Consider the following 55,275-nt stretch of genomic DNA (forward strand, 5'->3'; position numbering starts at 1 on the left):
ACCGTCCTCGGCGCCCTCGACCGGCTGTCCCCGGAGCACCGGGACGTGCTGACGGTGCTGTACTACCGGCAGCTGAGCGTCTCGGAGGCCGCCGACAGCCTCGGCATCCCGGCCGGTACGGTCAAATCGCGTTCGCACTACGCGCTCAAGGCCCTGCGCGAGCTGTTCGCCGACGGCGGCGCGAGGGATGACGGTTCCAGAGACGGCAAACGACCGGGCAGGCCGCCCCAGCAGCCCGCCGGACTGCGTGAGGTGGTGGCATGAACGGGCAGCGGCACGAGGAGGAACTCCTCGGCCCGTACGTCCTCGGTGTACTGGACGAAGAGGACGTCCGCCGGATCGAGGAGCACATCGGCGGATGCGTGGGGTGCCAGGAGGAGGTGGCGGCGTTGAGGGAGATGGAGGCCGCGCTGGGCGAGGTGCCCGGGGAGGCGTTCCTGGACGGGCCCCCGCAGGGCGGCGACCTGCTGCTGCAGCGCACGCTGCGGCAGATGCGCGGCGAACTGGAGGCAAGGCGGCGCCGGCGCACCGGGCTCGTGGCGGTGGCCGCGGCGGCCTCGCTGGCCGCGGTGTTCTGGGCCGGCACGCAGCTCGGCTCCGGCGACGAAGGCGCCCTGGCGGTGCCGCCGGTGCCGTCCCCGACGGTGACGACGGCCCCTCCGTCCCACGTCCCGGGGACCAAGGTGGCCTCCGCGACCGATCCGGGCACCGGGGCGCGCATCACCGTGACGATGACACCCGCGATGAAGTGGGTGCGGCTGAACGCGGCGGTGACGGGAGTTCCGCCGGGCGAACGGTGCCGGCTGGTCGTGGTCGCCAAGGACGGCACGCGTACCACCGCCGGAGGCTGGGTCGTGGGCAGCACCGCGGGCGGCGAGGGCAAGGGCGCGTCGCTGGACGGCTCGGCGGCCGTGGACCCTGCGGACGTCAAGCAGATCCTGGTCGAGAACGAGGCGGGCCGCGCGTTCGTGTCCGTACCGGTCTGACGGACACGGCGGGACGGGCGTGACGGAGCCCGGGAGCATATCCAGCTCCCGGGCTCCTGTGTGCCACCCAATTGCGCACACCGGCACGTTTAAGAGTCGCGGATCATTCTTAGATCGATGTGTTCTGCCTTTGAACTACCGCGCCACGAGGAGAGGCGCAGGGGGGACTTGAACCCCCATCCATCGATGATCGTCCACGCTCGGTCGATCCGGTGTTCGGCGGCGAATACTGAGACTGGAGCGAGAATCTGAGATTGACGGGGCCGCCTCTGCCAGGCTTGGGCCACCCCGGCACGTGTGCCGGGGGAGGGATTCGAACCCCCAACTGACACCCCTGTTCAGCTTCGACATTCAGTTTCAGCTTGCGCTCTCGCGCACCCCCCGCACACGGGCGGGGGGCGTTCACGGGGCTACCTGAACAGGTAGCCGAACACCGCGTCGCCGACCGGCTGGTCGGTGACCTCGGTGCTGTTGGCCTCCTCGCGGGCGTACTTCACGGCCTGCTGGAGCTTCTCCACACGGTCGAGGAGCTCGTTCACGCGGCGGGCCGGGAGGGCGCCGGAGAACTTCACGGTCGTCCAGTAGCCGACCGGCACGTCCTCGTAGTAGACCTCGACCTGCGCGGGATGCTTCTCGGTGGCCTCGGCCTTGACGTGGTTGCGCGGCACCTTCTTGGTACGGACGGTGCGCACCGGATCCGTCTTCCAGGAGTCCGTGGACGGGTCCAGGTTCCAGGACTCGGACGCGTCGAGCACCGGCAGCTTGCGCACGAAGGTGTGCAGGTCGGTGAGCTGCTTCTCCAGGAAGAGCAGGTACGGGACGGGCACCTGCGGCAGCAGGACGTTCCCGTCCACGACCACGTCGGCGGCCGCGCTGCGGTTCGCCCAGTCCTTGGTCGCCGTCACGTCGAACAGCCGCGTCAGCGTTCCCGCCGTGGCGCGCAGCACGTCCTCCGCCTTGATCTGCACCCGGGTGGACTCGGGCGGCAGCTGCTCGCCCTCTTCGTCCTTGGGCTGGTAGGTCCGCGAAATACCGGCCAGCAGAGCGGGCTTCTGCACATCGTGGTGAGCCTGGGTGAGCTCGGACAGGGACTTGGACTTGACGCCCTTTTCGACTGCGATGATCTGATTCAGCTTCGGCACGCGCTCAACGTAGCAGCAGCTTGTCCGATGATTCACCGGAGTTTCCGCCCGGATCGCGGACCGGCGGCATGACACGGGGGCAGGCCCGGACCGATCATCACATTGCGGTTCATGACATCCTGTGGCGTCACAACTCGCCGGACGGGATCGGCGGACGTCCGGGAATATGGGGAAGGTCCATGAGGCTCTGCTTCCTGGTGGAGGAGCACTACCGCCATGACGGCATGCCGAACGAGGTGATCCGGCAACTCACCGCGTGGGGCCACCGGGTCGACGTCGTGCGGCCGGGCGGTTCCCTGCTGCGCGTGAGCGAGGCGGTCGACGCGGGCGCGCACGACGCCTGGGTGCTGAAGACGGTCTCCGGCGGACCCGGGCTGACCCTCCTGGAGGCCGCCGCCGCGGCCGGGACGACCACCGTCAACGACGCCCGCTCGATCCGCGGCGTACGGGACAAGGCGCTGGCCGCCGCCATCGGGCGCGGCAGGGGACTCCCGCTGCCGGTCACCTACGCCGTGGCCCTCCCCGAACTGCTGCGGGAGATACCCGAGGCCGAGTACCCCCTCGTCGTCAAGCCCGCCGACGGCAGCTCCGGGCGGGCCGTGCACCTGGTGTCCTCACCGGAGCGGCTGGAGGCGATGCTCCCCGCGCTCGCGGGCGAGGGCATGCTCATCGCCCAGCCGTACGTGCCCAACCGCGGGACGGACATCAAGGTGTACGGGGTCGGCGGCGAACTGTTCGCGACCGAGCGCTGTTCCCCGCTGCACCCCGATCCCTCGGTACGGGAGCGGCGCGTGCCGCTGTCGGCGGAGGTGGCGGCGATCGCCGCGCGCGTGGGGGAGGTGTACGGGCTCGATCTGTACGGGGTGGACGTGCTGCTGGGCCCCGACGGGCCGGTGGTGGTCGACGTGAACGACTTCCCGAGCTTCCGCCAGGTGCCGGACGCGGCGGCGCGCGTGGCCGCGGCGGTACTGGAGCTGGCCCGGGCCGGCTCGGCCCACTCCCCCGCCGCGGCCCGCCCCCTTCCCGTGTCGATCCCCGTACAGACGACTTCGACGCCGGCACCCTCGGGGCAGCTCTCCGCCCGGGCGGGGGAGAGCGCGTGAGGATCGGCCTGATCACCCCGGAGCCCGGGCACCCGCTGCTCGCGGCCGCCACCGCCCTCCTCGTGCCCGGGCACACCGTCGAGGTGCTCGACCCGGGTGCCCCGGACGCCCCGGACGCGGCTCCCGACCGCCCCGCCGACGTGTACCTGCTGAAGTCGCGCACCGCGCGGGCACTGGAGCTCGCCCGGGAACTGGAGCGCCGGGGCTCGGCCGTGGTCAACTCCGCCGCGGCCACTGCCCTGTGCCAGGACCGGACCCGGATGGCGGAGCTCGCCCTGGGGGCCGGACTGCCCTTCGCCACCACCCGCACCCACGGCTCGCTCTCGGCATGGGCCTCCGGCGCCGTGCTCCCCTCCCCCGTGGTGGTCAAGAGCCGGCGCAGCCGCCGGGGTGACCTCGTCGCCCGCGTGGACGACGGCGCACGGCTGCGGCAGTTGGCGCTGGACTGGCCCCACGAGCCGGTCGTGGTCCAGCAGTTCGCGCCCAACAACGGCTGGGACCACAAGCTCTGGGCCATCGGCGACCAGGTCTTCTGCGCGCTGCGCCGCTCCGAGCTCTCGCCGGGGGGCCGGGGCCCCACCCGGCCGCTGCCACTGGACGAACTGCCCGCCGGATGGGCCGATCTGGTCCGGAAGACCGGCGCGGTGTTCGACCTGGAGGTGTACGGCGTCGACATCATCGACGTGGGCGACGGGCAGCCGCTGATCGTCGACGTGAACGCCTTCCCCGGCATCCGCGGCCAGGCCGGCGCCCCCGAGGCACTGGCGGCGCTCGCCCTGCGGCGCGCGGCCGGACGGACCCGCGCCACCCGATAGGCGGGGGTGTCGCGGGCCGCGCCCCGCGCCGGATGGCCGAGGATCGGGGCATGGGCGTCGTCCTGCCGGTCCTCTGCGCACTGTTCGCGGCGTTCTCCAACGCGCTGGCCACCGTGCTCCAGCGGCGGGCCGCCCTCACCGTGCCGCAGAGCGAGGGCTTCCGGTTCGGCCTGATCCTGGACCTGCTGCGCCGCCCGCTGTGGATCGGCGGGATCCTCGCGGTCATCGCGGCCGGGGTCGGCCAGGCCGTGGCGCTCGGCACCGGCGCGCTGGCGCTCGTACAGCCCCTGTTCGTCCTGGAACTGCCGCTGGCCCTGCTGATCGCCTCGCTGTTCGCCCGTCGGCGGCTGCCGGGATCCCTGTGGCTGGCGGTCGCGATCCTGGTCGTCGGGCTCGGGGTGGCGATGGCGGCCGCCTCGCCCGAGGGGAACCGTACGCACGTCCCCTTCGACCGCTGGGTCCTGGCCCTGGCCGCGTGCGCGGCCGCCGTCACCGCGCTGGCTCTCGCCGGGCTGCGGCGGCCGCCGGGCCGGGCGCGGGCCGGATGCCTGGGCGCGGCCACGGCCGTCTGCTACGCCCTCACGGCGGCCCTGATGAAGTCCGCCGTGCACCTCCTCGACGAGGGCGGCGTCGGCGCCTTCCTGACCGCCTGGGAGACGTACGCCTTCGGCGCGACCGGTATCTGCGCCCTGCTGCTGCTCGAACACGCCATGCAGGGCGGTCCGCTGGTCGCCTCCCAGCCGGCGCTGACCCTCGGCGACGCGAGCGTCAGCGTGGCACTGGGCGTGCTGCTGTACGAGGAGCACCTCCGCTCGCAGTGGTGGCTGCTCCCCCAACTCCTGGGCGTGGCCCTGATCTGCGTGGGGGTACTGGCGGTGGCCCGGGCGGGCGAGGGCGCGCCCTGACGCCCCTGCGGGCGTACTGCGGGGTCCAACGCGCGTCGTCGCGATGGCGGCGCCGCCGGTCCCCCGCGGGGCGTCGTACGCGGGTGCCCAGCGGGGCCGGCCCCCACTGCCGCCCCCGCGCCGCCGGGGTCGGTGTGTGCCGGGGCGCCCCCGCAGGGCGTCGAACGCAACCACCCTCCACGTACCAGTGCCTCTGCAGGTTCGACGCCCGAGGAGGTGCCCCGACGCGCGGCCGGCCCCGGCGGCCCCTGCGTGCGGGCCGCTGCGCGGGGCTGGGCCCCTACCCACCCTTCCACCGTCCCCCGGGGCTCCGCCCCGGACCCCGCGCCTCAAACGCCGGCAAGGCCGGGAGGGGGGCTCATACGCCGGACGGGCGGTCGAGCAGGTCCGGGCGACGCGACTCCGGCAGGTCGACTCGGCCGGGGCGGCGACCGGATCAGAACGGGATCCGCACGCGGACGGACTTCCCGGTGGCGTCGGCGGTGACGGTGAGCCCGCCGCCCAGCTCGGCGGTCAGCAGGTGCACGAGGAGCAGGCCCCGCCCGTCCTCGGACTCCGGGTCGGGCTCCACCCGGGGCGACGGCAGCCGCGGCAGCGTGGCGCCCTGGTCGGCGACCTCCAGGCGGAACCATCCTCCGCCGCAGCTCAGGGCGATCCGCATGCGGCCGGTGCCCGAGTGCCGGACGACGTTGCCGACGAGCTCGCTCACCGCCAGCAGCAGGGCGTCGGCCGCGCCGACGGGTACCCGCCAGTCTTCGAGGACGGCCCGCACACGGGCCCTGGCCTGCGGAACGTGCGCGGCGACGGGGTCCGAGACCCAGTGGACGAAACTGCGGGCCGTCCGGGGCGCGGGGATCGCGCAGCTGCCGGTGGGGTGGTGCATGGGGTGCATGACGTGCATGACGTGCTCCCGGGTGGGAAGGCGCCGCAGCCGCTGGAGGTGGCTCGTGCAACTGATCTCGAAGCCCGATCATCCCGGGGCTTGTGGTCAGCGGAAATGCGTCGCTAGAGTCCTTGATTACACGTGTAACACGCTACGCACGCCCCGCCGGACCGCGCAAGCATTTCGGACAAACGTTATGAAACCCAAAACCCGAAACCGAAAGCTGCCCTCGTCCGCCGGACCCCACCCGCACTGGATCCCGATCCGATCGGATCCGCATTGGAAGGGCCGCAATGACCCCATCCCCTCCGGCCGCGCTCGACATCGCCGACATGACCTGGCCTCCACCGCCGTTCCAGAAGCCCGTACCTCCCGTGACCGGCACGGACGGCGCTCGGCACTTCCACGGGATCACGTACGCGACCACCCCCGGCTACCGGCCGCGGCTGCTCGACGTCCAGGTCCCGGCAGGTGAAGGCCCGTTCCCCGCGGTCGTCTGGATCCACGGCGGCGGCTGGCTGGACGGCGACCGCCGGTACCCGCCGCCGACCGTGCCCGCCGCGCTGCTGCACGGTGCGGTACTCGGCGCGGGGCTCGCACTCGTCTCCATCGACTACCGGCACAGCCTGGAGGCGCCGTTCCCGGCCCAGCTGCACGACGTGAAGGCCGCGATCCGCTACGTCCGACGCTTCGCCGGCGACCTCGGCATCGACCCGGACCGCATCGGCGTCTGGGGCGAGTCGGCGGGCGGCCACCTGGCCGCGCTGGCCGGGCTCGTCGGCCCCGGCAGCCCGGACGGCGCGGCGCTGGAAGGCGCGCACGGCGTCGGTTCCGGCGACACCGGGGTGCTGGCCGTCGTCGACTGGTACGGGGTCTCCGACCTGGTCGCCCTCTCCCGCCACCCCATGCCGGCGATTCCGTCGGAGGCCGGGTTCCCCAACCCGTACGAAGCCCTGCTGGGCGCCACGGTGGACGAGCGCCCCGACCTGGCGCGGGCCGCGAGCCCGGTGACGTACGCGCCGGGCTCGAACCCGCCGCCGTTCCTGCTGGTGCACGGCACGCAGGACGGCCTGGTCCCGTACAGCCAGAGCGAGGCCCTCGCCGTCGCGCTGGGGCGGGCCGGCGGGGAGGTCGTCCTGCGGCCCGTCGACGGCGCGGACCACATCTTCCTCGGCTCCGCCGACATCGCCGCGATCGTCGACGAGAGCGTGACCTTCCTGGCCCGGCACCTCGCCTCGCAGGCCTGACGGCCGGCCCCGGCGCTCCGGGGCGGGGGTGTGCGGCTCGGACCGCGCCCCCGCCCTGCCCTCACCCCGAACGGCACACAGCACACCCGGCTCGCGGCCCCCGCCGCGGCTGCGAGAGGCAGTCATGTCCAGCATTCCGGCCACCGTCCCCGCCACCGCACGCCGCGCCCGCGAGGTGGCGCGCAGCACGGGCGTCCTCGTCCTGGCCCTCGTCCTCCTGGGGGCCGCCGGGCTGGCGGCGCTCGTCGTCCGCGCGGACGTCACGGATCCGCCCTTCCAGGGGCTGGACGACCGGTGGCTGACCTGGATGGGCGGCCCCCACGAAGGCGTCCACGCGCTCCTGGCCTCGGCCCTGAACCTGTTCGGCGGCCCCGTCGGCATCGTCGTCCCGCTCGCCCTCCTGACCTTCCTGCTGGTGCGCGGGCGGTGGACGTCGGCCGGCTTCCTGGTCGCCGTGTACCTCGGCGGCAACCTGCTCGTCGTGCAGGCGCTCAAGTACCTGGTGGACCGGCCCCGCCCGGCGAATCCGCTGGTCCGCGTCGACCACGGCTCCTTTCCGTCGGGCCACGCCGCCACGGCGGCCCTGCTGGTGGTGGCCGTCGGCGTGCTGCTCGTCCCGGCGGCCCGGCGGCGCGCGTGGTGGCTCGGGGGCGCGGTCTTCACCCTCGCCATGATGTGGAGCCGGACCTGGCTGCACGCGCACTGGATCAGCGACACCGCCGCCGGGGCGGCGGCGGGCGCGGGGGCCGGTCTGCTGGTCTGGTGGCTCTTCCAGCCCGCGCTCGCCCGCGAGCACGTACGTGGTCACGGCCGTCGGGGGGCGGCCGTGGACACCGGCTGACCGGGCGGCGGCGGGGCCCGCCGGCCCGGCACCGGCGGGCCCCGCCGCTCAGGAGGTGCCGCTCAGGAGGTGCCGCTCAGGACGTGCCGCGGTGCACGAGGACGGCTTCCACCGGCGGGACCGCGGGGGCCGTGCCCGATTCGATGAGTGCGTGCACCGTGTCCGCGATCAGCGCGGGCGACGGCAGTTCGAGCCGGATCGTGGTGAGCGGGGGCTGCTGAAGGCTGGAGAGGACCAGGTCGTCGGAGCCGACGACCGCGACGTCCTGCGGTACGGAGATGCCCTCGGCCCGCAGCGCGTGCATGAGCAGCGCCGCGTACTCGTCGTTGTAGGCGAAGACCGCGTCCAGGCCGAGGCCCCGCCAGCGGCGGGCGAGGGCCGTGGCGGATTCGGTCGTGTACGCGAGCTCCACCGGGGTGACGGTGGCCATGTGGCGGGCCGCGACCGATTCCGCTCCCGCGAGGCGGGGCCGGGCGAAGGCGCCGAGACCGCGCTCCAGAGGAAGGACCACGCCGATCCTGGTCCGGCCGCGGGCGATGAGGTGTTCGGCCGCCACGGCGCCGATGTCGGCCCCGTCGAGGCCGATGGTGTGCACGCCCTCGACGGGGCGGGCCGCGAAGGCGAGCAGACCGCGGACTCCCGCACGGGCCAGGAGCTCGGCGGCCTGGGGCGTGAAGCGATCCCCGTCCAGGGCCACGACGGCCGCCGGGCGCAGTTCGGCCCAGGCCCGGGCGGCGTCGAGGGGGTCCGCGAAGCGGCCCGCGTGCAGCACCGCCGTGTAGCCGTGGCGGTCGAGCTCGCTGTGCAGCTCGTCGACCCAGTCGCTGACGAGGCGGCCGATCGCGGAGATCGACGAGGGCATCAGGACCAGGTTGCTGCGGCCGGCCCGCAGGGAGCGGGCGGCCGCGTGCGGCACGTAGCCGAGCTGCCTGGCCGCGTCGAGCACGCGGGCGCGGGTGTTCGCGCTGACCCGGTGGCCCTGGGTGTCGTTCAGGACGAAGGAGACGGTGGCCCGGGACACGCCTGCGAGACGGGCCACGTCCGCACTGGTGATGGACGCGGGGACCTGCGTGTCCTTGGCCATGACGTCCCTCGACGATCCTCGTGCTGCTCGTGTACCGCTCGCTCCGGTCCTTTCCTCTCAGGTTACACGAGTTACAGCCGGTGATCCGCTCGGTACGGAGGGCCGCCCGGGCCCGAACAGGCGGCGGGAGGCCCCGGCGAGGTCGCCGAGGGCCGTCACCACCGAGTCGAAGCGCATCGTGGTGCGGGTCCCCGTTTCGTACGGATCCCAGGCCGGCAGGTCCGGGTGGTTCGGGTCGCCGGTGCGGACGAAGGTGATCCAGGCCCGGTGCATGGCGTACGCGAGGCCGTCCCGGACGGCGGGCGCGAGCCCGGCGAGGAACGGGGCGTGCGCCCACTGGTCGAAATTGTCGAAGACGAAGGGGAGTTCGAGGCAGTGCGCGGCGCCGAGCCGTCCCCCGTGGGCGGGGGTCGGCAGGTCGAACTGGTAGGCCCGCACGGGGCGTCCCGCCTCGGCCATGGCCTCGGCCAGCCGGACCGCGGGGATCCTGAAGAGCTCGTCGGTGATGAGGTCCATGAGGACGTCGGCCGGGCGGGATCCCGGGCGGGCCCGCTCGTAGGCCGCGTACGCCCCCTCGGCCGCCGGGCCCCCGAAGGTCTGCGCGATCCGGTCGGTGACCTGCTCACGGGTGGCGGCGGCGTATCCCTCGTCGAGGGCGAAGCCGAAGTTGGCCTCCTCGCGCGTCCACCCGATGACCACGTCGATGCCGGCCGCTTCCGCCCGCAGCAGCGATTCGGCCGGGTGGTGGTGGAGGGTGATGCCGTCGATCACGGGCAGGAAGGGGGTCGGCCAGTGGCCCCATCGCATCGTCCGCGCGAACAGGCCTCCGCCCGCGGCGATCAGGTCCTGCCAGGGGAGGGCCCGCAGCCCGTGGACGTCCTTGGCCCCGCACAGTTCCATGTACGCCGCAGTGCGTTCGAGGTAGGCGTCCGGGCCGGGGAGCTCCAGGCCGAGGGGCGGGCTCTGCAGGACGACCCGCTTGATCAGGCCCCGCGCCCGGGGGTGCCCCACGAGGGCGGCGGTGGAGACGGCGCCGCCGGACTGGCCCGCCACGGTGATCAGGTCCGGGTCGCCACCGAAGGAGGCGATGTTCTCCTTCACCCAGCGCAGGGCGGCGAGCTGGTCGGTGAGCCAGTGGTTGCCGCCCTCCTCGGGCGCGTCGCCGTACGGGCCGAGGTAGAGGTAACCCAGCGGTCCGATGCGGTAGTTGATGCTCACGACGACGAGGTCCCCGTCACGCGCGAAGGTGGCGCCGGAGTAGCCGGGCAGCGAGCCCGAGCCGGAGACGAAACCACCGCCGTGGATCCAGACGAGCACGGGCCGGCGGCCGGCGTCGGCCGCCGGCGTCCAGATGTTGAGGGTCAGGCAGTCCTCGTCGAAGGGGGGCGCCCCGTGCCCGCCGAGCACGGGATCGCCCTCCTCGCGGTACATCTGCGGGGCGCTCGGCCCGTCCGCGGTGGCGTCCCGGACCCCGCTCCAGCCGGGGTGCGGCCGTGCGGCCCGCCAGCGCAGCTCCCCGACGGGCGGTTCGGCGTAGGGCACCGCCCGGAAGACCGTGAGACCGTCCTCGACCACCCCTCGGAGCGCGCCTGCGGGCGGGTTCACCAGCACGTGGTCCGGGGCCGGGGAATGAGACATGAGCAGATCCTTCCTGGCTGCGCCGCCGGATGCGGACCGGCCGGCACCCTGAGGCTATTGCGTAAATTTGGCGACCGTCAACAGTTCGCCATATACTGGTCAGAGCCAGAGGGTGCCCGACGCCATGCGCCGCGCCTCCTCCTCCAGCATCGGCGCGAACGCCCGCCACAGCACGAGACAGACGCCCAGGCCGAGCAGGAGGCCGGCGAACGTGTCGGTGAGCCACTGGGCGTGCAGCCAGGTCCGGCTCGCCATCATGGCGAGGACGTAGGCGCCGCCGACGGGCCACCACCAGCGCCGGGCGCGCGGAGGAACGGCCAGCACGGCGACGACGAACACGAACGCGACCGCGCTGAACACCTGGCCGGACGGGTACGAGCCGTCGTTGACCAGGACCGCCGGGTAGGGCGGGCGCGGGCGGTCGGCGAGCGCCTTGAGGGGCAGGACCACCAGGACGTTGGCGCCGACTGCCACGGCGAAGGCGAACAGCCCCGAGCGCCAGCGGCCGTAGACGCAGAGGCCGCCGACGAGCCCGAGCGGCAGGACCAGTCCGATCGGACCGCCGAGCCGGTCGAGGACGAGGACGAACCCCTCGGCGGGGCCCCGCACCGAGGCCGCCCACTGGTCGTCGAGCCCCTGGAAGAAGGGGCGGCCGCCCAGGCTCAGCAGCACCGCGACCAGGAGCGGGACGAGCAGCAGGCCGAGCCCGGAGCGGAGCGCGTGTCGCGGCGGAGCCGCCGGGAGGTGAGGGCGGGCGGGTGGGGCGGGATGCGGTGCGCCGGAGGGCGCGGCGGAGGGGACGAGAGGCATGGCGGGCCTTTCACGATCGCCGCCCGGGCGGCGGAGCGGGGCGTACGGGGGGTGAGCGGGGGCGGTACGGCGCGGCGGCGAGGTGCGGCCGGGCCGTGTCCGCGCCACGAGCCGGTCCCGCAAGGGGGCGGGGCCACGGCGAAGCGGGCGAGTGATACGGAACAACGGCGTGGAAAGGCGCCGGGGCCGGCGCGGGGCGCGCACACCGGCCCTGGGGCCGGCCCCGAGGACGGGAGGGTCTGCCGCTGCGCGGCGATGCGGTGTCGCAGTGCGGCGCAACGCGGTGAGGCGCCGTGCGGCCCGGGCCATGGGAATGCGAAGCGTCGACGCCGGGAGGCGGTTCCCGGGGGTGGCCCGGGTGGAGGCATGCGGTACCGGGCGGCATCGGATGGGATGGCCCGGGGTGCCGACCCGGGGGCCGCGGGGCGGGGACGCGGGGCGGCGGGGCGACCCGCGAGGTGTCGTCGCGGTGCGGCACGGAGTATTGCCGATGCGTGACGGCCTCCACAAGGGCAAGAGGGTTTTCCGACAGAGCGGCCCAGTTCAGTGGCCGTGCGGCGGTGGTTACACGTCACATCACGCCCGCTCCCCCGTCGGTCACGATCTGCACAACGACGGTTCGCAGGCACTGGTGCGGCCCGCGAATGGGTGCTACACAGTCTCCAGCGCATTTGGTGACACGTGTAACAACACCAGGTGAACTCGGATCACCGCGTCCCGTCCCCGCCACATTTCCCGGCGTCGCCGCTTGCCGACGTCACCGCCTTCCCCGCGTCGCCGCTTTCCCCGCGTCGCCGCATTCCGGCGTCACCGGTTCCCGGCCTCCGCCCGCGGGACAGCCCCCTCCCCCGCACGCCACCTCCCCGTTCCGTCCCCCCGAGGAGTCGTCATGGCCACGCACGAAGTCGCCGACCCGCCCGTCCCCGCCCCCGCGGAGCCGCTCCGCCAGCGCGGGCTCCTGCCCCTGCTCCTGGTGGCCAACTCCTCGATGCTCGCGGTCTACATGGGCGTGGGATCCGTCCTGCTGCCCACCCAGATCGCCGCGATCGACCCGGAGAACAAGGTCGCCGTCCTCGGCCTCATCGGCGGCATCAGCGCGATCTTCGCGACCGCCTTCAACCCGATCGCCGGCGCCCTCTCCGACCGCACGGGCCGCCGCAACCCCTGGATCGTGGGCGGCGCCCTCGCCGCGCTCGCCTGCCTGGCCTTCCTCGGCAGTGCGAGCACCGCGCTGCTCGTCGGCATCGCCTGGTGTCTGGTCCAGGCGACCATGAACGTCTACCAGGCCGCCGTCACCGCGATCGTGCCCGACCGCGTCCCGGCCGCCCGCCGCGGCACCGCGTCCGCACTGGTGGGTCTCGGCCTGCCCGTCGGCGGCACGGTCGGCGTGCTGATCGCCTCGCAGACGGCGTCCCACCTGCGCACCGGCTACCTCGTCCTCGGCGCGGTCGTCGCCGTGTCCGCACTGCTGCTGACCACCCTCTGCCGGGACGTCCCGCGCACCGAGCCCACCCCTGCCCCGACTGCCGAGCCCAAGGGGGCGCGACTGGCGGCCTTCCTCTCGGCGTTGGCGAACCACGACTTCCGGTGGGCCTTCATCGGCCGCGCCCTGATGGTCCTCGGCTACTTCTCCGTCGTCGGCTACCAGCTGTACATCCTCGACGACCACATCGCGCTGCCCGCCGGACTGACCGCGCCGGCCGCGATGGCCGTGCTCACCCCCGTGTCGATGGTCGCGATGGCGCTCTCCACCCTGCTCGGCGGGATGCTCTCCGACCGCTGGGACCGCCGGAAGGTGTTCGTCGGCGTCTCCGCCGCGCTCGCCGGACTCGTCATGGTGGTCCCCGTCGTCAGCCCGACCTGGACCGGGATGCTCGTGTTCAGCGCGCTCAACGGACTCGCCTTCGGCTGCTTCATGGCCGTCGACACCGCGCTGGTCACGCTGGTCCTCCCCAGCGCCGAGGACGCGGCCCGCGACATGGGCGTGCTCAACATCGCGAACGCCGGACCGCAGATCATCGCCCCCTTCGTCGCCTCGGCGATCGTCACCTCCCTGGGCGGCTACACCCCGCTCTTCCTGGTCGGCGGAGCCCTCTCCCTGATCGGCGCGCTCGCCATCCTCCCGATCCGCAGCGTGCGCTGACCCCTCTGCTCCGGCGGGCGCGTGCCGAGGGTCGCGCGTCCGCCGGTCACCCACCGGTTCACCCTCGTCCGCTGCAACTCCCTTCCGAGGAGCGCTCCGTGAAGCTCAAGCGTGTTCTGCCCCTGGCCGCCCTGATGCTGTGCGCGTCTACCGTGGCCGCGACGGCGCCCGCGCTCGCCGGTCCGCAGACGCCGCCGGCCCCGTCCGGCGGCCCGCTGCGGATCCTGCTCACCAACGACGACGGGTACAACGCGCCCGGCATCCGCAAGGCGTTCGAGCGGCTGACCGCCGCCGGGCACGACGTCACGATCGTCGCCCCGCTCACCAACCAGAGCGGTACCGGTACGAAGATGGCGAGCGCCCCCTCCGTCACGGTGAAGCACCCCGAGCCCAAGGTGTGGGCCGTGGACGGCACTCCGGGCGACTCGGTGGCCTTCGGCCTGGCCCAGGTCTTCGCCGGCCGGGCCCCCGACCTGGTCGTCTCCGGCACCAACTTCGGGCCGAACGTGGCCGGTCTGGCCAACCACTCAGGGACGGTCGGCGGCGCCGTGGCCGCCCTGGAGCACGGCGTGCCCGCCATCGCGCTCAGCACCGGCGGCACCTCCGCGCCCGACCCCGTCACGACCGTCAACGCGATGGGCCCGACGCTCGACTTCGCCGTCAAGCTCATCGACCGGCTGCGCTCGCGGGCCCGCTCCGGGCCGCTGCTGCCCCAGGGTGTCGGCCTGAACGTCAACCACCCCGTGGTCGGCGCCGACGGCAGGGGCACCGCGGCCGGCGTGGCCGCCACCTTCCAGGACCCGCAGACCGTGCTGGAGCCGGAGTACACCGACGCCGGCGACGGCACCTGGAAGATGACCGTGAAGGTGGCCCTGCGCCCGGCCGCCAGGGGCGGTGACGTCGAGGCCGTGAGCGCGGGCCGGATCGCGGTCAGCCCGATGAACGCGGACTGGAACACCGGACCGGCCGACGCGGCCGTGACCGCCGCGCTGATCGCCGGCCTGCGCCCGTGAGGCACCCGACGAGGTCCTTGCTCTGCACGGTCCTCGCGCTGGTGGCGTCGCTGCTCGTCCCCGCCGTACCGGCGGGGGCGCTGCCCGGAGACCCCGCGCGCCCGGTGGTCGCGCCCCCGCAGGGCGCCCTGCGGGGGCAGGCTGCGGACGGGGCCGAGGAGTTCCTCGGGGTCCCCTACGCCGCCGCCCCCGTCGGGGCCGCCCGGCTGCGGCCCCCGCAGCCGACGCCCCGGTGGCCCGGGGTGCGCGAAGCCGTGCGCCAGGCCCCGGCGTGCGTGCAGTTCTCGCCCTTCGGGCTGCGCGATCCGCAGGCGGTCAGTGAGGACTGCCTGTACCTGGACGTGTACCGGCCCCGGGGCGCCCGTCCCGGAGCCCGCCTCCCCGTGGTGTTCTGGATGCACGGGGGTGCGTACAGCCAGGGCACGGGAACGCAGTTCGGCGGGCGCACCATGGCCGGTCTCACGCAGAGCGTGGTCGTGAGCATCAACTACCGGCTGGGACAGCTCGGTTATCTGGGTCTGCCCGAGCTGGCCGCGGAGAACGCCTCCCGGTCCGGTTCCTTCGGGCTGATGGACCAGCTCGCAGCCCTGCGGTGGACGCGCGAGAACATCGCCGCCTTCGGTGGGAATCCGGGCAGCGTGACCGTCTCCGGGCAGTCCGCGGGCAGCGGTTCCGTCTGTGCGCTGCTGGCCGCGCCGTCGGCCGCCGGCCTGTTCCACCGGGCCGTGCTGCAGAGCGGGCCGTGCACCTTGCTCCGTACGCCTGACGGCGCGCGCGCCGAGGCCGGGGCGCGGGCCTTCGCCGAGAGGGCCGGGTGCACGGACCGGGCCGCGGTCGTCGCGTGCCTGCGCACCGTCCCGGCAGCGGCCCTGGCCGGGGCCGCGGAGGCGCTGCCCACGTCGGGCCCGGCGTCGGGAGACGGGCTGCTGCCGGTCGATCCGGCGGCGGCGATCGGGAGCGGGGCGTGGAACAGGGTTCCGGTGCTGATCGGGAGCACCCGTGCCGAGGCCCGGTTCTTCGTCGCGCTGACGCAACCCCGGCTGACGGAGCAGGAGTACACGGCTCAGGTGCTCGCGACGCACGGGGCGGCGGGTCCGGAGGTGCTGGCCCGCTATCCGGTGTCGGCGTACGGCTCGCCGTACCTGGCGCTGTCGGCGGTCATGACGGATTCGTCCTTCGCCTGCCACACCGCGTGGACGGCCCGGATGTTCGCCTCACAAGTGCCCACGTACGTCTACGAGTTCGACGATCCGGACTCGCCGACGCTCGCGGGGGCGCAGGTGCCGGGGCTGGACGAGTCGAACGCCCACAGTGCGGAGCTGGCCTATCTGCACGACTTCACGATGGGCGAGCGGCCGCTGACCCCGGTCCAGGTCGCGCTCGGGACGCGGATGAAGCGCTACTGGGCTGCCTTCGCACGCTTCGGCTCCCCGGTCGTGCCGGGTCAGACCGCGTGGCCGGCGGCCGGGCCGGAGCCCACGGTCCTCGTCCTGAATCCGGCGGCCACGCGGACGACCGGCTCGTTCGAGGCGGACCACCAGTGCGCGTTCTGGCGGTCCCACGTCTAGCGGGTGTCGCGAGGGTCCTGTGCGGCGCCGTGGGCGCCGTGCGGGACTTTCCCAACCCCCTGAGGGGTGGGCGCCGCCTGCCGAAGGCGTCGGCGGCGGATCACGATCGCGCCGGGAACCGCGAGCAGCACGAGGGCGGCGGAGACCGTCAGGAGCCATACCGGGACTCCGCCGCCCACCGTGAGCAGTTCGTCGTGGTAGACGGTCCGGCGGTACGGGGTGTCCCGCGCGGTGGCGCGCAGTTCGTGGTCCGCGTCGATGCGGCCCGGGTCGGGGAACTCCTGGTCGATCGCGGTGAGGAACACCTCCTTCCCGCCCGTGAGGTCGGCGAGCGGGCCGCCGCCGGCGGCGGTCACCGTGCCCGCGAAGGTCACCTCCGGCGCGGCGCCGCCGATCCGGGAGCCCGGTTCCATGCGGTGTTCGGCCAGTACGTACAGGCCGAGGGACTGCGGGTTCTTCGCCATCCGGGAGAGCCGCATCGGGTAGACGAGCCGGTCGCTGTCGAAACGGATCCTCAGCGGGTCGAGTGCGCCGCGCAGCTTCTTGCCGGGCTCGCGGGGGGCGAGCCGCACCGCCACGTATTCCCACTTCTGGTCGACGTAGGGCTTGACCTCGGTGGCGAGGCGTTCGGGGAGGGTGAAGCCGTTCGACTCCAGCCAGTTCTTCAGGGCGTCGGGGTCGGTGGCGGTCAGGCGGGCGACGTCGAAGTCACCGAGCTGCTCGCGGCCGACGACGCCGACCGCCGGGGCGCCCGCTCCCGGCGGGGCGGCGCCGGCGCTGTCGCCCTGGGGCGAGGAGAACGGCCAGTCGTGGTCGCGCGGCCAGAAGTAGTGCCGGGTCCTGTGCTGGGGCCGGGTCTCCTCCGCCAGTTGGTCGAACAGTCTGCCGTCGCCGAGCTGCACCGTGGCACGCCCCGGCACCGGCATGATCCAGGCTGCCCGGTCCGCGTCCCCGCGTACGACGAACCGCATGACGATCTGCTCGGTGCGGCCGTCCCAGCGCACGGCGGAGGTCTCCCGGTCGACGCCGATCCGGGACTGGCCGTAGGGGACCATCGCGCCGCAGCCGCACGCGTAGGCCGGGCTGATCAGGGAGCCCAGTTGGGTCGCGAGCAGGGCCAGGAGCAGGGCCGCGATCCTTCGTTTCATCCACACGGGGTCTCAGACGGACACCCGTGCGATCCGGTTCCGACCCCCCTCCCGGACCCGCCCGACCTGGGCTCATACTGTGCTGCATGACGGAGAGCGAGAGACCGCAGCGTGCCCTGCGGCGCCGGTCGGAGGTGCCGCGCAGCCCGCTGGTTCCGGACTCGGTGGAGGCCGAGATCCGGCGTCACGACTGGGAGGCGATGCGGTGCGGCTGCGGCCGCTCCGCGGGTCATCTGCTGGGCGCGGTACGGGATGCCGCCGAGGGTCATCCCTCCGCGTTCCGTGCGCTGGAGGGTCATGTCTTCTTCGGGGAGGAGCTGAAGCCGCCCGCGCCCGCGGCGTGCGGCGTCCTGATGGCGGTGTGGGCCGCGGGTCCGCCCCGACAGGCCACCCGCGAGGCCCTGCTGTGGACCCTGCTGGCGCTGCTGTGCACCGTGGACGACGGCGGCACCCACGAGGCGGGGCTGCACGGTCAGTGCGCCGCCTTCATCCGCACCGGGACCGACGGCTTCCGCCGCGAAGTGGCCACGGCCCCGGGGTCGGGTGCCGCCGCGTACGCGGAGGGAATCCTGGAGATCCTCGGCGTACGGGCCTGAGGCCCTCGGAACGGAACGGGGCCGTCGCCGGGGCCCCGGGGGCTTCGGCGACGGCCGTGGGCCGGGACGGTCAGGGACAGCTGATGCGGGTGTCACCCGAATCGGTGGTGCACGTGTCGAAGCCGGGGCCGCCGTTGGCCGTGTCGTTGCCGGAGACGCCGTCGGCGGTGTCGAGCCGGTCGGAGCCGTAGGAACCGGTCAGCGTGTCGTTCCCGGCGCCGCCGTACAGGGTGTCGTTGCCGTTGCCGCCGTCGACGTTGTCATTGCCGACGTCGCCGTAGAGGACGTCGGAGCCGTCGCCTCCGCGGATGGTGTCGTTGCCGCCGAGGCCGCAGATCACGTCGTTGCCGTTGGTGCCGACGATGGTCTCACCCGCGCTGGTGCCGATGATCGTGCAGCCGCGGCTGTTGTTCACGGCGGTCGTCGCCGTGGCGGTGTTGTTGGCGGGGACCGGGTCCTGCTCCATGGCGGCGACCGTTGCCCTGTTCGTGATGGTGCCGGTCGACCTGGGTTCCACGGTGACGGTGACCGTCGCGCTCGCGCCCGGCAGCAGCGAGCTCAGCGTGCAGTTGGCGCTGGTGAAGGTGAGGGTGCAGCTGCCGCTGGGGGTCGTGGCCGAGACGAGTGTCGCGCCCGCTCCGGAGACGGTGTCGGACAGCGTGATGCCGGTGGCCGACGCGGTGGAGCCGGCGGCGTTGGTGACGCGGACGGTGTAGGTGACCCGGTTGCCGAGGCTGACCTGGGCCGTTCCCGACTGGCTGACCGAGAGGTCCGCCGCGGGCGGTGGGGGCGGCGGTTCGGTGCCGCCGCCGTCGTAGCGGGCCAGCGCGAAGTCCGTGTCGGGGCCGCCCCCGCCGGCGGCGACGATCTTCCCGTCGGACTGCAGGACCACGCCGCGCGCCGAGTCGGCGCCACCGAAGTCGGTGGTCACCATGCCGTCGCCGCCGAAGGTGGTGTCCGGGCTGCCGTTCGGGTTGCGACGCAGGACGGCGAAGTCGCCGCCGGGTCCGTTGCTTCCGACGAGGACGATCTTGCCGCCGGACGCCGGCGCCATGTCGCTGACCGGTGCCGGGAGGGTCACTCTGCCGTCGCCGTCGAAACCGGTGTCCAGGCTGCCGTCGGGCATGTACCGGGCCATCGAGACACCGCCGGCGGCGACGATCCTGCCGTCGGACTGCGCGGCCAGCGCCTCCACGCCCTCGTAGCCGCCGAAGTCGGTCCGCACGATGCCGTCGCCGTCGAACGTGGTGTCCAGGCTGCCGTCCGTGTTGTAGCGGATCAGGGCGAAGTCGAAGCGGGTCGTCCCGACATCGCCACCTGCGACGATCTTGCCGTCGGGCTGGACCGTCAGGGTGCGGCCCGTGCCCCCTTCCTCGGGGAGGCCCGGAGAGGGATCGGTGGTCACCTCGCCGTCGCCGCCGCCGAAGGTGGTGTCCGGGCTGCCGTCGGGGTTGAACCGGGCCAGGGCGAACCTGCCGCCGGACGTACCCATGGCGAGGATCCTGCCGTCGGGCTGCACCACCACTTCGTAGGCCTCGTTCGGGCCGCCGCCGAAGTCGGTGGTCACGATGCCGTCGCCGCCGAAGGTGGTGTCGAGGGTGCCGTTCTCGTTGTAGCGGACCACCGTGAACCAGCAGCAGTCCTCGTAGTCCTTCCAGCTGCTCCCGACCACGACGATCTTGCGGTCCGGCTGGACCGCCACTCCGTAGCCGTCGTCCCACATGCCGGTGCCGGAGATGTCGGTGGTCACCCTGCCGTCGCCGCCGAAGCCGGTGTCCAGGCTGCCGTCGGGGTTGTAACGGGCCACCGCGAAGTCGCCGGCCGTCGTGTCGTCGGAGGCGGAGCCGGCGACGACGAGCCGGCCGTCGGGTGCCAGCGCCATCTCGTTGCCGCTGTCGGTGCCGCTGCCGAAGTCGGTCAGCACCCTGCCGTCGCCGCTGAAGGCCGGGTCCAGGTCCCCGGGGGCGGCCGTCGCGGTGCCGGGCAGGGACAGTACGAGCGCCAGACAGGCGACCGCGACGGCTCCCGCCCGCACGGCCCGTGGCCGCCTGCGCCGGGCCAGGAACCGGCGGAACGCCGTTCGCGGCGGAGATGTGAACACGGGCATGCGGACCTCTCAGCCTCTCATCGTCCCGCCCTCGCATCCCACGCGGAGCGGGCGTGCGACAGTGTCCCGCCGTGCTCACGGGGCTTTCCCGACGACCGGCCCGTACTGCGCCCACTGGGCGCCGGGGTCCACACCCCCGGGTGACCGGCCGCTGATCACCCGATAAATCGCCGGGCCGCCGCCAGGCAGTCGTGCAGGAGGGCCGGGGTGACCTCCTCCAAGGAGGTCGCGAAGCTCCGCCGCGGCGACCTCGGGACCGGGAGCAGGGACGGCACGACCAGGAGCCCGCAGCCGGCGGCCTCCGCCGAGGCCGCGCCGTCCGGCGAGTCCTCCACCGCCACGCACGCCTCCGGTGCGAGGCCCAGCCGCTCGGCGGCCGCCCGGTACGGGTCCGGGTGGGGCTTGGTCCGGGGGGTGTCGTCGGCGGACAGCGTGAACACGAACGGGACGTGGGCCAGCGAGCCCCCGACCACCGAGTCCACGACCACCCGCGGTGAGGCGCTCACGAGCGCGAAGGGCACCCCGTCGGCCTCCAGGGCGGACAGCAGCCGCTGGGCGCCGGGGCGCATCGGCGCGCCGGCCTCCACCTTGCGGAAGAAGCTCTCGGTGAGGGCGAGCGCCACCTCGTCCGGGTCTCCCCCTCGTGAGACCCGGACGAGGTGTGCGGCGGTGTCCTCGACCGCGCGGCCGACGACTTCCGGCGCGTCCGCGTCGGTGAGCCGGTGGCCGAGGGTGCCGGCGATCTCCTCGGTGGTACGCCACCACAGCACCTCGGTGTCGACGAGGGTGCCGTCCATGTCGAACAGGACCGCGGCGACGGCGCTCACACGGACCTCGCCACGACGAGCACGGGGCGCTCGGCGAGCGCGACGGCTGCCCGCGCGCCGGGGACCAGGGCCTCCGCGTCGCGCGAGGCGAGGTCGGCCTTGACGGCCACGCCGCCCGGCAGTTCCAGGTGGAGGCGGGTGACGGCGCCGAAGAAGGAGGCGGAGACGACGGTGGCGGTGCCGTCGGCGTCGGCGCTCGCGGTCACGTTCTCGGGCCGTACGAGGACCTCCACATCCGAGGTGGCCGGGACCGGCCCGTCGACGGGGAGGCGCGAACCGGCGACCTCGACGAGGCCGGAGTCGGTGAGGCGTCCGGGCAGCCGGTTCATGGTGCCGACGAACTCGGCCACGAACGGGGTCGCCGGGCGTTCGTACAGTTCGGCCGGGGCGGCGCACTGTTCGAGCTTGCCGGCGTTCAGGACGGCGACCCGGTCGGCCATGGACAGGGCCTCCTCCTGGTCGTGCGTGACGAAGACCGTCGTGATGCCGAGGGAGAGCTGGAGGCGGCGGATCTCCTCGCGCAGGTTCGTCCGTACCTTGGCGTCCAGGGCGGAGAGCGGTTCGTCCAGCAGGAGCACGCGGGGGCGCAGGGCCAGGGCGCGGGCGAGCGCGACGCGCTGCTGCTGGCCGCCGGACATCTGGTGCGGGTAGCGGTCGCCGTGGCCGGGCAGGCCCACCAGGTCGAGGAGTTCGGCGGCACGCTCGCGGCGCTGTGCCGCGCCGACCTTGCGGACGCGCAGGCCGAAGGCGACGTTGTCGCGGGCGTTGAGGTTCGGGAAGAGGCTGTACGACTGGAAGACCATGCCGCAGTCGCGGCGGTCGGCCGGGACGCGGGTGATGTCCTGCCCGTCGACGAGGACTTCGCCGGAGTCGGGCTGTTCGAAGCCGGCGACGACGCGCAGTGCGGTGGTCTTCCCGCAGCCGGACGGTCCGAGCAGGGCGATGAGTTCGCCGGGCTCGACGGTCAGGTCGAGTCCGTCGAGGGCGACGGTGGATCCGAAGGCCCGGCGCAGGCCGCGGAATTCGACGCGCGCTCCACCGGTGGGCTCGGCGGGGTCCATGGGCTTCCTGGCCTCGGGGAGGGTTGTGGACATGGCGGGTCAGGACTCCTTGCGGGAGGTGGTGGCCGCTGCGGTGGTGGGGTTGGTCCCGGCCCGGGAGAGGGCGAGCAGCAGCAGCCAGGTGATCAGGAGGCTGAGGACGGAGACGGCCACCGACATCCGGGCCTGGGCTCCGGAGATGGAGACGATCCACACCGCGAAGGGCCGGAAGCCCAGCAGGGAGGCGATGGTGAACTCGCCGAGCACCAGGGCCAGGGTGAGGAAGGCGGCGCCGGCCAGGGAGGCCCGCAGGTTCGGCAGGAGCACGCGCAGCACCACGTACGGCCAGCTCGCCCCGCAGCTGCGGGCGGCCTCGACGAGGGTGGGCACGTCGACGGCGCGCAGGCCGGCGTCGAGGGAGCGGTGGACGAACGGGAGGGCCAGCACGGTGTAGGCGAGGACGAGGACGACGGGGAAGTCCTCGTTCTGGACGGCGATGAACGTCTGGTAGAGCGGGGTCCGCGACAGGTGTTCGGGGCCCCAGCGCAGCACGGTCGTGATCCCGGTGACCAGGGCGATCGGCGGGACGACCAGCGGGAGCATGCACATCACCTCGACGACGGGACGCAGCCGCGGGGAGCCGATGCGTACGGCGACCAGTGCGGGCACCGCGAGCAGCAGCGACAGCGCGATGGTCGCGGCGGCGAGGCCGAGGGAGAGCAGCAGGCTCCGGGTGAAGCCTTCGGCGGCGAGGAGTTCGGTGTAGGCCTCGAAGGTGATGCCCTGGCCGGGCACGTGCACGGTGAAGACGAAGGAGGCGACGAGCGGGAGGAGGAAGTAGGTCCCGGCGAGCAGGAGCACGGCTCCGCGCCAGATCCTCGGGCGGGGCCTTCTCCGGGCGGTCCTCACCGGGGCCCCGGCCTGCTCGGGGGCGCGGGTGGCGGTGGCGGTGGGGGTGGGGGTGGGGGTCATCGCAGCCATCGGGCGCTCCGTCGCTGGAGGGGCAGGTAGACAGCCATGACCAGGCCGGCGATCAGGATCATGTCGAGGCCGAGGGCGAGGGCGACGTTCTCCTGGCCGGTGAGCACGTTCCCGGACAGCGCGTCCGCGATCTTCAGCGTGACCAGTGGCACGGAGCCGCCGAGGAGCGCGGCGGCCGTCGCGTGCGCGGCGAAGGCGGTGCCGAAGAGCAGGACGAATCCGCCGAGCAGGGAGGGCGCGAGGACCGGCAGGCCCACGTGGCGCCAGAACTGCCGTCCGGTGGCGCCGCTGTTCTGGGCGGCCTCGCGCCACTGCGGGCGCAGTCCCTCCAGGGCCGGGGCGATGACCAGCACCATCAGGGGGATGAGGAAGTACAGGTAGACCACGGTGAGGCCGGTGAAGGAGTACAGGTTCCAGCCGAGGTCGGTGAGGTCGCCGAGCTGGGTGAGGACGCCGGAGATGCCCGCGGTGGCGATGAACGCGAACGCGAGGGGCACGCCGCCGAAGTTGGCGAGCACGCCCGAGGCGGTGAGCGCGGCGCTGCGCAGGGCGGTGGAGCGTGAGGTGACCACGGCCTGGGCGATGACGACGCCGAGCACTCCGCCGAGCAGTGCGGTCAGGGCGGAGAGCTGGACGCTGCCGATGAGCGAGCCGAGGTAGGGGCCCTGGAGCGAGCGGGCGAGGTGTTCGCCGGTGAGCCGGGTGGCGCCGCCGTCGGGGTCGGTGCGGGTGACCGCGCCGAAGGCCATGGCGCCGAGGGGGATGCCGAAGCAGAGCCCGGTGAAGACGAGGAGCGGGAGGGTCGCGAGCCAGGTGCGCGGACCGCGCCGCCGGCGGCGGCTGGAGCTGCCGCCGGCGGTCCCCGCGGGACGAGGGGTGGTGGTGGACATCAGGAGAGGGCCTTGTCCCACTTCTCGGCGAGGGTGGCCTTGGCCTTGTCGAGCTCGGTGGAGGCCGGGAAGGACGGGGTGCCCTGGACCTGCGGGAGCTTGGTGACGGCGTCCTTGTCGGCGGTGCCGTCCTGCGTCATGACGGGGAGCAGGACCGGGCGGGCGTGCCCCTTCAGCCACAGGTTCTGGCCCTCGGCGCTGTAGAGGAACTCCATCCACAGGCGGGCGGCGGCCGGGTTCGGGGCCTCCTTGTTGATGGCCTGCGAGTAGAACTGGGCGTAGACGCCGTCGGTGGGGACGGCGACCTTCCAGTCGACGCCCTTGCCCTTGAACTGCTCGGCGTAGCCGGCGTTCAGGTAGTCCCAGTCGATGGAGATGGGCGTCTCGCCCTTCTCGACGGTGGCCGGGGTGGACTCGACCGGGATGAAGTTCCCGCTCTTCTTCAGCTGGCCGAAGAAGTCGATGCCGGGCTGGATGTCGGCGAAGGAGCCCTTGTTGGCGAGGGCGGCCGCGTAGACGCCGCCGAAGGCCGAACCGGACTTGGTGGGGTTGCCGTTGAGGGCGACCTTGCCCTTGTACTCGGGCTTCAGCAGGTCGGCGAAGGTCTGCGGGCAGGTGGTGATCTTCGCGGCGTCGCAGCCGATGGAGACGTAGCCGCCGTAGTCGTTGTACCAGCGGCCGTCGGCGTCCTTCTGGCCGGCCGGGATCTTGTCCCAGGCGGCGACCTTGTACGGGGCGAAGAGGTTCTCGCCGGCGCCGCTGCGGGCGAAGGCGATGCCGAGGTCGAGGACGTCGGGGGCGCGGTCCTGGCCCTTGCGGGACTTGACGGCGGCGATCTCGTCGGAGCTGGAGGCGTCCGGGTTCTCGCTGTTCACCTTGATCTTGTACTTGGCCTCGAAGGCCTTGATGATCTCGCCGTAGTTCGCCCAGTCCGGCGGCAGGGCGATGACGTTGAGTCTGCCCTCCTTCTGCGCGGCGGCGACGAGGGCTTCCAGCGAGCCGAAATCGGCGACCGAGGTGGCGGTGGCCGGCTTCGCGCCGTTCTTGGCGCCGTCGGCACCGGTGGCCCCGGTGTCGGGGGCGGCGCCGCACGCGCTGAGCGTGGTGAGGACGGCGGCGCTGAGCAGTACGGCCGCACCGCGACGGGCGGAGGAACTGAGCACGGTCTCTCCCGGAGACTTAGTGGGGTCCACTTGTCTGAACAAGTTGGCTCCAGTTCGCCCGGTCTCACTGTACGGACGGTGAACGGGGTCTGGACCGGGAGGCACGACTCGACGAAGACACGACAATGACCGAAAGAAGTCGTGACAAGGCGTGTTGGAATGATCATGAATACGGGCACCGAGAGGGTGATCCGTACGCACGCACAGGTGAGGGGGCGAGGAGCATGGGTACGGCCCGGTATCTGGAGATCGCCGACGCGCTGCGCCGGGCGATCCTGTCCGGTCGGCACCCGGTGGGTTCGCAGCTGCCTTCCGAGAGCGACCTCGCCGCGCAGTGGTCCGCGTCGCGCGGAACCGTCCGCCAGGCGGTCGCCACACTGGCCTCGGAGGGGCTGATCGGTTCCCGGCAGGGCGCGCGCAGGATCGTTCTGCGCCATGAGCGGCGGCACAGTTTCGGCGAGCTGAACAGCTTCGCCCAGTGGGCGGAAGGCCTCGGCCACGAGGCCGCCAGCCGGTTCCTCTCCCGTACGCGGCGGGCAGCCACCGCCGAGGAGGCCGAGCGCCTCGCGCTGGAGCCGGGCGCGGAGGTCCTCGCGGTGCTGCGGCTGCGTCTGCTCGACGGTGAGCCCACCATGGTCGAGCGGACCGCCTATCCGGGCTGGATCGCGGCGGCCGTCGAGGCGATGCCCGAGGACTGCCGCTCCATCATGGACCTCCTCGCGCAGGACTCCGGGGTCGTCGCCCACTACGGCGAGCACCTCATCGACGCCCTCCCGGCGGGCAGCGAGGACGCCCGGCTGCTGGCGATCCGCCGCGGCGCCCCCCTGCTGCGGCAGCGGCACGCCTCCGCGACGGCGGCCGGCCGCCCGATCGAGTGGTCCGACGACCGCTACCGCGCCGGTAGCGTCACGTTCAGTGTGAGCAACTCGGCAGTAACCACCCCGCTGGAGCGGCGCACCGGCGACGGTTAGCCGGCGGCCGCTTCCTCGATCGCGGCCGGCAGCCAGTCCGCGACGTGGCCGAAGCCGAAACCCAGGGAGGCGGCCCGGCCGTTGTCCATGGCGTAGGCGCGGTCGAAGGAGAACGGCGAGGCTTCGGCGCCCGCCCCCACGACCCGGTGGTGCGCGCGCCGCCCGAGCCGCTCGGCGACCAGCCCGCTCAGCCCGATCACGTCCAGCGCCCCGTGGGAGGCCGCGTTCACCGGCCCGGTGAAGCTCTGGCCCGCCGCCCAGTACAGCAGCTCCGCGATCTCCGTGTGGTGGATGAACGAGGTCGCGTACGGGAACTCGTGGACGTCGACCGGGGAGCCCGCGGCGATCCGTTCCACGTAGTGCGCGAGGCGCCCCGTGAAGTCCTCGCGGCCGCCGCCCAGGACGTGGGCCGCGCGGACGGAGACGTACGGGAAGACGGGATCGCGCAGGAACACGGCCTCGGCCCGCCGCTTGCCGTCGGCGTACGCGAAGGCGGGGCCGCCGCCCCGCGCGGCCCCGGCCCGGAACAGGTCCAGGGAGTCCTCGGTGACGGGGACCGGGCCGGCGGCGCCGGACGCGGGGGCGAGGGGGGGTGCGGGGGCGGGTGCGGGGGCGGGTGCGGGGAGGGTGGCCGGGTCGTAGACCTCCATGGTGGAGGTCATCACGTACCGACCGGTCCGCCCGGCGAAGACGCGCCGCGCGACGGCGGCCTGCTGCGGCGTGTAGCAGACCTGGTCGATGACGGTGTCGAAGGAGCGGGCACCCAGCGCGGCCCGCAGCGCCGCTTCGTCGTCGCGGTCGGCGACGAGCCCGCGGACGCCGGCGGGCGGGGCGCTGGAGCCACGGTTGAGGAGCGTGACCTCGTGGCCCGCGTCGCGCGCCTTGGTGACCAGGGACTTCCCGAAGTACCGGTTGCCGCCGATGACAAGAATCGTGTTCATGCGGCCGACTCTGCCGCTGTATGGTCCCCAGCGGAACTGCTGATCCGCTGAACCTGTTTGAAGGAATACTGATGATCGATGTGCAGCGGCTGCGCGTCCTGCGTGCCGTGGCCGAGCACGGCAGCTTCAACCGGGCCGCCGGGGCCCTGCTGCTGACCCCCTCGGCCGTCTCCCAGCACATCGCCGCGCTCGAACGGAGCCTGGGCCACCCGGTGGCCGTGCGCAGCACCCGCGGGGTCACCCTCACCGAGCCCGGCCGGCTGCTGGTGGAGGCGGCCGAGGCGATCTCCGCCGAGCTGGACCAGGTCCGCCACGAGATCGACCGGCTGACCGCTCCCCGGCCGCGGCTGACCGTCGCCACCTTCACCAGCGGGGGCCGGCACCTGCTGCCCGCGGCACTGTCCCGGTTCGTGGCCGCGCATCCGGAGGTGGAGCTGACGGTGCGCGAGTGCGAGCCGGAGGACGCCGTGCCGATGGTGCGCGCCGGGGCGGCCGACCTCGCGCTGAGCTATCACTTCGACGGGCCGCAGCCGGCCGGTGCGGGCGGGCGGCCGGGGCTCGACTGGCTGCCGCTGATGGAGGATCCGCTGTGGCTGGTGCTGCCCCGGGGCCACCGGCTCGCCGGCCGGTCCTCGCTGAGCCCGGCCGAGCTCGCCGGGGACCGGTGGGTGCTCGGCTGCCTGAAGACCGAGGCGTTCCTGCGCCGTTACGCGGACCAGGCCGGTTTCGACCTCCTCGTCGGGGCGTCGACCACCGACTACTTCTTCGCGCAGACGCTGGTCGCGGCGGGCGTGGGCGTCTCCCTCGTCCCGGAGGTCTCACTGGTCCCCGGCCCCTCCCCCGAGCTGAGCGTGATCCGGGTCGAACCACCGCGCCCGGCCCGGCACTTCGGGGTCGTGCTCCCCCGTCGGCGCCGACCGCATCCGTATGCCGATGCCCTGGCGGGGGCCCTGACCGCCGCCGCCTCGGCGCGGGACGGGGTCCGCCCGTGAACCACTTCCTGTACGGGCTCGCCGCCAATCCGGAGCTGCCGGCGACGCTCCTCGACCGGCTGCTGGCGCTGGCGGTGGCCGGGGAACCGGAGGCGCAGGACGGGCCGCCGGCCCATCCTGCCGCCGAGGAGCCGGCCCTCGCCCTGGCCGGCCGTCCCGGCCTCGGGCGTGCCCGTGCGCGGGCGCTCGCCGCGCGGTCGGTGGGCACGGCCGTCCAACTGGCGTACGACGGGCAGCTCCACACCGATGACGTCGATCCCGTCGCGTGGCCCGTCACGGCCGTCGCGCTGCTCGACGCCGGTGCCGGCCGGCCGGAGTGGGCCCGCCTCCTCGCCGTGCACCCCGATCCGGGTGTCCGGTGGCGGCTGGCCTCCTGCCCCGGGCTGCCGCCGGACGTCGTGGAGACGCTGGCCGCGGACCCCGATACGGGCGTGGTGGCCGAACTCGCCCTGTGGGCCACGACGACGGAGGTCGCGACCCGGCTCGCCCGTCATCCGCATGCGGAGGTCCGCTGCTCGGCCGCCCTCAACGAGGCCGTGGCCCCGGCCGCGCTGGCCGCACTGATCACCGGCGAGGGCCTCGAACCGGCCGTGTCCTGCCTGGTCTGCGAGGCCAAGGACATCCCCTTCACGCATCACCCGTACTGCCCGGATCCCGCATGCGAGCTGCGGCCGGGCGCCGAGTGCGACGGGACGCACGGCTCGACGGTCCTGGAGACCTGGCAGCGGGCGGCGCGCAACCCGGCGACACCGGCCGCCGCGGCGGCCTCCCTGGCCGGTCATCCTTCGATGCTCGTGCGCTGGGAGCTGGCCGAGCGGGCGGATCTGCCGCAGGAGGTCTACGCCCGGCTCGCGGAGGACGACGTCCCCGGTGTCCGGCAGGCCGTCGCGGGGAACCCCGCGATCGGCGAGGATCTGGTCCGCGCCCTCGCCGCCGACGGCTCGTACGAGATCCGCCGGGCTGTGGCCCACCACCCGGGCCTGCCGCTCGACGTGCTGGCCGAGCTGGCCCGTACCACCCGGATCGGACCCGTGCTGCTCCCCCGGATCGCCGGGGCCCCGGCCTGCGAACTCACGGAGCTCGCCGGATCGCGGTACGCGGCGGTACGGATGCTCGTCGCGCAGCGGCGCGATCTGCCGGCGGAGCTGCGCGACGCGCTGGCCGCCGATCCGGACGCGGCGGTGGTCGCGTCGGTCGCGCCGCACCCCGGGCTGTCCGAGGAGCGGCTCCGTGCGATGGCGGCGGCTCACGGCGGACGGGTGGCGGCCCGGGTGGCCACCAACCCGGATGCCCCAGGAGCGCTGCTGGCCGAGCTCGCCCGCCAGGAGCCGCCCGTACGCAAGGCCCTCAAGGCGATCGCCGTCCACCCTCACGCGACGGCGGAGGCCCTGCTGCCGTGCCTGGCCGACCCCGGGGCGGCCCCTCTCGCGGCCCGCCACCCGGCGCTGGCGCCCCCGGTCCTCCTCGGCCTGCTCGCCGACGCCGGCACCGACGCTCACGTCGTGGAGGCGGCGGCCGCGAACCCCTCCCTCCCGCTCCCGGTGATGGAGGAACTGATGACCCGCTACGGCGAACCGGGGGTCACCAGTCCCGTCTCGTAGGCGATGACCACCGCCTGGGCCCGGTCGCGCAGGGACAGCTTCGCGAAGATACGGGCCACATGGGTCTTCACCGTGGCCTCGCTCAGCGTCAGCGCCTGGGCCAGTTCCGCGTTGGAACGGCCGTGGCCCATCAGGGTCAGCACCTCCCGTTCGCGCGGGGTCAGCGCGGCGAGTTCCGGGTGGTGCGCGTCGGCCCCGGGTCCGGGCCCGCAGCGCTCCACGAGCCGGCGGGTGATGGAGGGCGCGAGCAGCGCGTCCCCGGTGCCGACGAGGCGGACGGCGGCGGCGAGGTGCTCGGGGGTGACGTCCTTCAGCAGGAACCCGCTGGCCCCGGCGGCGAGGGCGGCGTAGACGTAGCTGTCGAGGTCGAAGGTGGTCAGCATGATCACCCGGCAGTCGGGGGCCTCGGCGAGGATCCGCCGTGCGGCTTCGAGACCGTCCATGTGGGGCATCCGGATGTCGAGCAGCACGACATCGGGCCGCGTACGCCGCACCAGTCCGATGGCCTCCAGCCCGTCGGCGGCGACCCCTACGACGTCGATCCCCCGGGCCGTCAGGATCAGCCGGAAGCCGGTACGGACGAGCTCCTGGTCGTCGGCGATCACCACCCGCGGGGTGGGCGCGGGCGGGGCCGAGGGTGAGGGCAGGGCCAACGTTGCGGGCGGGGCCGACGGCGCTGTCGGTGCCGCGGGAGCGGCTCCCGGCTCGGGCAGCGGCCTGGTCACGGGCGCTCCAGCGGGAGGCGTGCCCGCACGCGGTAGCCGCCGCCCAAGCGGCGCCGGGCGTCGAAGTCCCCGCCGTAGACGGCGACTCGTTCGCGCAGGCCGAGCAGTCCACGCCCGGTTCCGTCCGCCTTGGCCGGTACCGACGAGGGCGACCCCGGCCCCTCCGGCGTCCGAGGAGCAGGGGCCTGGGCGGAGCGCCGGGCTCGGACCGCACCCGTGTCGCCCTCCGCACCCGCGGCCGGCACGCTCGGCCCGCCGCTCAGCACCTCCACGCGCAGCGCGTGGTCCGCGTACCGCACCGTCACTTCCGTCCTGCCCCCGTTCCCGTGTTTGAACGCGTTGGTCAGCGCCTCCTGGATGATCCGGTACGCCGTGACGTCGATCCCGGCCGGCAACGGCCGGGGTTCCCCGGACACCCGTACCTCCACCGGCAGCCCGGCGAAGGCGAACTTGTCGATCAGTGGGCCGAGCCGGGACAGGCTCGGCTGCGGTTCCGTGGCCGCCGTGCCGGCGGCGCCCGCGGCGTACGGCTCGTCCCTGCCGTCCTGCGCCGGCGCCAACAGCCCCAGCAGGTGCCGCAGTTCCGTCATCGTGGTCCGTCCGGCCGTCTCCACGGCGCCCATCGCCGCGGCGGCCTCCTCCGGCAGGGTGTGCAGCACTTCCCGCGCGGCGCCCGCCTGGACCACCATCAGGCTCACGTTGTGGCTGACGATGTCGTGGAGTTCGGCCGCGATCCTGGCCCGTTCGGCGTCGACCGCCGTACGGGCCGCGCTCTCCCGCTCCCGTTCCAGCAGCCAGCCTCGCTCCCCCATCGCCTCCGCGTGCGCCCGCCGGGCGCGTGCCAGGGCCAGGGCGAGCCCGGCCGCCACGACCGTGGCCAGGCACGCGGCGGCCACCGCAGTGATCGTTCCCACCCTCGCACCCCCTGTCCGTCCGCGCGTCATTCTGCCGGACGGCTCGTGTACATCCCCAGGACGACCTGCCCGGACCTTTACATCCCGGGGCCGACGCACCGCCCGCGCCGATCGCTCTAGGTTCGGGCCATGACAACTGATCAAAGCAGTGGACGACACGTGGTGGTGCGGCTGGACGGCGTGCACAAGGAGTACGGCGACACGAAGGCCCTGAACGGGCTGTCACTGGAGATCCGGGCGGGGGAAGCGGTCGCCGTGATGGGCCCCTCCGGCTGCGGCAAATCCACCCTCCTCAACATGGTGGCCGGCCTGGACCGGCCCACCTCGGGCCTCGTCGAGGTGCACGGACAGGACCTGGGGCTGCTGAACGAGACCGGACTGGCGCTGTTCCGGCGCCGCGACATCGGCATGGTCTTCCAGTTCTTCAACCTCATCGACGATCTGCCGGCCCTCGACAACGTCGCGCTGGCGGCCCAGTTGACCGGAACCCCGGCCCGCCAGGCGCGCCGCCGGGCCCTGGAACTGCTCGACGAGCTGGGCGTGGCCGCGCGGCGCAACAACTATCCGGCGACGCTGAGCGGCGGGGAACGCCAACGGGTCGCCGTCGCAAGGGCTTTGATGAACCGGCCCGCGCTGCTGCTGGCCGACGAGCCCACCGGCGCGCTCGACAGTCGCGCCGGCGAGCAGGTGATGGACCTCCTGATCGACCTCAACCAGATCGGGCAGACCCTGCTGATCGTCACCCACGACCAGGAGCTGGCCACGCGCTGCGCGAGCCGGCTGGTCGAGATGACCGACGGCCGGGTGGCCCGCGAGACCGCCCTGGAGGCGAGCGCGTGAGCGCCGTGTGGAGGGCCTCGCGGGCCGCCGTCAGGCGGCGCAAGGTCCAGACTTTCGTCATCGGACTCGTCGTCCTGTGCTCCACCACGACCGTGCTGCTGGCGCTGGGGCTGCTCGCCTCCTCCGCTCCGTTCGACGCGGCGTACGCCGCCCAGCGCGGCGCGCACGTGGTGGCCTCCTTCGACACCGCGAAGGTCACGGAGGCCCAGCTGGCGCGGACCGCCGGGCAGCCGGGTGTGGAGGCGGCCGCCGGGCCCTTCGGGCAGGCCGTCGTCGCCAAGCCCGAGGGCTGGCTCGGGTCTCCCGGCGGCTCCCTCGTCGTGGTGGGCCGGGCCGACCCGGGGGGTCCCGTCGACCGCGTGGAGATCCTGCGGGGCCGGTGGGCCACCGCCCCCGGCGAGATCGTCGTCAACTGGCCCTTCAACGGCATCCCGAACCCGGAGCTGCTCGGTACACGGCTCCCGGTCCCCGGCGCCGCACCCCTGACCGTCGTCGGATTCGCCACCGGCATGAGCCAGGCCGCGGGTGCCTGGGTCACGCCCGGGCAACTCGCCGAACTCCACCCGGGTTCGGCCCAGATGCTCTACCGCTTCACGGACTCCTCGGACGAGGAACAGCTGCGCTCCGGCCTCGCCCGCGCGACGGAGGAGCTGCCCGCGGGCTCCCTCACCAACACGCAGGACTACCTCACCCTCAAGCAGGCGTTCTCGGCACTGGCCGATGCCTACCTCCCCTTCGTGTCGCTCTTCGGTGTCCTCGGCCTCCTCGTCTCCGGCCTGATCGTCGGGAACGTGGTCAGCGGGGCGGTGGTCTCGGGGTACCGGCACATCGGTGTGCTCAAGGCGCTGGGCTTCACCCCGAACCAGGTCGTGGGCGTCTACCTCACGATGATGTCCGTGCCCGCGTTCGCCGGTAGCGTCCTCGGCACCGTGCTGGGCCATGCCCTGGCCGGGCCCGTCCTGAAGGTCTCGTTCTCGGGAATCGCCACGGGCCGGGCCTCTGTCGGCGCCGTCCCCGCGTGGGTGTCCGCCGCGTGCCTGCTCGGGATGCCCGCCCTCGTGCTGCTCGCCGCGCTCGTCCCGGCCCTGCGGGCGCACCGGCTGCCGGCAGCCCGGGCGATCAGCGCGGGCGGTGCGCCACGTACCGGGCGCGGGCTGCGCGTCCAGCGGATCCTGGGCTTCACCGAGCTGCCGCGCCCGGTCAGTCTGGGCCTGGGCCAGCCGTTCGCGCGGCCCGGCCGGGCGCTCCTGACCATGGCGGCCATCGTCCTGGGGGTCACCACCGTGACCCTGTCGACCGGGCTGACCAGCACGATGCTCGCGCTGAGCGGTACCGGTCGGGACGACGGCGGCGCCCGGATCCTGGTCCACGCGGACCGGCAGGGGGACCGGCCCCCGCCGTCTCTCGGCGACGCGCAGATCGAAGAGCACCTGCGGTCCCTCCCGGGCGCCCAGTACGTACGGGCCCGTGGGCTGGCCGAAGTGGGCCTGGTCGGGCAGACCCAGCCCGCCTTCGCCGACTTCTACCGCGGGAACGACCCCTCGCACGCCTACGAGATCGTCGAGGGGCGACGGCCGGACGCGGCCGGGGAGATCGCGGCCGGGCCGTCGTTCCTCACCCAGCGCGGGCTCCGGATCGGTGACCGGGTCGTCCTGGAACTGAACGGCAGGCGGACCCCCACGACCGTCGTGGGCAAGCTGATGGACGGCAACGCGCGCGCCCTGGAGGCGACGTGGGAGACCTATGAGCGGCTGGCACCGGGTTCCCGTGCCATCGAGTACTACGTGAAGCTCTCCCCCGGCGCCGACGTGGACGCCTACACGGCGGCGGTCGAGGCGGCCGACCCCGGACTGTCCACGTCCGTGGGGGGCGGGGCGAACGCCGCCACCTTCACCGTGGTGACCTTCTCCACGGTGTTCACGGTGCTGCTCAGCGTCGTGGCGTCGCTCGGCGTCTTCAACACGGTGCTGCTGAACACCCGCGAGCGCCGCCGCGATCTGGGCATGCTCAAGTCCATCGGGATGACGCCCCGCCAAGTGGTGCTGATGACGGTGACCTCGGTGGCGGGACTGGGCGTGGTGGGCGGACTGCTCGGGCTCCCGCTGGGCATGGCGGCGCACCGGCTGGTCGTCGACCACGTCGGGGTGGTGGAGTTCCCCGAGTCCATGAAGGACGTGTGGCACGCGCCGCAGCTGGCTGCGATGCTGCTCGCCGGTGTGGCGATCGCCGTGCTCGGCGCCCTGCTCCCGGCCCGGTCGGCGGCCCGGATGACGATCGCCACGGCCCTGCACACCGAGTAGCGGGGCGGCTCAGCGGGTCGCGGCCTGCTCGACGGCGTGCTCGTCGACGATGCGGCCGTCGCGCAGTTCCACGACCCGGTCGGCGAGTTCGATCAGCGCCGGGTCGTGGGTCGCGACGAGGGCGGTGACCCCCTCGCTGCGCACCACCGCCCGCAGCAGCCGCATGATCGACCGGCCGGTCTCGGAGTCGAGCTGGCCGGTCGGCTCGTCCGCGATGATCAGATCGGGCTCGTTGGCCAGGGCGCGGGCCACGGCGACGCGCTGCTGCTGCCCTCCGGAGAGTTCGCCGGGGCGCTGATCGGCGTGTTCGGCGAGGCCGACCAGGGCGAGCAGGGTCCGGGCCCGCTCCTCGCGCTGCAGGGCGGGGACCTTCCGCAGCCGCATCGGGACCCCGACGTTCTCGGCGGCCGTGAGGACCGGGATGAGGCCGAAGGACTGGAAGACGAAACCGATCCGGTCGCGGCGCAGCGCCAGCAGCCCGGACTCGTCGAGGCCCGCGAGGCCGGTGCCGTCGAGGCAGACGGTGCCGGCGGTCGGGGTGTCGAGTCCGCCGACGAGGTTGAGCAGGGTGGTCTTGCCCGAGCCCGACCGGCCCTTCAGCGCGGTGAGTTCCCCCCGGCGCACCTCGAAGGAGACCCCGCGCAGCGCGTGGACGGCGTTCGGGCCGCTGCCGAAGCTGCGGTGGACGTCGTCCACGACCACCATCGGCGCCTCGGCCGGGCTCTCCTGATCCTGCGTCATGACGTCTGCTCCCCCTGGACGTTAACCGTTCGGTTTCGAATTTGCTCACCTGTCACATCCTTCGCGCAAGTCCCTTCCCCTGTGCTTTCGAATCTGACAAAGTCGTCCGCTATCCGGTGCCAGAGGTCCGGACGGGGGAGGAACACAGCACATGCTCGGCTTCGTCATGCGCCGGCTGCGCGGGCGATTGCCGCTCGCCACCGCCGTTCTGCTCACCGTACTCATCACCACCACCGTGCTGACGGCGCTGTTCGCGTTCACGCGCGAAGTGGGCGAGGCAGGACTGCGCCAGGCGCTCCAGGGGCCCGGCCGGGACCGGAGCACGGTCCTCCTGACCGCCGAGCATCCGGTGACCGCCCGCCCCGCGGACGACGAGGCCGTACGGGCCTTCGCCGGCGAGCTGTTCGAACGGCTTCCGGTGGCCTCCGAGAGCATGGCGCGCAGCCGTCCGTACGGGATGCCCGGCGCGAACGGGGCCGGCAAGGACACCGATCTGACGCTGCTCGCCTCCCTCGACCGCGAGCGGGCCCGGCTGCTGGCGGGCCAGTGGCCGCGGCCGGCCACCGGTCCGGACGCCTCGCGCACCCAGGTGGCCGTGCCGCGGTCGGCGCTGACCCGGCTCGGGCTGACGGAGGCGGCCCTGCCGGCCGAGGTCCGCCTCGACGACCGGTACGGCGGAGCCCCGCTCACCGTGCAGGTCACCGGCGTGTACCGGGCGGCCGAGCCGGAGGCTCCGTACTGGCGCCTCGACCCGCTCGGCGGCCGCGAACTGCAGGTCAGCACCTTCACCACGTACGGGCCGCTGCTCGTCGACGACACCGCGTTCACGGCGGGCGGAGTGCCGCAGAACAGCCGGGGCACCCTCCTCACTCCCGATTTCACCACCGTGAGCCCCGACCGGGCGCAGGGGATACGCGAGCGTTCGGCGGGCCTCGCGGCCGGGGCCCGCGGCAGCAGCGGCGTCAGGGGACCCGACGGGTTCCAGGTCAAGACCGAACTGCCGCATCTGCTGGACGAGTTGGCCTCCGGGCAGCGGGTCGCCCGATCCACGCTGCTGGTCGGCGCGCTGCAGCTGGCCGTTCTCGCGGCGGCCGCCCTGCTGCTGGTCGCCCACCTCCTGACGGACCGCCAGGAGCCCGAGCGGGTCCTGCTGGCCGCGCGCGGCGCCTCCCGCATCCGCCTCGGCGCGCTCGGCGCGGCCGGGTCGCTGCTGCTCGCGCTGCCCGCCGCCGTGCTCGCGCCGCTGCTCACACCGCCCCTGCTGCGGCTGCTGGCCGGCTTCGGCCCGCTGGCCCGGGTGCCCCTGGACACCTCGGGGCACTGGCTGATGTGGCCGGTGGCGGCGGCCTGCGCCCTGGCGTGCGTCCTGCTGACGGCACTCCCCGCCATGCTGCGCGGCGTCGGGGCCGTGGCCCTGCGGGTCGGCGGGCGGCGGCAGGCGCTGGTCGCCGGGGCCGCCCGCTCCGGCACCGACCTGGCGCTGGTGGCGCTCGCCGTCCTCGCCTACCAGCAGCTCGCGCAGTACAGCGGCGACGGGGCCGAGGCCGCCGCCCCGGACGGCGGGTTCGGGGTGGACCCGGTGCTGGTCGCCGCGCCGACACTGGCCCTGTGCGCGGGCACGCTGCTTGTACTGCGGCTGCTGCCGTTCGCGGCGCGGCTCGGCGGGCGGATCGCTGCGCGCGGGCGCGGCCTGGGACCGGCGCTGGTCGGCTGGCAGCTCGCCCGCCGGCCTGGCCGGGCCACCGGGCCGGTGCTGCTGCTCGTACTGGCCGTCTCCAGCGGGGTCCTGGCACTCGGCCAGCACACCGCGTGGTCCGCCTCCCAGCGTGACCAGGCCGGCTTCGCCACCGCCGGGGGCCTGCGGATCTCCGGCAGCGACCTGGCGCCGCTGGGGCGGAACGGGCGGTACGCCTCCCTGCCCGGAGGCGAGCGGGTCATCCCGGTGGTCCGTGAGAAGCAGGACCTGCCGGGCGGGCGGACCGGGCAGGTGCTGGCCCTCGACGCGGCCGGGGTGGCCGAACGGGTCCCGCTGCGCGCCGATCTGCGGGAGGGGCGCTCCGTGCACGAGCTGTTCACCCCGCTCGTGGCGGGCGGGGGCACGGCCGCCGACGGCATCGAACTGCCCGGCCGGCCGGCCCGGATCGACCTGGACGTGACGGTACGGGCCTCCGGTGAGGGCGGCCGGCCGGGGCTCGGGGTGCTGCTGCGGGACCGGTTCGGCTCGACCCACCGCACGCCGATGACGCAGCTGCCCGAATCCGGGGACGCCACCGTCTCGCTGGACCTCGGCGCCCTCACCGGGGCCCCGCTCGGTTCGGCGGCCACGCCGCTGCGGGTCGCCGGGCTGGTGTTCTCGTACGGGCTGGAGGACCGCCGGATGCCGGGCCGGGACATCCCCGCCCCGCCCGAACAGCCCGGCGAGCTGACCGTGCGCCGGATCTCCGCCGCCGACGCTCCCGGGGCGGCCGCGGTGGCCGCCCGTGCCGCTGCGGGCGGCTGGACCCTGGGCGCCCCGCAGCTGACCGGCGGCGGGCGGGCCGGCGAGCTGCTCCCGGCCGGACCGGACGAACTGGTACGGGTCCGCTACCGGGGCGGCGCCGGAAGCGTCGGCGGTGTCCAGCTGGGGCTGCTCGCGGGCGGCGCCCCGGTCGCGGAGCTACCGGGGATCGCCACGCGCGGCTACCTCGCCGCCGTGGGCGCGGGCGTGGGCGACGTGGTGCCGGTGCCGCTGGGCGGGAACAGCGTGCCGGTGCGGATCACCGCCGCCGTGGGCTCGCTGCCGGTGGCCGGCGACACGGCCGTGGCCGTCGATCTCGCCGCCGCCGGACGGCTGTTGGCGGCCGACACCGGGCGGGAGCTGCCCGCGGTAGCCGAGTGGTGGCTGCCGGCCGCCTCCGGCGAGGACCCCGTGCCCGCGCGGGCCGCCGCCGAACTGCGCTCCGGTGCGGGGGCGCAGCGGGTGGAGCTGCGCGAGGAGGTCGCGGCGGGGCTGCTGGACGATCCGCTCAGCGCGGGCCCGCAGAGCGCGCTGGCCGCGCTCGCGGTGGCCTGTGCGGTCCTGGCCGCGATCGGCTTCGCGGCCTCGGCGGCCGCGGCCGGACGGGAACGGGCCGCGGAGTTCGCGGTGCTGACGGCCCTGGGGACGCCCAGGCGGCGCCTCGCCCGCACGGTCGCGGCCGAGACCGGCGCCCTGGTCGCCCTCGGGACCGCCGTGGGGGTGGGGCTGGGTGCCGTCATCGTGCACCTGGTGGTGCCGCTGGTGGTGCTGACGCCCGCCGCGCGGCGCCCGGTCCCGGAGGTCCTGGTGGACCTGCCGACCGCCGCGACCCTGCTCCTGGCCGCCGCGATCGCCGCGGTGCCGCTGCTGTCGGCCGTCCTGGGCGGCCACCGAGACCGAGGCGTGGCCGACCGGCTGCGGCACGTGGAGGAATCATGAGCCGCCCCACCCCCTCCGGCCCCCGCTCCCAGCCCCCGTCCACCCCCGACCGCCACGACCCATCCCCCCTCGGCACGAGCGGGCCCGGCACGGGCGGCCTCGGCACGGGCAGCCCCGACGCGGGCGGCCCCAACGCGGGCGGGCCCGGCGCGGGTGGGCCCGGCGCGGGCGGGCCCGGCGCGGGTGGGCCCGGCAGGAGCGGCCCCGGCGCGGGTGGGCCCGGCAGGAGCGGCCCCGGCGCGGGTGGGCCTGGGCGGGGCGGGGGTTTCTCGTGGCGCCCCGGGGGGCACCGGCCTGCGCCCTGGGTGCGGACGCGGTTGCGCGCGGCTCCGTCGGCCGCGCTGCTCGGCGCGGCCCTCGTGTTCGTCACCGTACTGCTCGCCGCCGGCCTGCCCCGGGCCGCCGACCGGGGCGCCGACCACGCCCTGCGCTCGTTCCTGCAGGCCCAGGGCCCGGGCCCGACCAGCCTGTTCGCCACCACCAGCTCGCGGGGCGGGCCGCAGACACCGCAGGAGCTGGACTCCGCCCTGACCGCGCTGCGCGCCCGTACCGGCGGCGCGTTCCACCTCGCCGCGAGCGGCCCGGTGCACGGCGCCTACGGCATGAAGCCCCGTGAGCTGGCGAACCCGGGTCTCGCCCGGATCGAAGGTCCGGACCCGCGGCTGACCCTGGTGTACCTGCCGGAGGTCGCCTCGCACGCGTCACTCGTGGCGGGACGCTGGCCGACCGGCCGGGTGGCCGAGGACGCGCCGGTCCCCGTGGCCCTGTCCCGCGCGGCCTCCGAGACCCTGAAGGCGCCCATCGGTACCGTGCTGGAGTCCGGGCCCCTGATCTCGGGCCCGGTCCGCGCCGAAGTCGTCGGGCTCTACGACGCCGCCGACGACGCCGACGTGTACTGGACCGACCTGCCCTGCCTGACGCACGCGTGCAAGAACCGGACCACCCAGGCCCCGCCCCGGGCGTACTGGCAGACCGGCGCCGTCGTCGGCGCCGAGGGGATCGACCGGATCGCCGGCTGGGGCGAGGGCATCCAGTACTTCTGGCGGCTCCCGGTGGACACCGCCGTCCTGCGGGCGGACCGGCTGCCCGCCACCGCCGAGGAGGTCGCCTCCTTCGTCGCCGGCCCCACCTCCACCGGGCTGAGCCGCACCATCGAGCGGCCGGACCTGCGCATCGCCTCCCGGCTCCCGGAGCTCTTCGCGCAGGCCGAGGCCAGGCAGCGGGGCGCGGCGCCGCTCGCCGCGATCGGCCCGGCCGGGGTCGCCGGGGTGGCCGTGGTCGTCTTCGCCCTGGCCGCCGCACTCGGCGGCGACCGGCGTGCGGCCGAGCTGCGGCTGCTGCTCGCACGCGGCGGCTCGCGCCGCTCCATCGTGCTGCGCCTGCTCGGGGAGGGCGCCGTGACCGTGCTGCCCGCCGCGGCCGCGGCCACCTGGCTCGCGCTGGCGCTGCTGCCGACGCCCCGGGTGACGGCCTCCCTCGTCGCCGCGGCCGCCGTCACCCTGCTGGCCCTGCTGGCCCTGCCCGTACGGGCCTTCGTCCTGTTGTCGGGTCCGCGCGCGCCGCGCCCCCGACGGCGGCTCGTCGCCGAACTCCTCGTCGTGGTGGCGACCGCCGCCGCCGTGTACGAGGTGCGCACCCGCGGCGTCGCCCCCGCCGGGGCGGGACTCGACCCGCTGCTCGTCGCCGCCCCGCTGCTGCTCGCGCTGTGCGGCGGGCTGGTCCTGGCCCGGCTCCAGCCCCCGCTCGTCGGGGCGTTGGCCCGGGTGGCGGGCCGGGGTGCCGGACTGGTCGCCTTCCTCGGGCTGGCCCGCGCCGCGCGCGGCGGGTCCGCCGGGGCGGCCGGGGGCCGGGGGCGGCCGTCGGTTCTGCCACTGATCGCGCTGCTGCTGGCCGTCACCACGGGTGGCTTCGGTGCGACGGTGCTGGGTGCGGTCGACGACTCCCGGCTCCAGGTGGCCCGGGAGGCCGTGGGCGGTGACGCGCAGGTCGCCGCCCCCGACGAGACCGCCATCCCCCGCGAACTGATCGACGCCGCCGCCTCGTCGCCCGGTGTCCGGACGGCCACCTCGGCCTGGGTGGACGACGACGCGTTCGTGTTCGGCTTCGGGCGGGGCGCGGCGCACGTCTCGGTGGTCGTCGTCGATCCGCGGTCGTACGCGGAGCTGTCCCGGACCCTGGGGCGGGGCGGCTTCGACCCCGCCGCCCTCACCGGCAAGGGGTCCGACTCCGCGGTCCCGGCCCTGTTCAGCCGCGATCTGCAGGCGCAGAAGGACGCGACCGGCACGGCGGCCGGCGAGACCTTCCGCCTCTGGGTGGGCGGTGAGGAGATCCGGGTCGCCTCCGCCGGCACCTTCGAGGGTGGTACGCCCGCGCTGCCGGGCGCGGGTGCGGCCACCCTGATCCTGCCGGCCGGCCCGGCCTCCGCGGTGGTCCCCAAGGCCGCGCAGCCCAACCGGTGGCTGGCGCTCGGCCGGATCGACGGAGACCGGCTGGAGGAGCTGGTGGCCAGGACCGTCCCGGCGGCGACCGCCGAGAAGTACCTGGTCCGCACCAGTGCCGCCAAGGTCGCCGAACTGGCCGACGACCCGCTCCAGCACGCAGCCGGCGGGCTGTTCCGGGCGTCGGTGGCGGGCGCCGCGGGCTTCGCCGTGCTGGCGGTCCTGCTGACGCTGATGCGCGCCGCGCCCGACCGGGCCGCGCTGCTGGCGCGGCTGCGCACGATGGGGCTCCAGCCCCGGCGGGGCGTGGCTCTGATCCTGGCCGAGACCTGGCCGCAGGCCCTGGTGGCGGCGCTCGGCGGCGGACTCGTCGCGGCGGCGGCCGTGTTCCTGCTGGGTCCGGCCGTGGACCTGTCCTCGCTGGTCGGCGCCGAGGTGCCGACCGGGCTGGGGCCGGCCGCCGCGCCCGTCCTGACCCAGGCACTGGGCATCGCTGCCCTCGTGACCGCGGCCGTCCTGGCGGAGGCGGCGGTTTCCGGCAGGCGGCAGATCACCACCGAGTTGAGAGCGGGAGACCAGCGGTGAACACCGACCAGCCGACCTACGAAGACCTGCGCCGGGAGGCCCTGGCCGCCTCGGAGCCCCGTACGAGCCGGGCGGACACGGCGATCGTCTGCGACCGCCTGGTACGCATCTTCAGCACTGCCGGGGTCGAGGTGCAGGCCCTCCAGGGGCTCGAACTCACCGTGGCCCAGGGCGACCTGGTGGCGCTCGTCGGCGCCTCGGGCAGCGGGAAGTCCACCCTGCTGAACATCCTGGCCGGCCTGGACGTCCCCACGGCGGGCACGGCCACCGTGGGCGGATACGACCTGCTGGAGATGTCGTCCGGGCAACGGCTGCGCTACCGGCGCGAGGCCGTGGGCTTCGTCTGGCAGCAGACGGCCCGCAACCTGATGCCGTTCCTCACGGCGGCCCAGAACATCGCGCTGCCCATGCAGTTGCGGGGCCGGGCCGGGAGCGGAGCGAAGGCGCGCCGCGCGCAGCGGGTGGGCGAACTCCTGGAGGCGCTGGAGATCGGCGATCTCGCGGGCCGCCGGCCGGCCGAACTGTCCGGCGGCCAGCAGCAGCGCGTGGCGATCGCCGTGGCCATGGCCAACGACCCGAAGGTGCTCCTCGCCGACGAGCCCACGGGCGAGCTGGACTCGGAGACGGGCGCCGCGATCTTCGAGTCGTTCCGCACCGTCAACAGGGAGCTGGGCGCCACCGTCGTCATCGTGACGCACGACCCGCTGGTCGCCGGCGAGGTCCGCCGTACGGTCGCCATCCGTGACGGCCGGACGAGCAGCGAGGTCCTGCGGCGTACGGTCACCGACGAGCACGGCGAGGAGTCGGTGAGCGAGCGCGAGTACGTGATGCTCGACCGGACGGGCCGCGTCCAGCTCCCCCAGAAGTTCCTGGAGGCCCTGGGCATGGAACACCGTGTGGCGGTAGACCTGGCCTCCGACCACATCGAGGTCCGCCGCGACGACGTGGAGTCCTGAGGAGCCGGGCCGGAGCCGGTTCGACGCCGGGTCTCAGGCGGCGCACCGCGCGCGGGTGGCGGGGACCCTGTGGCGGGCTCCGGGCTTCTCCCGCCCTCCGGGAAACCTTCGTCACGGCCGCGCCCCGTGCCCGGGAGGGTGATTCCGTCACCTCCCCGGGCCGGGGGTCGTTAGCGCCTCGGGGTCGGATCGGGGGCGAAGGGATGACGGTTATGCGGCAGTTTCCTCTGGAGATGCACCACGTGGCACCTGGCCGGGTGGTCGAGTGGCGGCTCAGGCGCACGGCGGGCGATGCCCCGGATCAGGACCCCCGGGCGGGCAAGATGGCGTCCTTCAACCAGGACAAGCACTTCACGGTCGCCGAGGAGAGCCGGGACGCCGACGACCCGGTCGCCTCGTGGATCGCGGTCACCTTCGAGGTGGACGGCCCGCTCGACGAACCGGCGCTGGCACGGGCGCTGCTCTCCTTCGTGCAGCGGCACGAGGTGCTGCGGTGCGCGTTCAGCAGGCTCGCCGGTGAGGTGGCCTGCGAGCCCTTCGACCCGGCCGAACTCGTCCTCGACCCCGAGCCCGTGGGCGTCTTCGACGACTCGGACCGGCTGAGCGACTTCCTCGTCGAGCGGTTCAAGCGCAGCATCGACACCCTGTCGTGGCCCCTGTTCGTGATGGGCGGGGTGCTCCGCGCGGATTCCGCGACCGTCTATCTCGCCTTCGACCACATCGTCTGCGACGGCATGTCGATGCCGATCGTCGTCCACGAGGTGCTGACCGCGTACGAGGCCCTGTGCCGCGGCGAGGAGATCGCGCTGCCGGCCGCCCCCAGCTATCTCGACTTCGCCGACGAGCAGCGCCGCCGCTACCTGTCCATCGACACCCGCGACGAACGCCTCGGATACTGGAAGTCCTTCGTCGAGCGGGGCGGCGGCGAGTTCTTCCCGCGTTTCCCGCTCGATCTCGGCGTGGAGCCGGGCCGGATGTACCCGATCGTGAACGAGGCCTCCCGCCTGCTCGACCCCTCCGACACGGAGGTGTTCGAGAAGACCTGTCTGGCGGTCGGCGGCAAGCCGTTCATGGGGGTGCTCGCCTCGGTCGCCGTCTGTCTGCGCGAGGCGGGCGGGCCGGGGGTCTACCGGGGGCTGATGCCGGTGAGCGAACGCGGCCGGCAGGCCTGGACGGATTCGGTGGGGTGGTTCGTCAACACCATGCCGATCGAGTTCGACGCCTCGCCCGGCCGGGACTTCGCCGCGGTCATGGCGGAGGTCCGGGCCGGGTTCGGCGAGATGATCGCCCACATCGACGTGCCGTTCGTCCGGGCCTGGGAGCTGCTGGCGCCCGAGGAGTTCGCCGCCCGCTCGTGGCCGTACCCCGTGAACTTCTTCTCGTACATCGACATGCGCAAGTGCCGCGGGGCCGAACGCCACGAGGAGTGGCGGCCGACCACCCACGTCTGGTCGGCGCGGGCCAACGGTGCCTGTTCGTGGTTCCAGCGGGACACCGACGGACTGCACATGAACTCCATCTACGTGGACACGCCGGCGGCGCGCCGCACCATGGGCGACTTCCAGGAGGCGCTGCGCCTGACGGTGCGGGAGATCGCCCGCGCGGGCGGCTTCCGCAGGCCCGTCGGCCTGACCCCGCCGCGGCGGCCGGCCGGGACCCCGCTCGACGCGGCCGCGTACGCCCGCCGCGGCTGACCCGGAGCCGGCGGGACGGGGCGGGGCCTACGCGAGGCGGGCGGCGCGGCCGAGCAGCAGCTCGCGCTCCCGCTCGTTGCGCGTGAGCGAGGCCGCCCGCTCGAACTCCGCGCGGGCCTCCTGCGGCCGGCCCAGCCGTTCGAGCAGGTCTCCTCGCACGCTCGGCAGCAAGTGGTAGGCGCGCAGGGCCGGTTCCTCCGTCAGGGCGTCGACGAGCGGCAGCGCCGCCTCGGGGCCCCGGGCCATCGAGACGGCCACCGCGCGGTTGAGCTCCACGACGGGTGACGGGACGAGGAGGACGAGCCGGCCGTAGAGCGCGGCGATCGTCGCCCAGTCGGTGTCCTCGTAGCGCACGGCAGCCGCGTGGCAGCCGGCGATCGCGGCCTGGAGTGCGTACGGACCGCTGCCGGCGCGGCTCAGGGCCCGGACGCCCCGGTGGATGAGGAGGCGGTTCCACTTGTTCCGGTTCTGGTCGGCGAGCAGCACCGGTTCCCCCTGGGGGCCGGTGCGTGCGGCGATCCGTGAGGCCTGGAACTCCAGGAGTGCGGCGAGGCCGTGCACCTCGGGTTCCTCGGGCATCAGGGCGGTGAGGAGGCGGGCGAGGCGCAGGGCGTCCTCGCACAGGGCGGGGCGGATCAGGTCGTCCCCGGCGGTGGCCGAGTAGCCCTCGTTGAAGACGAGGTAGATGACTTCGAGGACGGAGGCCAGCCGTGCCTCGCGGTCGGCCCCGTACGGGACCTCGAAGGGCACGCCCGCCGAGGCCAGGGTGCGCTTGGCCCGGACGATGCGCTGGGCGACGGTCGGCTCGGAGGACAGGAAGGCCCGCGCGATCTCCTGGGTGGTCAGTCCGCCCATCAGGCGCAGGGTGAGCGCGATCCGCGCCTCGGTGGCCAGGAGCGGATGGCAGGCGGTGAAGATCAGCCGGAGGAGGTCGTCGTCGATGTCGTCGGGGTCGGCCGGTTCTGCGGGCGGCGGCACGTCCTCCAGGCTCCGGCCGACCTCGGCGAGCTTGCGGGCGTAGGTCTCCTTGCGGCGCACGAGGTCGATCGCGCGGTGCTTGGCGGTGGCCATGAGCCAGGCGCCCGGCCTGTCCGGGACACCGGACTGCGGCCATTGTTCGAGTGCGGCGACCAGGGCGTCCTGTGCGAGTTCCTCGGCGATGCCGACGTCCCGCACGATGCGGGTCACGCCGGCGATGATGCGCGCGGACTCGATCCTGAACACCGCTTCGACCGCCTGGGCCGTGTCACCTGCCGTCACGGCCACCCATCAGAGCAGCCGTGACGAGGCGGGGCAAACGCGACGCGGGGCCCTGGACGGGCCGCGCCGCTCACATCTCCTGGATCTCCCGGACCTCGGCGCTGACGTTCCAGTTCGCCGGGTGGATCTCCAGGAAGCGGCGGGTCCACTCGACGGCCTCGGCCTTGTCCTTGCACTGGGTCAGGGAGTAGCCGCCGACCACCTCCTTCGTCTCGGTGAACGGGCCGTCGGTGTAGCTGATCTTTCCGCCGGACCAGCTCAGCCGGGTGCCCTCGGAGGTGGGCAGCAGGCCGGCGGTGTCGAGCATGACCCCGGCCTTGGTGATCTCCTCCAGCAGGGCGCCCATGCGCTGCTCGAAGTCGGCGGGGAACTCCTCGGGCGGCAGGTTCTGCTCGTCGATGCGGATCATCGTCAGGAAGCGCGGCATGGTGACTCCTCGGTCGGAGGGCGGGGACGTTCCCCGCCTCTCACCCCTGCGTCGAACGGGGGACGCCCGGATCGACACGGTCCCGGAAATTCTTCGGAAGTTTTTTCGGCGAGCCCGACGACACGTCCCTACTCGCCAGTAGGATCGCGTTCCGGCCGCTCCCTCCCCCCGAGAGGACTCCACTGATGCCCCGCCCCTCCTCCCCCCTGCTGCTCGCCGGTCTGCTCGCCGGGGCGGCCGTCGCGCACGCCGCGGTGCCGAAGCAGTTCGACGCCATCGTCCCGCGCTCGCTGCCGGGGACCCCGCGCCAGTGGACGTACGCGAGCGGAGTCGCGGAGCTCGCGCTGGCCGCCGGAATCGCCCATCCGCGCACCCGCAAGGCGGCGGCGCTGGCGGCTGCCGCCTTCTTCGTCGGCGTCTTCCCGGCGAACGTCAAGATGGCGGCCGACGCCCGCCACCGCTCCCCCGCGCTGCGCGCGGTGACGCTGGGCCGGCTTCCGCTCCAGGTGCCGCTGGTCCTGTGGGCCAGGAAGGTGAGCCGCGACGCCGCGGGCCAGGGCCAGGGCCGCTAGCGGCTGTCGCCCGCCCAGTCCCAGTGGACCTCGTCGTGCGCTCGGCGCCGGTAGTGGGCCCGGCCGCCCGCCCCGTAGCGTCCTATCTCGGTCGGGAGACGGGCCTCTTCGGCGAGCTGGGGCGTGCTCCAGCCGGTGATGTCGAGCAGGAGCCCGTCGAGGGGCCCGCCCACGAGCTCGCCGTAGACGTGGCCGGGGCGCGGGCCCGGGTCGGGGTCTTCGTGGTCGGCGCCGTAGACCCGGCGCCGGAGCATCCTGTCGTCCATGGCCCCAGCTTCACAGGTGCCACTGACAACGGGCGATGATGGCCCCGACGGGCACGCACGGACGAGGAGCGGTACGCACATGGCGGCACACCGGGTACACCAGCCACTGGAGGACCAGGAGTTCGACTTCATCCTCTCCATGACGACGGGGCCGGTTCTCGCCTACTTCTGCGGGTCCTGGCCCAAGGCCCTCGAGGCCTGCCGGGCCATGGACGCGGTCGTCGCCGAACTGGCGGTGGAGTACGGGACCCGACTCACCGCCGTGCGCACCGACATGACCCGCTGCCCCGGTCCGACCAGGCGTTACGGGGTGACCGGCGCCCCGACGGCCGTGCTCGTCGAGGACGGAGAGGCGGTCGCGAGCCACGCCGGGCCCATGACGGCCGAGGAGCTGCGGGCGTTCCTGGACGCCCACCTCTGAGCGGCGCGGGCCCCCGTTGGGCCCAGTGGGCGAACTCGGGCGATCTGGCCGAATGTGGCATGGGAAGGATAGGTGCCTTAGGCATGTAATGGAGTCCGGCGAGACGGAACCACGGCTTGCGAGGTACTTCATGTCAGAGACTGTCGCCTTTCCCCAGGACCGGACCTGCCCCTACCACCCGCCGACCGCCTACGCACCGCTCCGGGAGGGCCGGCTGGCGGGGCGGCCGCTGTCCCGGGTCACCCTCTTCGACGGCCGCTCCGTATGGGTGGTCACCGGGCACGCCGAGGCGCGCGCCCTGCTCTCGGACGGCCGGCTCTCCACCGACCGCACCAACGCCGCCTTCCCCTTCCCCACCCGGCGGTTCAAGGGGGTGCAGAACCGCCGGACCGCGCTGCTCGGGGTCGACGACCCGGAGCACAACAGGCAGCGCCGGATGCTGATCCCCTCCTTCACCCTGAAGCGGACGGCCGCCCTGCGGCCCCGGATCCGGGAGACCGTGGACCACCTGATCGACGCGATGGAGGCCGCGGGTCCGCGCGCGGAGCTGGTCTCCGCCTTCGCCCTGCCGGTGCCGTCGATGGTGATCTGCTCGCTGCTCGGAGTCCCGTACGAGGACCACGAGTTCTTCGAGAGCCAGTCGCGGCGGCTGCTGCGCGGACCGGAGGCGGCGGATGTCGAGGAGGCCCGCCGCAGGCTCGACGCGTACCTGACCGAGCTGATCGGGCGCAAGCGCCGGGAGCCGGGGGACGGGCTGCTCGACGAGCTGATCGCCGAACGCCTGGAGACCGGCGAGGTGGACGTGCCGGAGCTGATCGACCTGGCCCTGATCCTGCTGGTCGCGGGCCACGAGACGACGGCCAACATGATCTCGCTCGGCACCTACACCCTCCTGCTCCACCCCGAGCAGCTGGCCGAACTCCGCGCGGACCCGGCGCTGATGCCGGCGGCCGTGGAGGAGCTGATGCGGTTCTTGTCGATCGCGGACGGCATGCTGCGAGTCGCCACGCAGGACATCGAGATCGGCGGGGTGACGGTGCGCGCGGACGACGGGGTGATCTTCTCCACCTCCGTCATCAACCGCGACCAGTCCGTCTTCGAGGATCCCGACGCGCTGGACTGGAACCGGCCCGCCCGCCACCACGTGGCCTTCGGGTTCGGCGTCCACCAGTGCCTGGGCCAGAACCTGGCCCGCGCCGAGATGGAGATCGCCCTGGGGGCCCTCTTCGAACGGCTGCCGGGACTGCGGCTGGCGGCCGAGCCGGACCGGATCCCCTTCAAGCCCGGAGACACCATCCAGGGCATGGTCGAACTCCCCGTGGCGTGGTGAGCGGCATGCCGGCGGCCCCTCTGCGCATCGACATCGACACCGGCGTCTGCATCGGCGCCGGCCAGTGCGCGCTGACCGCGCCCGGGGTGTTCACCCAGGACGACGACGGCTTCGGCGAGGTGCTGCCCGGGCGGGAGGACGGGGCGGGCAGCGCTCTGGTCCGGGAGGCGGCCCGCGCCTGCCCGGTCTCGGCCATCACCGTGCGGGAGGCGTAGCGCGGACTCCGAGTTCCTGTACAGTTGTCCAGGAAGTGGCCGCACGGCCACCACAGTCGTCGGATCCCGTCGCCGGGCAACGAGAAACGGAGGCGGCCATGGACACGGTCGCTCGCATACTGATCGGCCTCGTGGCCGCCCTGCACGTGTACATCCTGGTCCTGGAGATGTTCCTGTGGCAGCGCACGCCCGGCCGGGCGCTGTCCGGGTTCGACGCGGACACGGCCCGTCTGACGGCGCCGCTCGCCGCCAACCAGGGGCTCTACAACGGCTTCCTCGCCGCGGGCCTCGTCTGGGGGCTGGTCACCGACTCGCTCGCCACCCAGGTGTTCTTCCTGGTCTGCGTGATCGTCGCCGGGGTGTTCGGGGCCGCTACCGCCAACCGCCGCATCCTCGTCGCCCAGGCCCTCCCCGGCGCCCTCGCGCTCGGCGCGGCGCTGCTGGCGGCGTGACGGCATGAGCGCGCAGGACCCGCGTACGGCGCGGACCAAGGCGCGGCTGCGCGAGAGCCTGCTGGCCGAGTGCGCGGACCGGCCGCTCGCCGACGTCAGCGTCTCGGCGGTGGTCCGCCGCGCCGGCGTCGGCCGCGCCACGTTCTACCTGCATTACGAGGACCTGCCCGCGCTCGCCGTGGACGCGTGCGCGGAGGTGGTCCACGCGGCGGTCGACGCCCTGCACGCCTGGCAGACCGGGCCCGGCTCGCGGGCGCCGCTGGAGCCCCCGCAGGCCCTGTCCGCCTTCTTCACGGAGGTGGCCGGACACGCCCCGCTCTACCGCACGCTGCTGCTCCCGGGCGGTGCGGGCCCCCTGGGCGACCGGCTCCACCGGGAGCTGCGCGCCCGCGCCCGCGCCGAGCGCGCGGCGGTGGGCGCCCCGCACGCGGACCTCGTCGCCTCGGCGGTCGCCGCCGCGTTCACGGGGGTGCTCGCGGACTGGCTGCACGGGCAGGTCCCGGCGACCGCGCCGGAGCTGGCCGACCGGGTGTGGTCGCTGCTGCTGGCACTGCACCGCGCCGTCTAGGGGGGTGCCGCGAGAGTCCTGGGCGGTGCCCGCGGGGCCCGCGGTGTCCGGTGCGTGCGCTCGGCGTGCCGGGGGAGGGCCCTCGTACTGGGCGTGCCCGGGGCGTCGGCCGGCGCGGCGAGCGTGCGTGCCGGGCGCCGCGGGCGCCGCGGGGGACTTTCGCGACACCCCCCGGGGCCTCTCGTCAACCCGCGAGCCCCGCCGGGCGGCCCGGCGGGGCTCGGTTTCACGGCACGGGCTCTGGGGCCGGTCCGCGAAGCGGTACTACCTTTGGGGGACCACCCGCTCGGCCTGGGGGCCCTTGGGGCCTTGGGTGACGTTGTACTCGACCCGCTCGTTCTCCTCCAGCGACTTGAAGCCGGTGCTCTCGATCGCGGAGAAGTGCACGAACACGTCGGGGCCGCCGTCGTCCTGCTGGATGAAACCGAACCCCTTCTCCGAGTTGAACCACTTCACGGTGCCTGTTGCCATCTGGCTGATCCTTCTCAACGTTCCACTGCGGGCCGCTGAACACGGCCGTCTCGATCCTGCCCAACCGTCCCGTGCGGCACACGCCCAACGCGTCCAACCGTGGGCGCGCCGCGCATTCGAACTTCTGGCCGTCCTGTCCGTGAAACGGGGGAGCACGGGGGCGCGCCCCCCGCGGAAGGAGCCTTCGAGAGGGGACGGACATGAGCGGGTTCGCGACGTTCCGGGTGCCGGAACACGTGACCGGCACGGCGGCGGACGCGGTGCTCGGCCGGGAGATGACCGCCGCCTGGCGGCGCGACGGGATCTTCCAGATCGCGGCCGACGCCGGACAGCGGGCGCGGACGCGGGAGGCGCTGGCGGCCAGTCGGCGGTTCTTCGCCCGGCCCCGGGCCGAGAAGGCGGCGTGCGTCAACGACACCTCGTACAGCGGCTACATCGCCTCCGGGGAGGAGGTGACCGCGGGCGAGCGGGACGCCTCGGAGATCTTCACCATCACCCCGGACCTGCCGTCGGCCGCGCGCGGGCTGCCGTGCCACGGGCCGGTGCCGTGGCCCGACACCGCGTACCGGACGGCCATGGAGGCGTACCTGGCCGGGGTCGGCTCCCTGGGCGAACGGCTGCTGCGGCTCGTGGCACTCGGGCTGGGGCTCGGCCCGGCCGGTGCCGACCGGCTCGCGGGGCTGACCCGCGACGGCTGGCACCACATGCGGGTCCTGCGCTTCCCGGCCGCCTCACGGACGACGGAGCGCGGGATCGGTGCGCACACGGATTACGGGCTGCTGGTGATCGCCGCGCAGGACGAGGTCGGCGGGCTGTTCGTGCGGCCGCCCGTGGGCGGGGAGCGCAGGCCCCGGAACTGGCTTGCGGGCGAGAGTTCGGCGGGCTTCGCCGAGGACTCCCCCGGCTGGACGTACGTGACGCCCGTGCCTGACGTGCTCACGGTGTTCCCGGGGGACATCCTGCAGTTCCTCACGGGCGGGGAGCTGCTGTCGACCCCGCACAAGGTGCGGCTCGCGGACCGGGAGCGGCACGCGCTGGCCTATTTCCACGAGCCGCGTTTCGGCGCCCGGATCCGCCCCCTGGACCCGGCGTCACAGGACGGCACCGTGATCCACTACGGCGAGCACTTCACCCGGATGTTCATGCGCTGCTATCCGCAGCGGGCAACGACGCGGCGGATCGAGGCCGAGGGGCTGATGCGCCGGCTCGCGGGGGCCCGCTGACCCGGCAGCCGAGGCAGTCGGCGTGCCCCGTCCGGGCACGGGTGTCGCGGACCCGCCAGTCCCACTCGCCCTCGGGGCGGGGTCCGCTGGGCTTGCCCCATCCGGCGAGGTGGAGCAGCCAGGTGACGATCCCGGCCACGGCGACGAGGCCGAGGCCCAGCCAGATGCCGGGCGTCCAGGCCGCGCACACGGAGATTCCCGCTGCGGCGGTACCGAGCAGGGCCAGGGCCGTGCCGGTCCAGCCGGCCACCGTGTGGCCGAGGTCGACGTGACCGTGCGCGCTCATGATTCTCCCTGGTCGAAGGGTCGGCAGTAGGCTCGGAGCAGGAACTTTTATCTCACGAGCTAAGTAACTTAGATGCTAAGGAGTATCTCGGTGCAGGGCAAGCCCCGCCCCGCGGCCACCCCCGCGGACGCGCTTTCGCGCATGGACCAGTTCGTCGCGCTGGGCATCGTCGGCCAGCAGGAGGTGGCGCAGCGCCTCGGGCTGAACGTCACCGACCTGACCTGCCTCGGGCACATCCTGGGCGCCGGGGACAGCCCGCTCGCCGCCGGCGACCTCGCCGGGCTGCTCGACCTCACCACCGGGGCCGTGACCGGTGTGATCAACCGCCTGGAACGGGCCGGGTACGCCCGGCGGCAGCCCGACCCCGCCGACCGGCGGCGGGTGCGGGTCGTGGCCGATCCCACGGCCGCCGCCCGGGTGGTCGCGGTCTACCAGCCTTTCTACGACCGGCTCGGTGCGCTGTTCGCCGACTACACCCCCGACGAGATCGCCGTGATCGCCGACTGGTTCCAGCGCGCGGCCGTCGAGGTCCGCGACCACTGCGCCCAGGTACGGGCGGGGGAACTGGACGCGGGGCAGCCGTAGTCCCCGCTGGTACCATGGGCGGTTGACCATCTCGCTTTCCGCTGCTTCGAAAGGTCCTGCATGAGGAACCCGTCAGCTCACGGCCGTTTCGGTGTCAAGGGCAGTGCCAGGCCCGCCGCGAAGAGCGGCGGCAAGGCCCCCCGGAGCACCGGGCCGCAGGGTGAGTTCACGATGCACGAGCCGAAGGTGCCGGGGCTGGCGCCGGTGGCCTCGTTCTCCGAGCTGGACCTGCCCGCCGAGCTGATGACGACCATGGCCGAGCTGGAGGTCAGGGAGCCGTTCCCGATCCAGGCCGCGACGCTGCCCAACGCGCTGGCCGGCCGGGACGTCCTGGGCCGCGCGCAGACCGGCTCCGGCAAGACCCTCGCCTTCGGCCTGGCCCTCCTCGCCCGCACCGCGGGCCGGCAGGCCGAGCCGAAGCGCCCTCTGGCGCTGGTCCTCGTCCCGACGCGCGAACTGGCGCAGCAGGTGACCGAGGCGCTGGACCCGTACGCCAAGGCCCTGGAGCTGCGGATGGCCACGGTGGTCGGCGGACTGTCGATCGGACGGCAGGTCAGCGCGCTGCGCACCGGCGCGGAGGTCGTGGTGGCCACCCCCGGACGCCTGAGCGACCTGGTCGGACGGCGTGACGTCCACCTGGAGCGGGTGCGGATCACCGTGCTCGACGAGGCCGACCAGATGTGCGACATGGGCTTCATGCCGCAGGTCACGGAGATCCTGGACCAGGTGCACCACGCGGGGCAGCGGATGCTGTTCTCGGCGACCCTGGACCGCAACGTGGACCAGCTGGTCCGCGGCTACCTCAAGGACCCGGTGGCGCACTCCGTGGACCCGCAGGCGGGCGCGGTCACCACCATGGACCACCACGTGCTGCACATCCACGCGGCCGACAAGTACTCGGCGGCGACGGAGATCGCGGCCCGCGACGACCGCGTCCTGATGTTCATCGACACCAAGCACGGCGTCGACCAGTTCGTGAAGCACCTGCGCGCCATGGGCGTACGGGCGGAGGGGCTGCACAGCGGCAAGTCGCAGCCCCAGCGCACCCGGACCCTGGCCCAGTTCAAGACGGGCGCCGTCACGGTCCTGGTCGCCACGAACGTCGCGGCGCGCGGCATCCACATCGACGACCTCGACCTGGTGGTCAACGTGGACCCGCCCGCGGACCACAAGGACTACCTGCACCGCGGCGGACGCACGGCGCGGGCCGGCGAGTCCGGCCGGGTCGTCACCCTCGTCACCCCCAACCAGCGCCGGGACATGGTCCGGCTGATGGCGGACGCGCGGATCCGGCCGACGATCACCCAGGTGCGGTCCGGCGAGGCGGCGCTCAGCCGGATCACCGGCGCGAAGGCGCCCTCCGGGGTGCCGCTGTCCGGCGCCGCGCCGACCGACGCCAAGGGCAGGCCCTCCGGCACGGAGCTCGGCTTCCGCGGGATCGGCACCCGGCCGGGACGGCCCGGCCGGGGCAAGGAGGCCCGCAAGACGCTGGAGGCCCGGCAGCAGGCCGAGGCCCGCCGGGCGGCGAGGGTCCGCAAGGGCCTGTGATCCGGAGGCGCCGGACCCCGTGCGGCGGGGTCCGTGCGGCGGGGTCCGGCGCGTTGTGCGGCAGGGTCAGCCGCGGCTGCGGCGGCGCCGGGCGACGATCGCGCGGGTGACGACCGGCGGCAGCAGGTCCTTGGCGAGCTTGCGCCAGCCACGGGCACCCGGCCTGCGGGCGGCGGCGGTCGGCACGGGGGCGGCGACCGGGGCGGGAGCGGGCCGCAGCGGCTGCGGGAGGACCGGCGGCCGGGCCCCCGCGTCCGAGATCTGCACGACGGACCGGCCCGCGATCACGTCCACGCCGTGCCCGAGGTCCGTGCGGCCCTCCAGCCAGGCCAGGAGGTCCTTCTGGTGGGCTTCCGGGTCGCCCCAGGTCGCGTACATCTTCATGTCGGAGACGCAGATGGGGTTCAGCCCGCCCGAGACCACCGCCGACCAGACCGCGGCCGCGACGCCGGGGCAGTGCGCGGAGCGGTAGTCGTCGAACACCACCACCGCGCCGGGGGCCGCCACGAGCCGTGAGGACTCGATGTCCGCGACGACGTGCTCGTAGAGGTGGGAGGCGTCGATGTGGACGAACCGGCAACTCGCCGGGCGCACCTCGGCGCCGACGACGGAGGTCGGTGCCTGGATGACGGTCGGCAGTTCCTCGTGGAAGGCCAGGTAGTTCGTCTCGAACCCGCGGCGGGTGAGCGTGGGGTACGAGAGGCGGTTCTCCGCGACGTTCAGCTCGTCCCCCGCGGGCGAGTCGAAGAGGTCGCAGACGGTGAACTCCTCGCCGTCCCGCAGGTAGCGGCCGACGAAGATGGCGCTCTTCCCCATGAACACGCCGAGTTCGAGGAGGTCGCCCGGCACGGCGGTGGCATCGCTGTTCTGACGGGACAGGAACCAGTCGAAGAGCAGCTGGTCGTAGGCCGAGAACCAGCCTTCGACCTCACCGTATGCGGTGGGGACGGGCAGGGCCTGCTCGGCGTCGGTGGTGGTGACGGGAGCATGCGAAACGTGCGACACGAAGAGTCATCCTCCAGCGGAGTGGCATCGTCCAACGCTGACACCCGGCCGGGTTAACCGCACCTTAGACGCCGGACCGGCGTCTGACGAGACTCTCGTCACATGAGAATGGAATCGATGCCGCCCGGCGCCGGGACTTCGGGGCCCGGCGCGGCCGTGCGCCGGCGCAGACGGCCGGCGGCCGCGTTGCGCACGCGCCGGGTGCGCGCATCGCCGGCGAGCAGGCCGAGGGCCTCGTACGAGGTCAGCAGTCGGGCGGCGGTGCGCTGGCACCAGTCCGAGGCGCCGACGAGCTCCGCGGCGGACCAGGGCTCGCCCCGGGTGATGTCCTTGAGCAGGGTCCACTCGCGCAGCCGCCGCTCGGGGAAGGCGCGGCCGACGAGCACACCGGCCATCGCCTGCGCCCAGGCGGGGAACCCGTCGTCGGCCAGCAGGCGTGCGGCACGCCGGTCGAGGTGGGTGACGACGGCGCTCTCGGCCATCACGGGGTCGGGGTCCCGCAGCACGACGGCCACGGCGTCCGCCTCGGCACCGGCACCACGCGCCCCGGCCAGGGCGTCCAGGTGCCGGCCGTACCGCCAG

General features: G+C 74.1%; 52 protein-coding genes (2 of these 52 only partly in view). 29 read left to right on the top strand and 23 right to left on the bottom strand.

The genetic code is table 11. The features are described from left to right. Together ACZ6Y1_RS04350 and ACZ6Y1_RS04355 are read left to right on the top strand one after the other, a co-directional pair. Positions 1–264 carry the 3' portion of a sigma-70 family RNA polymerase sigma factor gene (locus ACZ6Y1_RS04350; protein ID WP_469622607.1) on the top strand. The gene continues 348 nt to the left of window position 1, outside the view, so the window shows 264 of its 612 coding nt (coding positions 349–612); the start codon falls outside the window, past its left edge; it ends in the stop codon at positions 262–264. Continuing rightward, positions 261–986, top strand: a complete 726-nt coding sequence (locus ACZ6Y1_RS04355) for an anti-sigma factor family protein (protein ID WP_469622610.1) — start codon at positions 261–263, stop codon at positions 984–986. The genes ACZ6Y1_RS04350 and ACZ6Y1_RS04355 overlap by 4 nt, the downstream gene beginning before the upstream one ends. A 410-nt stretch (positions 987–1,396) precedes the next feature. Here ACZ6Y1_RS04355 and ACZ6Y1_RS04360 read toward each other — a convergent pair whose 3' ends face one another. Next, entirely contained in the window at positions 1,397–2,128 is a 732-nt protein-coding gene (locus tag ACZ6Y1_RS04360; RefSeq protein WP_469622615.1) for a DUF7873 family protein, read from the bottom strand. Positions 2,129–2,307: 179 nt separating this feature from the next. Here ACZ6Y1_RS04360 and ACZ6Y1_RS04365 point away from each other — a divergent pair, with 179 nt between their 5' ends. The 3 genes from ACZ6Y1_RS04365 to ACZ6Y1_RS04375 are packed head-to-tail and all read left to right on the top strand — an operon-like array spanning position 2,308 to position 4,951. Further along, positions 2,308–3,231, top strand: a complete 924-nt coding sequence (locus tag ACZ6Y1_RS04365) for an ATP-grasp domain-containing protein (RefSeq protein WP_469622618.1) — start codon at positions 2,308–2,310, stop codon at positions 3,229–3,231. Next, positions 3,228–4,046 (top strand): ATP-grasp domain-containing protein, encoded by an 819-nt coding sequence (locus tag ACZ6Y1_RS04370; protein ID WP_469622623.1) that lies wholly within the window; start codon positions 3,228–3,230, stop codon positions 4,044–4,046. The genes ACZ6Y1_RS04365 and ACZ6Y1_RS04370 overlap by 4 nt, the downstream gene beginning before the upstream one ends. 50 nt (positions 4,047–4,096) lie before the next feature. Further along, on the top strand, positions 4,097–4,951 hold the full coding sequence (locus tag ACZ6Y1_RS04375) for a DMT family transporter (RefSeq protein ID WP_469622626.1): 855 nt from the start codon (positions 4,097–4,099) through the stop codon (positions 4,949–4,951). Between the two features lie 436 nt (positions 4,952–5,387). Here ACZ6Y1_RS04375 and ACZ6Y1_RS04380 read toward each other — a convergent pair whose 3' ends face one another. Then, entirely contained in the window at positions 5,388–5,852 is a 465-nt protein-coding gene (locus tag ACZ6Y1_RS04380; RefSeq protein WP_469622631.1) for an ATP-binding protein, read from the bottom strand. 275 nt (positions 5,853–6,127) lie between these two features. Between ACZ6Y1_RS04380 and ACZ6Y1_RS04385 the strand changes: the two genes are divergently transcribed. Beyond that, complete coding sequence (locus ACZ6Y1_RS04385) at positions 6,128–7,081, top strand: alpha/beta hydrolase fold domain-containing protein (protein ID WP_469622635.1); 954 nt, start codon at positions 6,128–6,130, stop codon at positions 7,079–7,081. 124 nt (positions 7,082–7,205) lie between these two features. Next, positions 7,206–7,922: a phosphatase PAP2 family protein gene (locus tag ACZ6Y1_RS04390; protein WP_469622638.1), complete on the top strand. Its 717-nt coding sequence runs from the start codon at positions 7,206–7,208 to the stop codon at positions 7,920–7,922. Between the two features lie 76 nt (positions 7,923–7,998). Here the strand turns inward: ACZ6Y1_RS04390 and ACZ6Y1_RS04395 are convergent, their stop codons facing one another. The 3 genes from ACZ6Y1_RS04395 to ACZ6Y1_RS04405 all read right to left on the bottom strand — a co-directional run bounded on the left by ACZ6Y1_RS04395 (position 7,999) and on the right by ACZ6Y1_RS04405 (position 11,454). Continuing rightward, entirely contained in the window at positions 7,999–9,006 is a 1,008-nt protein-coding gene (locus ACZ6Y1_RS04395) for a LacI family DNA-binding transcriptional regulator (protein WP_469622641.1), read from the bottom strand. 57 nt (positions 9,007–9,063) lie between these two features. Then, positions 9,064–10,644 carry a carboxylesterase/lipase family protein gene (locus ACZ6Y1_RS04400; protein ID WP_469622646.1) on the bottom strand — a complete coding sequence of 527 codons (1,581 nt, stop codon included), beginning with the start codon at positions 10,642–10,644 and terminating at the stop codon, positions 9,064–9,066. A 99-nt stretch (positions 10,645–10,743) separates the two neighbouring features. Beyond that, positions 10,744–11,454, bottom strand: coding sequence for a phosphatase PAP2 family protein (locus ACZ6Y1_RS04405; protein ID WP_469622649.1), 711 nt, complete (start codon positions 11,452–11,454; stop codon positions 10,744–10,746). An 889-nt stretch (positions 11,455–12,343) separates the two neighbouring features. On the opposite strand from ACZ6Y1_RS04405, the gene ACZ6Y1_RS04410 reads away from it, so the two are divergent. From ACZ6Y1_RS04410 to ACZ6Y1_RS04420, 3 genes are all read left to right on the top strand, one after another. Further along, positions 12,344–13,597, top strand: coding sequence for an MFS transporter (locus ACZ6Y1_RS04410; protein ID WP_469622652.1), 1,254 nt, complete (start codon positions 12,344–12,346; stop codon positions 13,595–13,597). 98 nt (positions 13,598–13,695) lie between these two features. Beyond that, entirely contained in the window at positions 13,696–14,610 is a 915-nt protein-coding gene (surE, locus tag ACZ6Y1_RS04415) for a 5'/3'-nucleotidase SurE (protein ID WP_469622658.1), read from the top strand. 17 nt (positions 14,611–14,627) lie between these two features. Continuing rightward, entirely contained in the window at positions 14,628–16,178 is a 1,551-nt protein-coding gene (locus tag ACZ6Y1_RS04420; RefSeq protein ID WP_469622663.1) for a carboxylesterase/lipase family protein, read from the top strand. Here the strand turns inward: ACZ6Y1_RS04420 and ACZ6Y1_RS04425 are convergent. Then, positions 16,175–17,326, bottom strand: a complete 1,152-nt coding sequence (locus ACZ6Y1_RS04425) for a DUF2330 domain-containing protein (RefSeq protein WP_469622666.1) — start codon at positions 17,324–17,326, stop codon at positions 16,175–16,177. The genes ACZ6Y1_RS04420 and ACZ6Y1_RS04425 overlap by 4 nt on opposite strands. A gap of 86 nt (positions 17,327–17,412) precedes the next feature. On the opposite strand from ACZ6Y1_RS04425, the gene ACZ6Y1_RS04430 reads away from it, so the two are divergent. Beyond that, on the top strand, positions 17,413–17,922 hold the full coding sequence (locus ACZ6Y1_RS04430; RefSeq protein WP_469622669.1) for a hypothetical protein: 510 nt from the start codon (positions 17,413–17,415) through the stop codon (positions 17,920–17,922). A 70-nt stretch (positions 17,923–17,992) separates the two neighbouring features. Here ACZ6Y1_RS04430 and ACZ6Y1_RS04435 read toward each other — a convergent pair whose 3' ends face one another. The 6 genes from ACZ6Y1_RS04435 to ACZ6Y1_RS04460 all read right to left on the bottom strand — a co-directional run bounded on the left by ACZ6Y1_RS04435 (position 17,993) and on the right by ACZ6Y1_RS04460 (position 24,930). Beyond that, positions 17,993–20,023, bottom strand: coding sequence for a calcium-binding protein (locus ACZ6Y1_RS04435; protein ID WP_469622672.1), 2,031 nt, complete (start codon positions 20,021–20,023; stop codon positions 17,993–17,995). A 161-nt stretch (positions 20,024–20,184) separates the two neighbouring features. Continuing rightward, positions 20,185–20,826: an HAD family hydrolase gene (locus ACZ6Y1_RS04440; RefSeq protein ID WP_469623670.1), complete on the bottom strand. Its 642-nt coding sequence runs from the start codon at positions 20,824–20,826 to the stop codon at positions 20,185–20,187. Positions 20,827–20,852: 26 nt separating this feature from the next. Further along, the gene (locus tag ACZ6Y1_RS04445) at positions 20,853–21,950 is read right to left on the bottom strand and encodes an ABC transporter ATP-binding protein (protein WP_469622675.1); all 1,098 of its coding nucleotides are present in this window, start codon (positions 21,948–21,950) and stop codon (positions 20,853–20,855) included. Between the two features lie 6 nt (positions 21,951–21,956). Continuing rightward, entirely contained in the window at positions 21,957–22,868 is a 912-nt protein-coding gene (locus tag ACZ6Y1_RS04450; protein ID WP_469623673.1) for an ABC transporter permease, read from the bottom strand. Further along, entirely contained in the window at positions 22,865–23,767 is a 903-nt protein-coding gene (locus ACZ6Y1_RS04455) for an ABC transporter permease (RefSeq protein ID WP_469622678.1), read from the bottom strand. Before ACZ6Y1_RS04455 ends, ACZ6Y1_RS04450 begins: the two co-directional genes overlap by 4 nt. Beyond that, positions 23,767–24,930, bottom strand: coding sequence for an ABC transporter substrate-binding protein (locus ACZ6Y1_RS04460; protein ID WP_469622682.1), 1,164 nt, complete (start codon positions 24,928–24,930; stop codon positions 23,767–23,769). The genes ACZ6Y1_RS04455 and ACZ6Y1_RS04460 overlap by 1 nt, the downstream gene beginning before the upstream one ends. 224 nt (positions 24,931–25,154) lie before the next feature. On the opposite strand from ACZ6Y1_RS04460, the gene ACZ6Y1_RS04465 reads away from it, so the two are divergent. Continuing rightward, positions 25,155–25,901 (top strand): GntR family transcriptional regulator, encoded by a 747-nt coding sequence (locus ACZ6Y1_RS04465; RefSeq protein WP_469622684.1) that lies wholly within the window; start codon positions 25,155–25,157, stop codon positions 25,899–25,901. Here the strand turns inward: ACZ6Y1_RS04465 and ACZ6Y1_RS04470 are convergent. After that, positions 25,898–26,842, bottom strand: coding sequence for an NAD-dependent epimerase/dehydratase family protein (locus tag ACZ6Y1_RS04470; protein ID WP_469622688.1), 945 nt, complete (start codon positions 26,840–26,842; stop codon positions 25,898–25,900). The genes ACZ6Y1_RS04465 and ACZ6Y1_RS04470 overlap by 4 nt on opposite strands. 71 nt (positions 26,843–26,913) lie before the next feature. On the opposite strand from ACZ6Y1_RS04470, the gene ACZ6Y1_RS04475 reads away from it, so the two are divergent. Then, complete coding sequence (locus tag ACZ6Y1_RS04475) at positions 26,914–27,834, top strand: LysR family transcriptional regulator (protein WP_469622691.1); 921 nt, start codon at positions 26,914–26,916, stop codon at positions 27,832–27,834. Next, entirely contained in the window at positions 27,831–29,435 is a 1,605-nt protein-coding gene (locus ACZ6Y1_RS04480) for a hypothetical protein (RefSeq protein WP_469622694.1), read from the top strand. The genes ACZ6Y1_RS04475 and ACZ6Y1_RS04480 overlap by 4 nt, the downstream gene beginning before the upstream one ends. Here ACZ6Y1_RS04480 and ACZ6Y1_RS04485 read toward each other — a convergent pair. After that, on the bottom strand, positions 29,399–30,082 hold the full coding sequence (locus ACZ6Y1_RS04485; protein WP_469623677.1) for a response regulator: 684 nt from the start codon (positions 30,080–30,082) through the stop codon (positions 29,399–29,401). The two genes, ACZ6Y1_RS04480 and ACZ6Y1_RS04485, sit on opposite strands and share 37 nt — an antisense overlap. A 74-nt stretch (positions 30,083–30,156) precedes the next feature. Further along, a complete protein-coding gene (locus ACZ6Y1_RS04490) occupies positions 30,157–31,074 on the bottom strand; it encodes a sensor histidine kinase (protein ID WP_469622697.1) in 918 nt (305 codons plus the stop codon). A 129-nt stretch (positions 31,075–31,203) separates the two neighbouring features. On the opposite strand from ACZ6Y1_RS04490, the gene ACZ6Y1_RS04495 reads away from it, so the two are divergent. Together ACZ6Y1_RS04495 and ACZ6Y1_RS04500 are read left to right on the top strand one after the other, a co-directional pair. Further along, complete coding sequence (locus ACZ6Y1_RS04495; RefSeq protein WP_469622701.1) at positions 31,204–31,914, top strand: ABC transporter ATP-binding protein; 711 nt, start codon at positions 31,204–31,206, stop codon at positions 31,912–31,914. After that, positions 31,911–34,214, top strand: coding sequence for an ABC transporter permease (locus ACZ6Y1_RS04500; RefSeq protein WP_469622704.1), 2,304 nt, complete (start codon positions 31,911–31,913; stop codon positions 34,212–34,214). The genes ACZ6Y1_RS04495 and ACZ6Y1_RS04500 overlap by 4 nt, the downstream gene beginning before the upstream one ends. A 9-nt stretch (positions 34,215–34,223) precedes the next feature. Here ACZ6Y1_RS04500 and ACZ6Y1_RS04505 read toward each other — a convergent pair whose 3' ends face one another. Continuing rightward, complete coding sequence (locus ACZ6Y1_RS04505; RefSeq protein WP_469622709.1) at positions 34,224–34,955, bottom strand: ABC transporter ATP-binding protein; 732 nt, start codon at positions 34,953–34,955, stop codon at positions 34,224–34,226. A 151-nt stretch (positions 34,956–35,106) separates the two neighbouring features. Between ACZ6Y1_RS04505 and ACZ6Y1_RS04510 the strand changes: the two genes are divergently transcribed. From ACZ6Y1_RS04510 to ACZ6Y1_RS04525, 4 genes are all read left to right on the top strand, one after another. Further along, entirely contained in the window at positions 35,107–38,391 is a 3,285-nt protein-coding gene (locus tag ACZ6Y1_RS04510; protein ID WP_469622712.1) for an FtsX-like permease family protein, read from the top strand. A gap of 317 nt (positions 38,392–38,708) precedes the next feature. After that, positions 38,709–41,414 carry a hypothetical protein gene (locus ACZ6Y1_RS04515; RefSeq protein WP_469622716.1) on the top strand — a complete coding sequence of 902 codons (2,706 nt, stop codon included), beginning with the start codon at positions 38,709–38,711 and terminating at the stop codon, positions 41,412–41,414. Continuing rightward, positions 41,411–42,370 (top strand): ABC transporter ATP-binding protein, encoded by a 960-nt coding sequence (locus tag ACZ6Y1_RS04520; protein WP_469622719.1) that lies wholly within the window; start codon positions 41,411–41,413, stop codon positions 42,368–42,370. Before ACZ6Y1_RS04515 ends, ACZ6Y1_RS04520 begins: the two co-directional genes overlap by 4 nt. 212 nt (positions 42,371–42,582) lie before the next feature. Continuing rightward, positions 42,583–44,064, top strand: coding sequence for a condensation domain-containing protein (locus ACZ6Y1_RS04525; RefSeq protein ID WP_469622723.1), 1,482 nt, complete (start codon positions 42,583–42,585; stop codon positions 44,062–44,064). A gap of 27 nt (positions 44,065–44,091) precedes the next feature. Here ACZ6Y1_RS04525 and ACZ6Y1_RS04530 read toward each other — a convergent pair whose 3' ends face one another. Further along, the gene (locus ACZ6Y1_RS04530) at positions 44,092–45,330 is read right to left on the bottom strand and encodes an RNA polymerase sigma factor (protein ID WP_469622726.1); all 1,239 of its coding nucleotides are present in this window, start codon (positions 45,328–45,330) and stop codon (positions 44,092–44,094) included. A gap of 64 nt (positions 45,331–45,394) precedes the next feature. Continuing rightward, positions 45,395–45,751 (bottom strand): YciI family protein, encoded by a 357-nt coding sequence (locus tag ACZ6Y1_RS04535; protein ID WP_469622729.1) that lies wholly within the window; start codon positions 45,749–45,751, stop codon positions 45,395–45,397. Positions 45,752–45,936: 185 nt separating this feature from the next. On the opposite strand from ACZ6Y1_RS04535, the gene ACZ6Y1_RS04540 reads away from it, so the two are divergent. After that, the gene (locus ACZ6Y1_RS04540; RefSeq protein ID WP_469622732.1) at positions 45,937–46,323 is read left to right on the top strand and encodes a DoxX family protein; all 387 of its coding nucleotides are present in this window, start codon (positions 45,937–45,939) and stop codon (positions 46,321–46,323) included. On the opposite strand, the gene ACZ6Y1_RS04545 is transcribed toward ACZ6Y1_RS04540, so the two are convergent. Continuing rightward, entirely contained in the window at positions 46,320–46,589 is a 270-nt protein-coding gene (locus ACZ6Y1_RS04545; RefSeq protein ID WP_469622735.1) for a hypothetical protein, read from the bottom strand. The two genes, ACZ6Y1_RS04540 and ACZ6Y1_RS04545, sit on opposite strands and share 4 nt — an antisense overlap. 79 nt (positions 46,590–46,668) lie before the next feature. Here ACZ6Y1_RS04545 and ACZ6Y1_RS04550 point away from each other — a divergent pair, with 79 nt between their 5' ends. The 5 genes from ACZ6Y1_RS04550 to ACZ6Y1_RS04570 all read left to right on the top strand — a co-directional run bounded on the left by ACZ6Y1_RS04550 (position 46,669) and on the right by ACZ6Y1_RS04570 (position 49,575). Beyond that, a complete protein-coding gene (locus ACZ6Y1_RS04550) occupies positions 46,669–47,010 on the top strand; it encodes a thioredoxin family protein (protein WP_469622738.1) in 342 nt (113 codons plus the stop codon). Between the two features lie 130 nt (positions 47,011–47,140). After that, entirely contained in the window at positions 47,141–48,340 is a 1,200-nt protein-coding gene (locus tag ACZ6Y1_RS04555; protein WP_469622741.1) for a cytochrome P450, read from the top strand. Positions 48,341–48,360: 20 nt separating this feature from the next. Further along, positions 48,361–48,555, top strand: coding sequence for a ferredoxin (locus ACZ6Y1_RS04560; RefSeq protein ID WP_469623680.1), 195 nt, complete (start codon positions 48,361–48,363; stop codon positions 48,553–48,555). Between the two features lie 98 nt (positions 48,556–48,653). Next, positions 48,654–49,007, top strand: a complete 354-nt coding sequence (locus ACZ6Y1_RS04565) for a DUF1304 domain-containing protein (RefSeq protein ID WP_469622744.1) — start codon at positions 48,654–48,656, stop codon at positions 49,005–49,007. A gap of 4 nt (positions 49,008–49,011) precedes the next feature. After that, positions 49,012–49,575, top strand: a complete 564-nt coding sequence (locus ACZ6Y1_RS04570) for a TetR/AcrR family transcriptional regulator (protein ID WP_469622747.1) — start codon at positions 49,012–49,014, stop codon at positions 49,573–49,575. 264 nt (positions 49,576–49,839) lie between these two features. On the opposite strand, the gene ACZ6Y1_RS04575 is transcribed toward ACZ6Y1_RS04570, so the two are convergent. Continuing rightward, complete coding sequence (locus ACZ6Y1_RS04575) at positions 49,840–50,046, bottom strand: cold-shock protein (protein ID WP_469622751.1); 207 nt, start codon at positions 50,044–50,046, stop codon at positions 49,840–49,842. 200 nt (positions 50,047–50,246) lie between these two features. Here ACZ6Y1_RS04575 and ACZ6Y1_RS04580 point away from each other — a divergent pair, with 200 nt between their 5' ends. Further along, the gene (locus tag ACZ6Y1_RS04580; RefSeq protein ID WP_469622754.1) at positions 50,247–51,269 is read left to right on the top strand and encodes a 2-oxoglutarate and iron-dependent oxygenase domain-containing protein; all 1,023 of its coding nucleotides are present in this window, start codon (positions 50,247–50,249) and stop codon (positions 51,267–51,269) included. Here the strand turns inward: ACZ6Y1_RS04580 and ACZ6Y1_RS04585 are convergent. Next, on the bottom strand, positions 51,187–51,555 hold the full coding sequence (locus tag ACZ6Y1_RS04585) for an HGxxPAAW family protein (RefSeq protein WP_469622757.1): 369 nt from the start codon (positions 51,553–51,555) through the stop codon (positions 51,187–51,189). The genes ACZ6Y1_RS04580 and ACZ6Y1_RS04585 overlap by 83 nt on opposite strands. Positions 51,556–51,645: 90 nt before the next feature. Here ACZ6Y1_RS04585 and ACZ6Y1_RS04590 point away from each other — a divergent pair, with 90 nt between their 5' ends. Further along, positions 51,646–52,140, top strand: a complete 495-nt coding sequence (locus tag ACZ6Y1_RS04590) for a MarR family winged helix-turn-helix transcriptional regulator (RefSeq protein WP_469622760.1) — start codon at positions 51,646–51,648, stop codon at positions 52,138–52,140. A 60-nt stretch (positions 52,141–52,200) separates the two neighbouring features. Next, positions 52,201–53,688 (top strand): DEAD/DEAH box helicase, encoded by a 1,488-nt coding sequence (locus tag ACZ6Y1_RS04595; protein WP_469622763.1) that lies wholly within the window; start codon positions 52,201–52,203, stop codon positions 53,686–53,688. Positions 53,689–53,754: 66 nt separating this feature from the next. Here ACZ6Y1_RS04595 and ACZ6Y1_RS04600 read toward each other — a convergent pair whose 3' ends face one another. Both ACZ6Y1_RS04600 and ACZ6Y1_RS04605 read right to left on the bottom strand, forming a co-directional pair. Continuing rightward, positions 53,755–54,693 carry a class I SAM-dependent methyltransferase gene (locus ACZ6Y1_RS04600; RefSeq protein WP_469622766.1) on the bottom strand — a complete coding sequence of 313 codons (939 nt, stop codon included), beginning with the start codon at positions 54,691–54,693 and terminating at the stop codon, positions 53,755–53,757. A 98-nt stretch (positions 54,694–54,791) separates the two neighbouring features. Further along, positions 54,792–55,275: the 3' portion of a hypothetical protein gene (locus ACZ6Y1_RS04605; protein WP_469622769.1), read on the bottom strand. 41 nt of this gene lie beyond the right edge of the window; the window shows 484 of its 525 coding nt (coding positions 42–525); its start codon lies off the right edge, out of view; it ends in the stop codon at positions 54,792–54,794.

Source organism: Streptomyces sp. NPDC053432 (assembly GCF_055585365.1).

Bases quoted from the DNA above. Each gene is read 5' to 3' on its own strand.
- ACZ6Y1_RS04355 (WP_469622610.1), top strand. From the start codon at position 261: ATGAACGGGCAGCGGCACGAGGAGGAACTCCTCGGCCCGTACGTCCTC.
- ACZ6Y1_RS04585 (WP_469622757.1), bottom strand. From the start codon at position 51,555: ATGAGCGCGCACGGTCACGTCGACCTCGGCCACACGGTGGCCGGCTGG.
- ACZ6Y1_RS04575 (WP_469622751.1), bottom strand. From the start codon at position 50,046: ATGGCAACAGGCACCGTGAAGTGGTTCAACTCGGAGAAGGGGTTCGGT.
- ACZ6Y1_RS04385 (WP_469622635.1), top strand. From the start codon at position 6,128: ATGACCCCATCCCCTCCGGCCGCGCTCGACATCGCCGACATGACCTGG.
- ACZ6Y1_RS04430 (WP_469622669.1), top strand. From the start codon at position 17,413: ATGACGGAGAGCGAGAGACCGCAGCGTGCCCTGCGGCGCCGGTCGGAG.
- ACZ6Y1_RS04410 (WP_469622652.1), top strand. From the start codon at position 12,344: ATGGCCACGCACGAAGTCGCCGACCCGCCCGTCCCCGCCCCCGCGGAG.
- ACZ6Y1_RS04495 (WP_469622701.1), top strand. From the start codon at position 31,204: ATGACAACTGATCAAAGCAGTGGACGACACGTGGTGGTGCGGCTGGAC.
- ACZ6Y1_RS04375 (WP_469622626.1), top strand. From the start codon at position 4,097: ATGGGCGTCGTCCTGCCGGTCCTCTGCGCACTGTTCGCGGCGTTCTCC.
- ACZ6Y1_RS04525 (WP_469622723.1), top strand. From the start codon at position 42,583: ATGCGGCAGTTTCCTCTGGAGATGCACCACGTGGCACCTGGCCGGGTG.
- ACZ6Y1_RS04580 (WP_469622754.1), top strand. From the start codon at position 50,247: ATGAGCGGGTTCGCGACGTTCCGGGTGCCGGAACACGTGACCGGCACG.
- ACZ6Y1_RS04390 (WP_469622638.1), top strand. From the start codon at position 7,206: ATGTCCAGCATTCCGGCCACCGTCCCCGCCACCGCACGCCGCGCCCGC.
- ACZ6Y1_RS04475 (WP_469622691.1), top strand. From the start codon at position 26,914: ATGATCGATGTGCAGCGGCTGCGCGTCCTGCGTGCCGTGGCCGAGCAC.
- ACZ6Y1_RS04550 (WP_469622738.1), top strand. From the start codon at position 46,669: ATGGCGGCACACCGGGTACACCAGCCACTGGAGGACCAGGAGTTCGAC.
- ACZ6Y1_RS04545 (WP_469622735.1), bottom strand. From the start codon at position 46,589: ATGGACGACAGGATGCTCCGGCGCCGGGTCTACGGCGCCGACCACGAA.
- ACZ6Y1_RS04465 (WP_469622684.1), top strand. From the start codon at position 25,155: ATGGGTACGGCCCGGTATCTGGAGATCGCCGACGCGCTGCGCCGGGCG.
- ACZ6Y1_RS04595 (WP_469622763.1), top strand. From the start codon at position 52,201: ATGAGGAACCCGTCAGCTCACGGCCGTTTCGGTGTCAAGGGCAGTGCC.
- ACZ6Y1_RS04455 (WP_469622678.1), bottom strand. From the start codon at position 23,767: ATGTCCACCACCACCCCTCGTCCCGCGGGGACCGCCGGCGGCAGCTCC.
- ACZ6Y1_RS04535 (WP_469622729.1), bottom strand. From the start codon at position 45,751: ATGCCGCGCTTCCTGACGATGATCCGCATCGACGAGCAGAACCTGCCG.
- ACZ6Y1_RS04425 (WP_469622666.1), bottom strand. From the start codon at position 17,326: ATGAAACGAAGGATCGCGGCCCTGCTCCTGGCCCTGCTCGCGACCCAA.
- ACZ6Y1_RS04380 (WP_469622631.1), bottom strand. From the start codon at position 5,852: ATGCACGTCATGCACCCCATGCACCACCCCACCGGCAGCTGCGCGATC.
- ACZ6Y1_RS04365 (WP_469622618.1), top strand. From the start codon at position 2,308: ATGAGGCTCTGCTTCCTGGTGGAGGAGCACTACCGCCATGACGGCATG.
- ACZ6Y1_RS04505 (WP_469622709.1), bottom strand. From the start codon at position 34,955: ATGACGCAGGATCAGGAGAGCCCGGCCGAGGCGCCGATGGTGGTCGTG.
- ACZ6Y1_RS04470 (WP_469622688.1), bottom strand. From the start codon at position 26,842: ATGAACACGATTCTTGTCATCGGCGGCAACCGGTACTTCGGGAAGTCC.
- ACZ6Y1_RS04405 (WP_469622649.1), bottom strand. From the start codon at position 11,454: ATGCCTCTCGTCCCCTCCGCCGCGCCCTCCGGCGCACCGCATCCCGCC.
- ACZ6Y1_RS04555 (WP_469622741.1), top strand. From the start codon at position 47,141: ATGTCAGAGACTGTCGCCTTTCCCCAGGACCGGACCTGCCCCTACCAC.
- ACZ6Y1_RS04395 (WP_469622641.1), bottom strand. From the start codon at position 9,006: ATGGCCAAGGACACGCAGGTCCCCGCGTCCATCACCAGTGCGGACGTG.
- ACZ6Y1_RS04540 (WP_469622732.1), top strand. From the start codon at position 45,937: ATGCCCCGCCCCTCCTCCCCCCTGCTGCTCGCCGGTCTGCTCGCCGGG.
- ACZ6Y1_RS04445 (WP_469622675.1), bottom strand. From the start codon at position 21,950: ATGTCCACAACCCTCCCCGAGGCCAGGAAGCCCATGGACCCCGCCGAG.
- ACZ6Y1_RS04570 (WP_469622747.1), top strand. From the start codon at position 49,012: ATGAGCGCGCAGGACCCGCGTACGGCGCGGACCAAGGCGCGGCTGCGC.
- ACZ6Y1_RS04400 (WP_469622646.1), bottom strand. From the start codon at position 10,644: ATGTCTCATTCCCCGGCCCCGGACCACGTGCTGGTGAACCCGCCCGCA.
- ACZ6Y1_RS04450 (WP_469623673.1), bottom strand. From the start codon at position 22,868: ATGACCCCCACCCCCACCCCCACCGCCACCGCCACCCGCGCCCCCGAG.
- ACZ6Y1_RS04440 (WP_469623670.1), bottom strand. From the start codon at position 20,826: ATGGACGGCACCCTCGTCGACACCGAGGTGCTGTGGTGGCGTACCACC.
- ACZ6Y1_RS04565 (WP_469622744.1), top strand. From the start codon at position 48,654: ATGGACACGGTCGCTCGCATACTGATCGGCCTCGTGGCCGCCCTGCAC.
- ACZ6Y1_RS04510 (WP_469622712.1), top strand. From the start codon at position 35,107: ATGCTCGGCTTCGTCATGCGCCGGCTGCGCGGGCGATTGCCGCTCGCC.